Origin of the sequence: Paenibacillus brevis, assembly GCF_018919145.1 — a bacterium.
GTDB lineage: Bacteria > Bacillota > Bacilli > Paenibacillales > Paenibacillaceae > Fontibacillus > Fontibacillus brevis.
Window position 1 is genome coordinate 346029 of record NZ_JAHLQJ010000002.1, and the last position, 57671, is coordinate 403699.

Annotated in this window: 44 protein-coding genes (2 of these 44 cut by a window edge); all 44 read left to right on the forward strand. The window is 45.0% G+C overall.

Features of this window, described 5'->3' with window-relative positions; translation table 11 throughout:
- On the forward strand, positions 1–219 hold the end of the coding sequence (locus KQJ23_RS03650) for a M23 family metallopeptidase (RefSeq protein WP_216477307.1). Its footprint begins 543 nt before the window's first position; 219 of the gene's 762 nt are visible here — the last part of the coding sequence; its start codon lies beyond the left edge, outside the window; its stop codon occupies positions 217–219.
- A gap of 197 nt (positions 220–416) precedes the next feature.
- Positions 417–701 (forward strand): sporulation transcriptional regulator SpoIIID, encoded by a 285-nt coding sequence (gene spoIIID / locus KQJ23_RS03655; protein WP_044481050.1) that lies wholly within the window; start codon positions 417–419, stop codon positions 699–701.
- A 208-nt stretch (positions 702–909) separates the two neighbouring features.
- Entirely contained in the window at positions 910–1908 is a 999-nt protein-coding gene (gene mreB / locus KQJ23_RS03660; RefSeq protein WP_216477308.1) for a rod shape-determining protein, read from the forward strand.
- Between the two features lie 53 nt (positions 1909–1961).
- Positions 1962–2855, forward strand: coding sequence for a flagellar hook-basal body protein (locus tag KQJ23_RS03665; protein WP_216477309.1), 894 nt, complete (start codon positions 1962–1964; stop codon positions 2853–2855).
- Between the two features lie 26 nt (positions 2856–2881).
- The gene (locus KQJ23_RS03670; RefSeq protein WP_216477310.1) at positions 2882–3715 is read left to right on the forward strand and encodes a flagellar hook-basal body protein; all 834 of its coding nucleotides are present in this window, start codon (positions 2882–2884) and stop codon (positions 3713–3715) included.
- Between the two features lie 10 nt (positions 3716–3725).
- Positions 3726–3944, forward strand: coding sequence for a DNA-directed RNA polymerase subunit beta (locus KQJ23_RS03675; protein WP_216477311.1), 219 nt, complete (start codon positions 3726–3728; stop codon positions 3942–3944).
- A gap of 300 nt (positions 3945–4244) precedes the next feature.
- Entirely contained in the window at positions 4245–4667 is a 423-nt protein-coding gene (gene fabZ / locus KQJ23_RS03680; protein ID WP_216477312.1) for a 3-hydroxyacyl-ACP dehydratase FabZ, read from the forward strand.
- A gap of 48 nt (positions 4668–4715) precedes the next feature.
- Positions 4716–6437 carry a phospho-sugar mutase gene (locus KQJ23_RS03685; protein ID WP_216477313.1) on the forward strand — a complete coding sequence of 574 codons (1722 nt, stop codon included), beginning with the start codon at positions 4716–4718 and terminating at the stop codon, positions 6435–6437.
- A 295-nt stretch (positions 6438–6732) separates the two neighbouring features.
- Positions 6733–8751, forward strand: coding sequence for a DUF5693 family protein (locus tag KQJ23_RS03690; RefSeq protein ID WP_216477314.1), 2019 nt, complete (start codon positions 6733–6735; stop codon positions 8749–8751).
- Positions 8724–9854, forward strand: a complete 1131-nt coding sequence (gene csaB / locus KQJ23_RS03695) for a polysaccharide pyruvyl transferase CsaB (RefSeq protein WP_216477315.1) — start codon at positions 8724–8726, stop codon at positions 9852–9854. Before KQJ23_RS03690 ends, csaB begins: the two co-directional genes overlap by 28 nt.
- 17 nt (positions 9855–9871) lie before the next feature.
- Positions 9872–10636 carry a WecB/TagA/CpsF family glycosyltransferase gene (locus tag KQJ23_RS03700; protein ID WP_216477373.1) on the forward strand — a complete coding sequence of 255 codons (765 nt, stop codon included), beginning with the start codon at positions 9872–9874 and terminating at the stop codon, positions 10634–10636.
- A gap of 113 nt (positions 10637–10749) precedes the next feature.
- On the forward strand, positions 10750–11871 hold the full coding sequence (locus KQJ23_RS03705) for a glycosyltransferase family 4 protein (protein WP_216477374.1): 1122 nt from the start codon (positions 10750–10752) through the stop codon (positions 11869–11871).
- A 242-nt stretch (positions 11872–12113) separates the two neighbouring features.
- Positions 12114–16139 carry an S-layer homology domain-containing protein gene (locus KQJ23_RS03710; RefSeq protein ID WP_216477316.1) on the forward strand — a complete coding sequence of 1342 codons (4026 nt, stop codon included), beginning with the start codon at positions 12114–12116 and terminating at the stop codon, positions 16137–16139.
- A gap of 150 nt (positions 16140–16289) precedes the next feature.
- Positions 16290–16631 carry a hypothetical protein gene (locus tag KQJ23_RS03715; protein WP_216477317.1) on the forward strand — a complete coding sequence of 114 codons (342 nt, stop codon included), beginning with the start codon at positions 16290–16292 and terminating at the stop codon, positions 16629–16631.
- A gap of 523 nt (positions 16632–17154) precedes the next feature.
- Positions 17155–20217 (forward strand): S-layer homology domain-containing protein, encoded by a 3063-nt coding sequence (locus KQJ23_RS03720; protein WP_216477318.1) that lies wholly within the window; start codon positions 17155–17157, stop codon positions 20215–20217.
- Between the two features lie 162 nt (positions 20218–20379).
- Positions 20380–22896, forward strand: coding sequence for a hypothetical protein (locus KQJ23_RS03725; protein ID WP_249529476.1), 2517 nt, complete (start codon positions 20380–20382; stop codon positions 22894–22896).
- A 115-nt stretch (positions 22897–23011) separates the two neighbouring features.
- Positions 23012–23521 (forward strand): hypothetical protein, encoded by a 510-nt coding sequence (locus tag KQJ23_RS03730; protein ID WP_216477319.1) that lies wholly within the window; start codon positions 23012–23014, stop codon positions 23519–23521.
- 98 nt (positions 23522–23619) lie between these two features.
- Positions 23620–23901, forward strand: a complete 282-nt coding sequence (locus KQJ23_RS03735) for an alpha/beta-type small acid-soluble spore protein (protein ID WP_216477320.1) — start codon at positions 23620–23622, stop codon at positions 23899–23901.
- A 184-nt stretch (positions 23902–24085) separates the two neighbouring features.
- Positions 24086–25288, forward strand: a complete 1203-nt coding sequence (gene metK / locus KQJ23_RS03740; RefSeq protein WP_216477321.1) for a methionine adenosyltransferase — start codon at positions 24086–24088, stop codon at positions 25286–25288.
- A 173-nt stretch (positions 25289–25461) separates the two neighbouring features.
- Positions 25462–28779 carry a SwmB domain-containing protein gene (locus tag KQJ23_RS03745; protein ID WP_216477322.1) on the forward strand — a complete coding sequence of 1106 codons (3318 nt, stop codon included), beginning with the start codon at positions 25462–25464 and terminating at the stop codon, positions 28777–28779.
- A gap of 707 nt (positions 28780–29486) precedes the next feature.
- Positions 29487–29774 carry an endonuclease domain-containing protein gene (locus KQJ23_RS23635; RefSeq protein ID WP_249529477.1) on the forward strand — a complete coding sequence of 96 codons (288 nt, stop codon included), beginning with the start codon at positions 29487–29489 and terminating at the stop codon, positions 29772–29774.
- 812 nt (positions 29775–30586) lie between these two features.
- Positions 30587–33283, forward strand: coding sequence for a stalk domain-containing protein (locus tag KQJ23_RS03755; protein WP_216477323.1), 2697 nt, complete (start codon positions 30587–30589; stop codon positions 33281–33283).
- A 53-nt stretch (positions 33284–33336) separates the two neighbouring features.
- Positions 33337–34500, forward strand: a complete 1164-nt coding sequence (locus tag KQJ23_RS03760) for a sensor histidine kinase (protein ID WP_346779339.1) — start codon at positions 33337–33339, stop codon at positions 34498–34500.
- A 5-nt stretch (positions 34501–34505) separates the two neighbouring features.
- On the forward strand, positions 34506–35234 hold the full coding sequence (locus KQJ23_RS03765; RefSeq protein ID WP_216477324.1) for a response regulator transcription factor: 729 nt from the start codon (positions 34506–34508) through the stop codon (positions 35232–35234).
- Between the two features lie 201 nt (positions 35235–35435).
- A complete protein-coding gene (locus KQJ23_RS03770) occupies positions 35436–35864 on the forward strand; it encodes a hypothetical protein (RefSeq protein WP_216477325.1) in 429 nt (142 codons plus the stop codon).
- Positions 35865–36748: 884 nt separating this feature from the next.
- Positions 36749–38713, forward strand: a complete 1965-nt coding sequence (locus KQJ23_RS03775) for an ATP-dependent helicase ComFA (RefSeq protein ID WP_216477326.1) — start codon at positions 36749–36751, stop codon at positions 38711–38713.
- Positions 38714–38717: 4 nt separating this feature from the next.
- Positions 38718–39770 (forward strand): ComFC family protein, encoded by a 1053-nt coding sequence (locus tag KQJ23_RS03780; RefSeq protein WP_216477327.1) that lies wholly within the window; start codon positions 38718–38720, stop codon positions 39768–39770.
- Between the two features lie 102 nt (positions 39771–39872).
- Positions 39873–40292, forward strand: a complete 420-nt coding sequence (locus KQJ23_RS03785; RefSeq protein ID WP_216477377.1) for a TIGR03826 family flagellar region protein — start codon at positions 39873–39875, stop codon at positions 40290–40292.
- Positions 40293–40416: 124 nt separating this feature from the next.
- Positions 40417–40713: a flagellar biosynthesis anti-sigma factor FlgM gene (flgM, locus tag KQJ23_RS03790; RefSeq protein ID WP_216477328.1), complete on the forward strand. Its 297-nt coding sequence runs from the start codon at positions 40417–40419 to the stop codon at positions 40711–40713.
- Positions 40710–41210, forward strand: a complete 501-nt coding sequence (locus KQJ23_RS03795; protein ID WP_216477329.1) for a flagellar protein FlgN — start codon at positions 40710–40712, stop codon at positions 41208–41210. Before flgM ends, KQJ23_RS03795 begins: the two co-directional genes overlap by 4 nt.
- A gap of 24 nt (positions 41211–41234) precedes the next feature.
- The gene (flgK, locus tag KQJ23_RS03800) at positions 41235–42821 is read left to right on the forward strand and encodes a flagellar hook-associated protein FlgK (RefSeq protein ID WP_216477330.1); all 1587 of its coding nucleotides are present in this window, start codon (positions 41235–41237) and stop codon (positions 42819–42821) included.
- Positions 42822–42832: 11 nt separating this feature from the next.
- Entirely contained in the window at positions 42833–43750 is a 918-nt protein-coding gene (gene flgL, locus KQJ23_RS03805) for a flagellar hook-associated protein FlgL (RefSeq protein WP_216477331.1), read from the forward strand.
- A gap of 13 nt (positions 43751–43763) precedes the next feature.
- Entirely contained in the window at positions 43764–44336 is a 573-nt protein-coding gene (locus tag KQJ23_RS03810; protein WP_216477332.1) for a DUF6470 family protein, read from the forward strand.
- Between the two features lie 77 nt (positions 44337–44413).
- Positions 44414–44872, forward strand: coding sequence for a flagellar assembly protein FliW (gene fliW, locus KQJ23_RS03815; RefSeq protein WP_216477333.1), 459 nt, complete (start codon positions 44414–44416; stop codon positions 44870–44872).
- Positions 44850–45104, forward strand: a complete 255-nt coding sequence (gene csrA, locus KQJ23_RS03820) for a carbon storage regulator CsrA (RefSeq protein ID WP_216477334.1) — start codon at positions 44850–44852, stop codon at positions 45102–45104. The genes fliW and csrA overlap by 23 nt, the downstream gene beginning before the upstream one ends.
- 155 nt (positions 45105–45259) lie before the next feature.
- Entirely contained in the window at positions 45260–46090 is an 831-nt protein-coding gene (locus KQJ23_RS03825; RefSeq protein WP_216477335.1) for a flagellin N-terminal helical domain-containing protein, read from the forward strand.
- A gap of 78 nt (positions 46091–46168) precedes the next feature.
- Positions 46169–46501: a flagellar protein FlaG gene (locus KQJ23_RS23640; protein WP_216477336.1), complete on the forward strand. Its 333-nt coding sequence runs from the start codon at positions 46169–46171 to the stop codon at positions 46499–46501.
- Between the two features lie 18 nt (positions 46502–46519).
- Positions 46520–48010, forward strand: coding sequence for a flagellar filament capping protein FliD (gene fliD, locus KQJ23_RS03835; protein WP_216477337.1), 1491 nt, complete (start codon positions 46520–46522; stop codon positions 48008–48010).
- Between the two features lie 40 nt (positions 48011–48050).
- Positions 48051–48449 carry a flagellar export chaperone FliS gene (gene fliS, locus KQJ23_RS03840; protein ID WP_216477338.1) on the forward strand — a complete coding sequence of 133 codons (399 nt, stop codon included), beginning with the start codon at positions 48051–48053 and terminating at the stop codon, positions 48447–48449.
- Positions 48442–48783, forward strand: coding sequence for a hypothetical protein (locus KQJ23_RS03845; RefSeq protein WP_216477339.1), 342 nt, complete (start codon positions 48442–48444; stop codon positions 48781–48783). The genes fliS and KQJ23_RS03845 overlap by 8 nt, the downstream gene beginning before the upstream one ends.
- A gap of 17 nt (positions 48784–48800) precedes the next feature.
- Entirely contained in the window at positions 48801–53309 is a 4509-nt protein-coding gene (locus KQJ23_RS03850) for an IPT/TIG domain-containing protein (protein ID WP_216477340.1), read from the forward strand.
- A 58-nt stretch (positions 53310–53367) separates the two neighbouring features.
- The gene (locus KQJ23_RS03855; RefSeq protein WP_216477341.1) at positions 53368–54489 is read left to right on the forward strand and encodes a tetratricopeptide repeat-containing glycosyltransferase family 2 protein; all 1122 of its coding nucleotides are present in this window, start codon (positions 53368–53370) and stop codon (positions 54487–54489) included.
- 23 nt (positions 54490–54512) lie between these two features.
- Complete coding sequence (locus KQJ23_RS03860; protein ID WP_216477342.1) at positions 54513–56384, forward strand: glycosyltransferase; 1872 nt, start codon at positions 54513–54515, stop codon at positions 56382–56384.
- A 64-nt stretch (positions 56385–56448) separates the two neighbouring features.
- Positions 56449–57671, forward strand: partial view of a glycosyltransferase gene (locus KQJ23_RS23900; protein ID WP_216477343.1) — the 5' portion only. 661 nt of this gene lie beyond the right edge of the window; only the first 1223 of its 1884 coding nucleotides appear in the window; its start codon is at positions 56449–56451; the stop codon falls past the right edge of the window.

Sequence of the window (57671 nt, forward strand, 5' to 3'; positions counted from 1 at the left end):
CTGGTGGTGGAGATTACCCATGCCAATAACCTGAAGACGGTATACGAAAGTCTCGCGGATGTGACGGTAAAGCAGGACGATGATGTGAAGCAAGGGACGGTCATCGGTACAGCAGGCCGCAATGAAATCGAGCAGGAGCTCGGCAACCATGTTCATTTCGCGGTGTACGAAAATGATGAATTGGTTAACCCAAGCAGTGTGCTGCCAAAGAATCAATAATTCGGACGTTGAACCGCAAGCGGAGAGATTTTTCTCTCCGCTTTTTTTTGTGCTTGCAGAGAACCTGTCCTCCCTTGTTAATCCCCCTTTTTAAAATTATTTGTCCTCACCCAAGCTTGTCAGGCTTGGAAACAAAGAATATATAAGGACGCCCCTCATATAATGTACCAAACTATCTCGAGTAGGGAGGCGGGAGCGTGCACGATTACATCAAGGAACGGACGATTAAGATTGGCCGCTGCATTGTGGAGACTCGGCATACGGTTCGGACTATAGCCAAGGAATTTGGCGTATCAAAAAGCACGGTGCACAAGGATTTAACCGAGCGGCTGCCGGAGATTAATCCGGAACTCGCAGATCAGGTCAAGCACATTCTCGAATACCATAAGTCGATCAGACATTTGCGGGGAGGGGAAGCAACGAAGATCAAATATAAGAAAAAGGGGCACTCCAAGCGGGAAGTGGTTAGTTCCGCAAGATAATGGGTAATAAATTAGTTTGGGCTTAAGGAATGTAATTGAACACCTCCCCCAAAGTATGGTATTTTAAAATATGGTAAAACATTGTGAATTTCTACCCCAAATCCTCACTTTTTGCAGGATTTCCGCCAAGTTCGTCGAATATTGGCAAACGGGTTATTAACACATTGACCATTTACGGTTCTTAAAATACGTTTTGGGGGAGCACGGAATGATGAGCAAGGATATTGGTATTGACTTAGGCACAGCGAATGTGCTGATTCATGTCAAGGGAAAAGGGGTCGTCCTCGACGAACCGTCAGTAGTTGCGATCGACAGCGATGCCAAGCGAGTGCTTGCTGTCGGTGAAGAAGCCCGCAAGATGGTTGGACGCACGCCAGGTAACATCATTGCGATTCGCCCATTAAGGGATGGCGTTATAGCTGACTTTGAAATTACGGAGACGATGCTCAGATATTTTATCGACCGGATTGGCGGTAGAAGCTGGTATAGTCATCCGCGTATTTTGATCTGCGCACCGACGAACATCACTTCTGTAGAGCAGAAAGCAATCCGTGAAGCGGCTGAGCATAGCGGGGCGAAGGAAGTTTATATGGAAGAAGAACCGAAAGCGGCTGCAATAGGCGCAGGTATGGACATTTATGAACCTAGCGGAAACATGGTTATCGACATCGGCGGAGGAACGACGGATGTGGCGGTGCTCTCGATGGGAGACATCGTCACGGCTTCGTCCATCAAAATCGCCGGGGACAAGTTCGATAGTGCCATTATTAGATATATTAAATCGAAGTACAAGCTCTTGATCGGAGAGCGTACCGCAGAAGATATCAAGATCAATATCGGTACGGTACACCCTTCAGGACGGAGAGCAGAGATGGATATTCGCGGACGGGACATGGTCTCTGGTCTTCCGTTGACGATCACGATCTCTTCAACCGAGGTTCAGGAAGCTTTATCTGATCCGGTATCCTCTATCGTGGCAGCAGCTAAATCGGTACTGGAACGCACGCCGCCAGAGCTCTCTGCGGATATTATTGACCGCGGGGTTATCCTGACGGGCGGGGGCGCGCTCCTTAATGGACTGGACGAGCTGCTTGTTGAAGAACTGCGCGTTCCGGTGCTGATCGCTGAAGATCCGATGCACTGTGTAGTAAAGGGTACCGGCATCATGTTGGACAACCTCGACCGGATCATTAAGAAAAAATTCTGATTTACCGATATATAATAGAAGAAATTATCAAGAGAACGTTTGGAGGCTAGACTATGCTAAGAGGGCTCTACACGGCGGCATCGGGCATGATTACCCAACAGCGCCGTCACGATACTGTGACGCAGAACATCGCCAATATCAATACTGCCGGTTATAAACAGGTGAATTCAGTGACGCATTCTTTTCCGGATGTCCTGATTTCGCTGATGGGTGATAAGGAAACGGGCGGTCAAAAGACGATTGGCAGATTGACGACAGGCGTATTCGCTGAAGAGAGCATGTCCTCTTTTATGCAGGGAGATTTGAAGGAGACTAATAATTCTTCGGACTTCGGACTTGTGTCCAGTCTTGGCCTGATTGATCCGGCAACCGATCAGCCGATCCCGTTCGATGCATCCGGGAAATATGTGACGGAGGGCGGAGCGGTTATTTATCGGCCGGAAGTGTTTTTTACAGTGCAGGATGCTAATGGAGAGACTCGCTATACCCGGGATGGCGGCTTTAGAGTGAGCGCAGCCGGCGATCTGCTCACCGATCAAGGACAACGGGTTCTTGATACAGACGGCAATCCGATTGTATTGCCGGCAGGCATAACGATTGATCAAGTGCAGAGCGACAGTCTCGGCAATCTATATTATGATGAAGATGGAGTTCAGACTGATTTGGCTACCATCGGTGTTGTTGTAGTCAACAATCCGCATCAACTGGTACGGGAAGGCAACGGCGTATTCCGGGTTGATAACGTACAGGCTGCTGATATTCGGGCACTGGAAGCGGATGATAACGCATCGGTTCGTCAAGGATATCTGGAATCCTCGAATGTGGATACCGCCCAGGCTATGGTTGATCTGATGGCGGCACAGCGGGCGTATGAGTCTAATCAGAAATTAATTCAGTACTATGACAAGAGTCTTGAAAAGGCCGTTAATGAAATCGGCCGTATCTAATCTATTCCACCGGGAGGTGTGACAATATGAACAATTCGATGATTAGTGCTATGGTCTCGATGAGCGGCATTCAAAAACGCCTTGATTTGCTTGCCGAGAATATTGCAAATATGGACACGGTCGGGTATAAGCGGAAGGAAGCCAGCTTCGAGGATACGCTGACACGGGTCAAGTCGCAGACCTCTACCATGCAGCTGCCCGGACGGGCTACACCGAACGGATTTGAGTTGGGCTTCGGCTCCAGAGTAACCGGAATTTCCAATAACTTTACCCAAGGCTCCATTAAGGAGACAAATAAACCTACAGACTTTGCCATCGAGGGAAATGCGTTGTTCGCCGTGCTGGTTGCTACCGGGGGTGGAGCAAGTGAAAGGGCCTTTACCCGGGCTGGAGATTTTCATTTGCAGCCGGATCCTGTGGACGCAGAGAATACCTATCTCGTGAACAATCAGGGACATTTTGTGTTGAATGAAGAAGGAGACCCGATTACAGTTCCGGCCGGAGCAGAGCTGAAGATTGACGGACAAGGCAACATTATTACCGTATCGGGTGATGAAATCACGGAGGCTGGGCGAATTCAACTGCTCACTCCGATCCGTCAAGAGGCGCTGACATCGGTGGATGGCAATCTGTTCACACTGGTTGCCGGTGCGGTGGAAGCGGATGTTCTTGTGGATACGGCTACACTTCCGACTAATCAGCAGGCTCAGGTTAGACAAGGGGCACTCGAGGCTTCAAATGTAAATATGGTCGATGAAATGGCAGAGATGCTGCAGGTGCAGCGTGCCTATCAGCTTGCGGCTCGTGCTCTTACGTCCAGTGAGACAATGGCGGGACTGGCGAATAACTTGCGCGGATAGGTGGGGAACCATGAACGAACAGACCGAGGAGAATAATGAACCGGCTCCCAAGCGCAAACGGTCGGGATGGTGGACGCTGCTCAAGGTGGTGTTGATTCTGCTGTTCCTGGTGTTGGCGCTGGTGGGTGGAACATATGCCGGATATGTAGTGCTGGGCAAGCAGGATCCAGGAGATATGCTTAAGTGGGAGACATGGCGGCATGTGTATGATCTGGTGTTTGCGCCTTAACTGAAGGATAATGAGTATATGCAAGATCGAACTCCCGAGATTCGGGAGTTTTCTTTTTATAGGCTTAAATTGTATAATGATGGGGGACTGCACACCTGGAAAAAATCAAAGGGCCAAACCCGGCGGCGGAATTCTTCCGCACCTCCGGATCAGCCCCTTATCTTAACCTCCGCTTCTGCAGATGCGAAGGATAGTTTCAGTGTGACCGCAGAGCCTTCCTTTTATACGAAATTAAAGTGAAGATTACTGAATGTGAGTTGTAACAAGCGCTAGACCATATTGGAAAGGAGCAATAAATCAATGCTGAATACCAAGCAGATTCAGGAAATCATCCCGCACCGCTATCCCTTTCTTCTTGTTGACCGGATCGTGGAACTGGAGGAAGGAAAGCGGGCTGTTGGAATTAAAAATGTAACGGTTAACGAGCCGTTCTTTACAGGGCACTTCCCTGACTACCCGGTTATGCCCGGGGTGTTGATCACGGAAGCGTTGGCACAGGTTGGTGCCGTAGCGATTCTGCATTTGGAGGAAAACAAAGGGAAGATTGGCTTTTTAGCGGGCTTGGATGGGTTCCGTTTTCGTGGTCAAGTCGTCCCTGGCGATACTTTACGTCTCGAGGTGGAGATTATTCGTCTGAAGGGCTCCATCGGCAAAGGCCGGGCAGTGGCTAAGGTCGATGATAAAATTGTCGCAGAGGGCGAAATTATGTTTGCGCTATCCTGAGATGAGAAGTGACATTATTACAACTGCGGAGAGGATGTATTGGGTATCATGACAGAGATGAAAGAGAACTATAAAGACAAGGTAGCAAGCTGGCTGAACGATTCGGCCATTGATGAGCAGACCAAGCAAGAGCTTCGCGAACTGGAGAGCAATCCGGCTGAACTGGAGGATCGCTTCTTCCGGGATCTGGAGTTCGGAACCGGTGGACTTCGCGGCGTCATTGGAGCAGGCAGCAACCGGATGAACCGCTATACCGTAGCCCGCGCTACTCAGGGCTTTGCCAAGTATATTTTAGAAGAGCATGCAGGGAAGGAAGGCAAGCCATCGGTTGTTATCGCTCATGATTGCCGCCATTTCTCACCTGAATTCTCGCTGGAGGCTGCACTTGTACTGGCTGCCAATGGGATTGTAGCGAAGCTGTTCCCATCACTTCGTCCTACACCACAGTTGTCTTACTCGGTACGTAGTCTTAAGGCAACAGGCGGTATCGTTGTTACGGCGAGCCATAATCCTCCGGAATATAACGGTTATAAGGTGTACAATGCTTCCGGCGGACAATTGGTGCCGCATGAAGCTGAGCGCGTTATCAATAATATACAGGAAATCTCCTTGTCCGAAGTAAAGCGGATCGATCAGGCTGCGGCGGAAGCAGCCGGCTTGCTCGTATGGTTGGGTGAGGCTGAGGATGAAGCATTCGTAGAGACCGTTGCTGCAACCAGCGCAAACCGCGACCTGATGCTGTCTGGTGCGGCTAAGGATGTTGCTGTAGTGTTTACAGCGCTCCATGGTACGGGTAATTTGCCAGTACGGCAAGCCCTGGCGAAGAACGGTTTCACTCAGGTACATATCGTTAAGGAGCAAGAGCAGCCTGACGGTAATTTCTCAACAGTGAAGTCGCCGAATCCGGAAGAACGCGAAGCCTTTACGATGGCGATTGAGCTTGGCAAACAGGTTGGCGCCGACATTCTGATCGGAACGGACCCGGATGCGGACCGCATGGGCGCGGTTGTACGTAATCATGATGGCGAGTACGAGATTCTGACCGGGAACCAATCCGGCTCTCTGCTGGTGCACTACTATCTGAGCCAGCTCCAGGAGCAGGGCAAGCTTCCGAAGAACGGGGCTGTCGTCAAGACGATTGTAACGAGCGAGCTTGGTGCAGTGATTGCCCGTCACTACGGAGCAACGGTATTCAATACATTGACCGGCTTCAAGTATATCGGGGAAAAAATGAACGAATTCGAAGCATCCGGAGATTATACTTATCTGTTCGGATATGAGGAAAGCTACGGATATCTGGCGGGCAATTATGCCCGCGATAAGGATGCTATCGTGGCGGCAATGCTGATTTGTGAAGCGGCTGCCTACTATAAACGTCAAGGCAAGACCTTGCTGGATGTGCTGGAGGAGCTGTACAGCCAGTTCGGCTATTACCGCGAATCGCTTGCATCCCGTACGTTGAAGGGCAAGGACGGCCTCGCCAAGATCGGCGCTCTGATGAACGACTTCCGCAGCAATCCCCCGCAGCAGGTTGCAGGGGTCGGCGTGTCGGAATTACTCGACTATTCAAAGGGACTGGACGGATTGCCTAAGGAAAATGTACTCAAGTTCCTGCTCGAGGATGGCTCGTGGTTCTGCTTGCGTCCATCTGGTACGGAGCCGAAGATCAAGTTCTATTTTGCGGTTCGCGGCACCAGCAATGAAGATGCATCCGCCCGGATGGTCGCATTGCAAAGTGAGGTGCTGACCCGCGTTGACGCTCAGGCGTAGATGTTGGTGATGCGATTAGGGCTGGACCGCAGAGAGATAGCTTAATGCTTGCGGACAGTCAGTAGGAACCGCCGGGGCAGGCTCTGGCAAGTCATGAAGCCTGCTCCTGCGCGGCCCTGCCGGATGGAACCGATAACGGTAAAATGTGGCGGTATTTATAGATGCGAGGAAGTCAGCAGGAGCAGTTCACACAAATGAAGTAACGCGATATTTTCCCGTTATGACTGGGGTCATTTTAAATGGAAGCAAGACAATGTGTGACTGCAATTTTTTCTACTTATGAGGAGGTACCTTAGTGATTCGAAGTTTGCAGCGATGGAATGAAGCTTCCCGCAAGTGGTTGTGGGTACTGGTTATCATTGCAATAGTAGCTTCTGTACCGGTGATCGTACAGCGTGTACAGACGGAGTCTTCCGCTAATCAGGTGGAGGTTGTATTTAATTATCGCGGGCTGCTGGACGTGTCTGCTTATCAAGAAAATCCGCAGGCCTATCTCGATGAACAGCTGGACCGGCTGAAGGAAGCCGGCGTTAACACGATGGCAATGTTCGAGAGTACGCTTGATGAGCTTTCCAAGGCGCGTCGGATTATGGTATTTAATGCTGCCGATGCTGCTAAATTGTCTCAGACTGTAGTTGCACCGGATAAAAATTACACTTACGTCGCATTCACGAACGAAGAGAACGCCCAGCAGTTGCGTCCGATGATTGAAGAGAGCTTCCGCAATCTGGATGTATCGGTCGTGCCGTGGAATTATGGCGAATATTCGGGCTTAATGCTTGGGATGAGTATGGATGAATCTGTAATGAAGCCAATGGCGCTTGATCCATTCGCCTTTGCTATGCTGAGAGAAAAAGGCTTCAATATTCTCCCGCGTCTCTCGGATAATATTCCGTATAATCAGGAAGAAATGGATGAGGTGCTGGCCTTTTATGCCGAGAATGGCGTGAAACGGATTCTTTTTGATGGAGAGGCCGTCAAGGGCTATAAGAGCAACGGCTCCATGAACAGTCTGCAAGGCTTTGCCGATCTGTTAAATAAGCACGGGATTGGAATTGCGGCGATCGAAAACTTGAAGTCCCCGCAGAAAGGCTTGAATCAGCTTGCCTATCTATTGGATTATAATGTCGTGAGACTGCATTCGCTACAGGATACGGAGGCATCGCAAGAACCTAAGGTGCTTGCGGACCGTTTCGTATTGGCAACGAAGGACCGGAATATCCGGATGATCTATCTGAATGCTTCACCAAATAAGGATGCCGCTAAAGCCTCCATTACAAGTCCAATCAATAATCTGATTGATTCGCTGACAGGCCCGGAAGGAGCTGTTCAACGGATTCAGGACAATGGTTTTGAATTCGGACAAGCCAAGGCATTTGTAATTCATGATGCTTCTTGGCAAAAAGCATTGAAGGCTATAGTCGTGCTTGGCGGCGTGGCTATGTGCGCACTGCTGGTATCTTACTTTATTCTGCCGCTTACCCTGATTGCATTCGTGTTGGGATTGGTCGGCTCCGCAGGACTTTATGTGCTGAACTCCACCCTGATGGAGCAGGCGCTTGCATTGGGCGTGGCGATTAGCGCACCGACTGTGGCGACATTACTGGCAATTCGCAAGGTGAAGGACATTCGCCATTCGCTTCCTGAGATTTCGGCTGGGCGCAGATTGACGCATACCTTGGTGCTGTATATCAAGACCTCGGTGATTTCGCTCGCAGCTGTGCCTTTTGTAATCGCTTTGCTTAACAATATCACGTATAGTCTGGTGCTCAATCAGTTCCGCGGCGTAAGCCTGCTGCACCTGGGGCCGATCCTGCTGATAGCCATTTATGTGTTCCTTTATCAAGGGACTTCCATCTGGCAGGAGCTCCGCAATTGGTTGAAAATGCCGATCACGCTCTTATGGGTTGTTGTAGCGGCAGTGCTCGGTGTTGTGGCTCTGTACTACTTGTCAAGAACCGGCAATGCCGGAACCTTGCTGCCAGGAGAAGCGGCATTCCGTTCGTTCCTGGAAAATACATTCGGCGTCCGTCCGCGGAATAAAGAATTTTTGCTGGCGCATCCGTTGTTCCTGGTTGGCATTTTTGCAGCTTTCCGTTACCGCTGGGCAATGTATGCCATGGTTATTGCGGTTATGGGACAGCTGTCCATGGTTGATACGTTCGCACACATTCATACTCCTGCCGTACTCTCGCTGATCCGCGGCGTGCTCGGTCTAGGTCTTGGCCTTATTGTCGGGCTGATCGCGATTGTAGTATGGCATATTATCGAAAGGTGCTGGGATCGATGGTCTCCGAAACTGTTAAGACAATAGTTGTGTCGGGATACTACGGCTTCCGCAACAGCGGGGATGAAGCTGTGCTGCAGTCCATTCTGTCCGCCTTGGAAGAGGAAGGGCGAGCAGCCGGCATTCTGATCAAGCCGGTAGTTTTGTCTATCAACCCGGAATGGACGAGCCGTACGTACGGCGTCAAGGCAGTTCATCGGATGAAACTGGCCGAGGTAAGGAACGCTATCAAGAACAGCGACGGTTTGATCAGCGGAGGGGGAAGTCTGCTGCAGGACGCAACCGGGCTCGGATCGATTCCGTACTATCTCGGAATCCTCAAGCTGGCTCAATGGATGGGCAAGCCGACGTTCATTTATGCTCAAGGCATCGGGCCGGTAAACCGCAAGCTGTTCCGCCCGTTCATTGCCTCAGTGTTCCGCCGCTGTGAGTATATTTCGGTGCGCGACTCGGAGTCGGCTGCTTTGCTTCACAGCATGGGGCTTCCCCGGGACGGAATTCAAGTTGTCCCGGATCCGGTCATGGGCCTCGCCCTTCCGGAGGGCGAGGCTGCCGGCACCGGCAGCAGCAGTGAGGAGCTGCCGGTGGTGGGCGTCTCGGTCCGCTTCTGGAATGCGGACCGAGAGGAGCTGGCGAAGCTGGCCGAAGGCCTCGCTTCGCTGTGCCGCCGCTGTGCGGTGCACATCCGTTTTCTGCCATTCCACGTTCCGGGCGATGACGAAGCGTCGCGCTTCGTTATCGAACGGATGGGGAATGTGGCAGAATTCGGATGCACCGTGAGTACGGCGGCGGAGACGGAGCATCCGTACGAGATGCTCCGGGAAGTGAGCCGATGCCGCCTGCTGATCGGCATGAGGCTGCACAGCCTCATTTACGCGGCATCCCAGGAAGTGCCGCTGCTCGGCATCTCGTATGATCCGAAGATCGATCATTTTCTGAGCCGCCTCGCCAGCGTACCGGTTGGCAGCTCCGCAGAGCTCGACCCGCGGATTGTCGCCTCGCAGGCAGAGCGTCTGCTCAGCGAAGGTGATGCCTGGCGCAAGAACCAGGCCTCCCGTATTGATGAGCTGAAGCGGGAAGCACGCGAGCCGGCTAAGCGGATCGTCGTGTTTGTGCGGAGCAGAGAGTAGGAGGCAGGATGAAGATGATGGAGAATACACACGGAAGCGGAGTTCCCACGGTATCTATTTTCGGAATACCCGTCAGCAAGTGGGGGATGCGCGATACAGTCAACCATTTATGTGAAGCGGTGGAGAGCGGCAAGCCGCACCAAATCATCACGGCTAACCCGATTATGGTTATGGCTGCACTGGAGGATCCGGCTTATAACGCCATTATGCGGGAAGCTGAGTTGATCGTTCCGGATGGCACCGGTGTGGTCTGGGCGGCACAAAAGGCTGGTGAACCGATTGAAGAACGGGTTCCTGGGATTGAGCTTCTTCATGAGTTAATGAAGCAGGGGCAGCAACGAGGCTGGAAGGTCTACTTGCTGGGTTCCACGAAGGAAGTGATTCAGGAGACTGCTCTGCGGTTAACGGAGCAATATCCGGGCGTTGCAATTGTGGGAGCTCGTGACGGATACTTCGGGCCGGATCAGGATCAGGAAGTCATCGATGGCATCAGAGCCGTCTCGCCGCAGCTTCTATTCGTGGCCCGCGGGGCTGATACGCAGGAACCGTGGATTCACAAATACAAACACTCTCTAGGTGTGCCGTTGATGATGGGAGTTGGAGGAAGCTTCGATGTGATCTCAGGCAAGACCAAGCGGGCACCGAAGGCCTTCCAAAAGCTTCGGCTTGAATGGCTTTACCGTCTGCTTTCCGAACCATCACGACTGCCGAGAATGGCTGCGCTGCCGAAATTCTTCGTGCGGGTACTGCGTGAGGGAGAAAACCTGAAGAAAAGTAGCTAATTCAATGGATTTTGCTGCAAAATGGCCTAATATTGCTCAAATACGAAGGTTGGTCTTTCTCCTGAAACGGAGTATAATTCATTCCGGCAGAATAAATGGGGGTTGAACTACGCATGTGGATGATTTATACCATCGGATTTGTAGTCTCACTGGGACTTGCTTTGGGACTGACACCGTTGGTCAAGCGATTTGCTCATAAGGTTGGCGCGGTCGATGTGCCGAACGCCCGTAAAGTGCATACAACAATCATGCCGAGACTCGGCGGATTAGCGATATTTATGGCTTTTATGGTTACTTTCTTTCTGGTGATTCCATTCTTACCTATCGATCTTACTGCCAGAGAATTGAACTTCATCAAGGCGTTTCTTGTGGGAGGAACCATTACGATTCTTCTTGGTGCTCTCGATGATCGCTTCGATCTTCCGGCCAAGCTGAAGTTTGTAGTTCAGATTGCCACGGCTTGTGTGGTTGTCTTCGGCTTCGATATTAAGCTGGAATTCGCCAATATTCCGTTCCACACCTATGCTTCGGTCGAGAGCTGGGTTGCAATCCCGTTCACGATTCTCTGGATCGTCGGGGTTACAAATGCCATTAACCTGATTGACGGATTGGATGGCTTGGCTGCGGGGGTATCCGCAATTGCCATCGGCACCATTGCCGTTATGGCGTTTTTGATGGGCAATGTAATTGTTGTACTGATCAGCTTGCTGTTGCTGGGCAGTATTATTGGCTTTCTGTACTTTAATTTTCATCCGGCTAAAATTTTTATGGGCGATTCCGGTGCCCTGTTCCTTGGATTCAGCCTGGCACTGCTGTCATTGCTCGGGTTCAAGCAGGTTGCAATCGTATCCTTCCTGACACCGCTCATTCTGATCGGAGTACCGCTCTCGGACACGATGTTCGCAATCGTGCGCCGCTGGATGCAGAAGAAGCCGATCTTTTCGCCGGATAAGGGCCATCTGCATCACTGCCTGCGCGAGCTGGGCTTCAGCCATCGGCAGACTGTACTGATCATTTATGCTATTGCTGCATTCTTTGGCATTCTGGCCGTCATTCAATCATCGGCAGCCATGTATAACGCCAACTGGGTTACCTTCGTCGTCATCTGCGTCATGGTCTTCTTCCTGCAGATCGGCGCCGAGGTCATCGGCCTGATCGGCAAGACCAAGCGGCCGCTGCTCGATTTCTTCGCACGCCTGCGCATGAAGGCCGGCGCGGAGCGCGGCTCGAAGTAAATGGAATTATAAGTTCATTTTATAGAAGTCCCGAGCACATTGCGTGCTGGGGACTTTTTTGTGATTAAACCACCTTATTAGGGTTTTTATGTAAAAAAGATATAATATTTTTCAATTGAATTTTGTCGGTTTTCTAAATTTCGGACTACCCTTTTCCGATAACAACACTATACGACTTTTTGGACGGTTTCCTGTACTAGGGAACTACACTAAACAATCCAATACAAAGGAGAGAATCATTCATGCAACGTTTCAAGAAGCCGTTCATATGGCTTGCACTTATTTCACTGGTTCTGACACTTGTTCCTCCCGGCCTTTCTCCAAAGGCAAGTGCAGCAAACGGAACAACTTATTTTAGCCCGGATATTATGGGGATACGTGACACTGCTAACCTGGATGTCTCGACTCTAGCTAAACCTGGTGACGCTTTGCGCAAAGTAGTTTACTTAACTAATAGTGCTAATCTCAGCATTAGCGGAAGCTACTCCAAGGTGTCAGGAGATTCCTTGAAGGCGCAGGTTGATTTGCTTATATATGATGGGAGTAAATGGACCGAAGATAAACTTCATTCCGCTCCTGGTACAGTACAAAAGGACCCATCAGATCCGAATCGCTTTCTTGCCAATAATTTGACGCTTTTTCCGGGATTGAATCGAATCACCTTTTCAGGGAAGTTTGGCAATGCAGAAGGCTCCGAATCCTTTTATGTCCTCTATGATAAAGTTCCATATGTGACCAAGCTGGTTGTTTCCGGGACAGGCCTGCTCACGGATATCAATTTAAATGAAGGTTCGAGGGTTGTCGTTAAGAACTCCCGTGTCTCCTTGATGGGGGAAGTCTATAATACGACGAAGGCGACTGTTTCGGTTAACGGCGGAACTGAGCTTAACACAAATGTGTACAACAATCAGCTGGCCACACCGCCATTAACGCTGACTCCCGGACTTAACAAGGTGAAAATTACATTCTCAAATTCAACAGACTCTGTTGAAGTCCTGCGCGACATTTACTATTTTACAGATCAAAATCCGTTTATTGGATTGTATGTCCTTGATGATACTGTAAAGGAATATGATATTTTGAATAATGTCCCTTCGGTGAAGGATAATGGACAGACAACAGCTGGGATGGTTGGCCAGTTTTTGGTTCCGTATACTTCGGATCCATTTTCATTAAGTAACTTAGAGATTTCTGTTGATGGTACACCCGTAACTTTCACATCGCTAGCACCGAACTTATATAATACATCCGGTGCCTTTACGATGACGAACTCTACGGAGGAGGTTGTAATTGAGGATGGAACCGGTCCGGCATACCGATTGATTACAGCGAGACTAAGTCCCTACACGCTGTCGATAGACCCCGCTACTGCTGTTACAGCTAAAGAGCAGATGCCGACGATCAAAGTGACCTACACTTATCCTAATGCAGCTACAGCTCCTTACGAGGCTAGTTTACAAAAGAAATTCTTGCTGAGTAATAATGTAACAATCACAGCCATGAAGCTTTTGCCTGACTATGTAAGTACAAATAATGGGGATATAACTAACGTAAGTCAGGTTAATCTAAGTGGTTCTCAGGTCAGCAGTAATGAGTTTTATATCCTGGTAGAGACTAACAGCGCCCCAGCGTCATGGGATAGTCTGAAGGGGACGTATATGCCGCTGGCCAGTGCTAATGTGGTCATATCTACACCAGCAGTCCAGGCAACGAAGAAAAATAGTGCTGGTAATAGTGTGCCTGTTTCCAACACGTATATTTACAAGATCAGCAATTTCGCAAATGGTCAACAAAGTGTTCAATTCAAGTTTGATAATTCTGGAGCGTATACTGCGCAAATTTCATATGCATCGAAGAGCTATATTAATGTAGATAATTTAGTTGATGGACAAACCTATCCTTATAATTCAGCAAATCAAACGGTACAGGCGTTTCCGATTACGGGCCAATATATCGGATTTCCGAATATCGAAAATGCCCAGTACTTTGTGAACGGGATAGATGGTTCTACTCTTGATTCTACCCAGGGGGCATCGACTGATCTAGGAGTTACTGCTACAGATACAGATTTTAAATTGAGCCTGAATATCTCTACTAACGGTCCGTTAGTTACAGGGGAGAACAGAATCGAGTTTAGAGGAGTCTCTCTTGATGCTGCCGGTAACCGCCAAGTCGTGAGCAAGGTTATCCGGTTCTACATTATTGACGAGAATGTAGCTACGATTACCGAGTTCAAGCCTGCAAAGGTTCCTGCCACAGGGCAATCCCGGGTGGTATTTCCCACTTGGACGGATTTTAATACGAATCCAAGATCAACAGTAACTGAAGAGACTATTCGAAAGATTCTTGAGTTGCCGACAGAATTTACTTATAGTGATGAGAAATATACGACAAGTGAACAAGATTATGACTTGACAATTAGAGGTAGCGGCGCAAAGATTGTCAATCTGTATCAAGGTTCTACTAATTTACTCACAGTAAATATTCCTAGGGTTGGTGATGCTCCGCTAGAGGGGCTTAAGCAATCCGGTTCTGCGTCAGAACCGATTTATTATGATGTAATCGGGAATGAAAATGACTTTATCATTCGGGTGCGAGCTTTCAAATTCGATGCTCCGGGAACCCATGTTTATAACCTGGAAATGATCAATAATACTGGCGCTCGCACAAATCAACGCCTTGAAATCACAAGAGAGGTTGCACCGTATCGCCTTCTCGCACCACAGCCAACGGTTGGCGGGGATTACATCGTCAATAAAAACTTCATTCGTTTTGATATTGAAGCGGAAGGTGCTACAAAGGTTATCATCGGCAAAGAGGAAGCAATCCGCCGTACCGAGCCGGATAAGAGCAACCGCTTTACACTGGATTATGTGGGCCTTAAACCGGATAAGAGTAATAAAATCAAAATTCAGATTGTTCGTGGAGATACAACGTTGTCTGATGAGATAAATGTATATTATACAGGCACTGTCACCATAGACTCTCAATTTATGGCTGAAAAGCCTGCAACGAAATACAGCGTGTTCAACAAGAAAGTTGAACTTTCGTTCCCTAAAGGTACTGTAATGCAATCGGCTGCTATGAATAATGACCGGATCACGAAGTTTTATCCTGACACCAAGCTGTTGTTTGGTATTGCAGATCCGAAGGATGGCGTTGTGGAACGTCGTAACGATTATGGTGTGCTGATTGGCAATAACTCCGATATCAACAATGGGTATCACATTCCTGCGATTTATCCGAGCCGGTTCGCCTCTAAAGATGATACGTATAATTTCATCCGTGTGTCTGATATTTACTGGATCAGTGGCGGCCTAGGGGAATTGGGGAATAAAGGAGATATAGCAGGGTACAAGCCTGCTACGAACGGCATCGCGCCTTATTCAACAGAAGGGATCTTCACTGCTTTTGAAAAAGAACGTGAAGTTGTTCCTTCGCAACGCGGTAGCTTGAAATTATCCTATGACTCAAATGTAGTTGATGAGGCGGGTTCGCTTGTCACTGTATTCCGATTTGTTGATGAAGGTGGATATGGAAGATGGGAACCTGTCGCTGGTGAAATAGATACGAAATCCCATACGATTACTGTTCCATTTGATAAGTTTGGGTATTATACGGTAATGAAGCTAAGCAGAAGTTATACAGATATTACGAATCATCCTTGGGCTCGAAATCTTCTCAATGGACTCTATTCCAAGGGAATCATGCAGCCGCTACGTGCAGATGCATTTGGTGCTGATGATCAGACGACTCGCGGTGAATTTGCCACTTTACTCGTCAAGGGCCTGAGCATTCCGATTAACGCAGATGAGAGTCAGCAGACCTTCTTTGATGTTCAGTTTGAAACGAAGACTGCTACATGGGATTTTGAACACCTTGAGACTGCTGCCAGAGCAGGAATTATTACAGGCCGCTCTGAAGGCTTCTTCTATCCGAATATGCCGATTACTAGAGAAGAAGCAGCGGTGATGATTGCTCGGGCGATGAAATCGTCGTTGAAGCTTCCGGTAAATGATCAGAAGCTGAAGGATAGCCTGGCGAAGTCATTCTTGGATTCTGGAAAGATGGATTACTATGCGCTTCCGGCAATTTCCGCTGTGACAAAAGCGAAAATTATGTCTGGCAGTGCGGTAACTCTTCCAGGGGCCAAGAAAGCTTCCTATAATTTCAATCCGGATAGTAATATGACTAGAGCAGAAGCAGCAAAAATTACAATAGAACTTTTAAAGAAGACGACAAGCATATTCCCTAAAAACTTCAGTTAATTTAGAAGGGATTAAGATGAAGCTCCCCTTGTCCATGTATCATTAGGCAAGGGGAGCTTTCTTTTCCAATTACATCTTTTTGTATTTTTCCTCACTTTAGGATACAATAGCAAAGTGATAGACATTTTCGCAAAGGGTGAAATGATACAGATGAAACCGATTTTATCTAAACCGCAGCTGGGATACTCGAAAGCCAAGAAAAAGTTTGAGGATAAATCCAAGGTGCTGGAGAAGCGGATCGAAGAAACCGCCAAGCTTCAGGAAGTCACTCAGGAAGTAATGGAAGGGTTAGTCATTGAGACAGGTTTCCATGATGCATTTAACGATTTGCGTACAGCGGAAGATGAGTTAATTGAATGGTCCCACAACACGATGAAGCATGAGAAGACTTATAAGGACAACAAACAAGCAATTGACGACATGTACGTTAAGCTGGAGAGCGATCCGCAGATGCGGGCACGGATTATCCAGCTTGCGATGAGAGTGAGATAGAACGGAGAATATCCGCTCCATATAATTTTAAATAAGACGTCCAATTTTGGACGTCTTATTTACGTTTGAGAATCATAAATTATGGGTATTGGTTATGGAAAATGTTACTTAGTGACTGTAATTTTCAGGGATGTTATACTAATTTCCGTCAGGCGGTATAAGATGCAAAAAGATGAAAAAGCGGCTAACCTTGCCAAAGGTAACAATCTTGCAATTTTTTTTAAAACGGCCGCAACTTTTTGGAACTACCTGCGTTTAAGATATAGAACGTAAACAAGAACAATGATAATAATGCCGTGATTAGACATTCCAGTATGTTCCTCGTAGGGAATCTTGTCTATCTATTAGAAAAATTAGCTTTACGGCACTATCGACTCATTGTATAATGTTTAGGTAGGATTAGGAAACTAGTCTATTTCTACGTTCTATGTGGTGTGGAAATGTTTACAAGTTTCTGCGGCTTGCCCGCAGACCTAATTTATAGGAAACCTGCTCAGGCTCTGGAAAGGGGGTGCAATGGCTAATGAGTAACACGAGCTATTCATTTAAAGAAAATTCTCATGTGATAGTTAATCAAGGAGGAGAAAAAAAGGTTATGAAGAAAATTTTATCCGTAGCTTTGTCTACAGCAATGGCATTCTCCATGTTTGCTTCCGTAGCATTCGGTGCAGATGCTAATTTGAATCCACAACAAAAATTTGATGTTCTGAAACAAGCGAGCATCATGGATGGTATGCCAGACGGTTCTGCAGCGCTTGACAAGACTTTGACTCGTGCTGAACTGGCTAAGATTATCGTTAAATCGATCGGTCTGGAAGAAGTTAACGCTACTTCTTACAACGACAAGAACTACTCCATTCACTGGGCGCGTACGTTCATCGAAGCTGCTACACAAGCTGGCATCCTCGAAGGAACTGACGCTGCTAAGAAACTGTTCAACCCAAGTGGTAATGTAACAGTTCAAGAGTTGGCTGCTGTTCTGGTTAGAGCTTTGAAACTTGAAGTTCCAACTGAAACTAACAACAATGCAAGCGAATGGGCTAAGGGCTACGTTGAAGCAGCTGTTAAGGCTGGTTTCATCGATAGCAGTGCTGTCTTCACGGCTAATGCTACTCGCTCCCAAGCAATTGTTGCAGCTTATGCAATCTATGAAGCAGCTCAAGTTCCTACAGTAAAATCCTACGAAGTTAAGGACAGCAAAAATGTTGAATTTACGCTTTCCAATGGCGAAGTAGTGAAGGTAGAACTTGAAAAGGCACTTGTTCCTAACACTGAAACTGAAGTTACTTTCAAAACAGCAGCTGGTGAAGAAATCACTGCTAAAATTACTTGGGTAGTAACTGAAGCTACTAAAGTGGACAGTGCAACTGCTGACAACCTTAAAGAAGTCATTGTTAACTTTGATGGGAAAGTAGACAAAAAGTCTGCTGAAAACAAAGATAACTACACTGTAAAGGGCAAAACAGTTTCCAGTGCTACTCTTCTTGAAGATGGGCAGTCTGTTAAATTGCTTCTGACAGAAGCTTCGACTCTTGAAAATCAAAAAGAAACAGAAGTAAAAGTTAAGAACGTTAAAACAGCTACAACTGCCAAGTTGCTTGAAGCAACTGTGAAATTCACTCCTGTGGACGTGAAAATCCCAGAAGCTTCAAAAGTAACTGGTTTGGGAACAAAAGCATTTAAAGTTGAATTCAGTGAGCCAGTAAAAATGGGAACTGTTGTGACTTCTAACAACTATAAAGTTGATGGAAAAACAATCGGCGCGACAATCGATTATAGCTATCCAAATGTAGCTATCCTTTCGACTGAGTTGTCCGTAGGGACTCATAAGCTGGTAGTCAGCAATGTTGAAGATTTCTCTGGTTTGAAAATTGCTCCTGTAGAAATCGAGTTTACTGTTGTTGAAGATACAGAAGCTCCGCAACCAGTTGCAGTTACTACAAATGACCTGAGAGAAGCGACTATTGAGTTTGATGAGCCAATCAAATCTTTGGATAAAGCTTACTTCAACTCTACTGTAAACGGCGCTACTTTCACTAAGGCGGACATCAATGACAATAAAGTGACTCTTCATTTTGCTAATCCATTGAACTTGACTGAAAACACGATTTATCTGGAAGGCGTTACTGACTACAGTAATAATAAAGCTAATCGTGAGATCAAAGTAACTCCATCTTTGGATACTGAGCGTCCAGAAGTAGTTAAGACTGAAATTAAACAAGATGATACTACTAAGAACCATAAGGTGGTAATCGAGTTTAACAAAAAACTTGACGTTGCATCTGCTCAAAACAAGGATAATTACAAAATTACTGATAAAGACGGTAAAGTATTCAGCTTGACTGGCTTGAACAAAGATGGTCACCCAGTCTTGGCGCCAGTCTATGATTCAGCTAAGAATACTGTAACTATCGATCTTGCTAGTAAATTGGATGATGGTGTTTATACACTGGATGTAAGTGGAGTTAAGGATGGAGCGTATGTTCCTAATACAATTCTTCCATTTACAACAAAAATCTCCGCATCCAGTGCAATTAATGGAGAAATCACTCGTGCTTGGACTCAACAATCTGCAACTGAAGACTTCTTGTACATTCAGTTTAGCAAAGCCATTAAGACTGATGGTGAAGGTAGTGCATTGATTAAGGCGAAATATACTTTTGCTGGTAATGCATTGACTGACGACCAAGACGTACAATTGGTTACTGCTGATACTGTTCGCCTTGTTGCTCCTAAGGGTGAATTCGTTGATGTAGCTGGCCTTGCAAAAGGTGCTGTTCAAGTCGTATTGATTCAAGATGCTGATGGTAATTACCTTGTTCAACCTGGAACTGGTTACATTCTGAATATTGCAGCTGCAGACTTCGGAAGTTCCCTTATCCAAGTTAAATCTGGAGCTGACAATGTTCAAGCTACCAGCCGTGAAGAAGTGAAGGTTGTATTTGCCGGTAAACTTTCCACAGTATCTGCTGGAGACTTCCGCGTGAAGGTTGGCGCAGTTGATTATGCACCAAGCACTGCTACTTTAAGTGCTGACAGAACGACAGTAACATTGAAATTTACTGGCGATACTAACAAGCTTCCAGCTGATCTCACTGGCGCTATTATCTACACTGTTTCTCAGGCTAATATTGTAACACAGGACAACTTTGGTTCGAAGATTGCAGAAATCACTGCAGCTTCGTTAAAAGGTGTCCAAGATAAGATCAAGCCTGTACTTGTAAAAGACAGCGCTAATCGTATCTTCACAGCTAGTACTGTAACTGCTGACACTTATGATATTACGCTTCTCTTCAACAAGAACCTGAATGATGCTGGAACAGTAACAACCTTGACTAGCTTGTTCAAGGTTAAAATTGGCGGTAAAGATGCTACAGTAAGTGGTGCAACGCTGACTAATGGTAGTAATACCATTGTTCTACGTGTTGTTGCTGATGCTACTGTAACTGTTGATGCCAACAGCATTGTATCTGTTGATTTCTCGGGCAACGAAGGTATTAAAGCAGTTGTAAGTACTAGCGGTGCTAATGTACTCGAAAACTTCAATGAAGCTGCAAAGCTTGGTGAAGTTATCGTAACTCCTTAATAACCCTCGGTTTTCAAAGAGACCTTCATTCCGAAGGTCTCTTTGTTTTTAAGGGTCAATTTAAACTTACATATATAGTTTATAATTTATAGATTCAACGAAACCTTTTGTTCACTTGGTACGTTTAAACATATAAGAAACTCTGCATGGGAGGATAACGCTTTGAAGAGGATTCCAATCACAGCTGCTGCGCTAGGGATCAGTTTGCTTATGACCAGTGCGCCAGGGGCGATGGCTGCTGCCAGTACAACAAAGGCAGCGACAACAGCTACCAAAACGACGGCAAGTACGAAGAAGCCTGTGTTACATACCCTGGCAAATTTATCTCCGGTAAAGATTACGGCAAAAAGTACAGTACGATTGACGGATGTTAATATTCTAACCTTAAGTGATGAAAGTATACTCACTTACACGCTGACGATTCAAAATAATGATAGTAAAACGATGGATCTACTTGATTACTGGTCCAAAGTGAAGACCGTTAGTGGAACAACCTACAGCACATCATTGATGAGCAAGGACAAGGATAAGAAGAAGCTGTCTGCCGGTTCTTCGACGACTATTACTTATGTAGCCCGAATTGCAAAGCATTTGAAGCCAGAGAACTTGGTATTCCAAGTGATTAAATGGGACTTTAGCCAAGCGGGTTATGAAGCGCTAAAGGGGCAATTCAAGATTCCTGCTGGATATCTAACTTCAACACCATCAGATCAATCGAAGACACTTCGAATTACCGATACGCCTGTAAAAGCTCAGGTGAAGCAAGTAGCTTCATTTGTATCAGGAGACTATAATTACGTCAGTGTATCACTTGATATGACGAATATCGGATACAAGCTATTTGAAGATCCAAAGTTTAAATTCATGATTCGAACATCAACTGGGGCGAGTTATCCAATGAGTGGAGATCCGACAAGTTCGGATTATAAGATTCAGCCGCAGGATGTAAAGACGCTGAATTTGGTGGCTCAGATTCCTAAGACAATCAAGCTGGCAAATATGGAGCTTCAGTTGGCTCTTGATGATGAGACGGCAAAGGTGACACTGCCGATCGCTACGATGCAGCTTCCCAATATTAGTAACACCTCGTTGGCAGTTGAGCCAAATGTAGAGAAGTACATCCCGGTTACTAATGGGAAAATCTCGGTGAAGGTCGCCAGTGCTGTTGTGAATAAAAACTTTGATGAACATTCTCTCTCTATCCGTTTCGGCTTCCGAAATACAAGCGGCACAACCTTTACACTACCTAAGTATCAGTTTGAGCTTCAAACGTCTGACGGGTATCGATTGCCGATTAGTGCACCTGCCTTGGACAATCTGACACTTCAACCGTTGGAGGAGCGATTCATTACACTTCCGGTTATCGTACCGGCTAATGTAAGTATAGAGAACCCTCGCCTGTTCATGAATCTTCCATCTGCAGCCGAGAGTACAGAGAACATCAGTTACCCTGTTGCTTTCTTCACGGTACCTGAAGCCAAAGCTGTAGAAAATATGATTGGTACAAAGCAGTTTGTACAAACTAAGAATGGGATTCTAGGTGTAACTCTAGCTTCGCTGCAAAGATTACCCTGGAGCGATGGCGACTTAGTAACTGCTAAGATTACAATCGATAATTCAAACTTTAAAACTACACAGCTTCCTGAATTGGGCGGCTTGGTTCAGATTGATAGTGCCAAACTAACAACAGATACAAAAGTGATTGTAACACAGACAGCTGGCCTTCTTGGGGCAGCAATGTCAACGGATGTATATGTAACTGCGAAGGTACCAAGTTATCTGGATTTCAGTCAGGTTCAGATTTCATTACTGGAGAAATTCGGCGAGAATAGCTCTGAATGGGTCCAATTTAGTAATACAGGTTCAATTCCTGAGCCGGCTACAGTAGCTAAAGGACAAGTCTATGCCATTGATACATTGGGAAGACAACAGGATGTAAGTGTTAAGCGTTCCTTCTTGTATACGGGTCAATCTTCCGATTTGGTATACGCCGAGCTGGAAGTGAGTAATCAGGAGGATCATCAAATTGATCTTTCCCAATTTGCAGGAGTCTTCAAAACGTCCAATGGTCAGACTTACAAGGCATCTGTTAGCCAAATCGATACATCAGCTGGTCCACAAGAAAAGAACATCGTTGCATTATGGGCTAAGATTCCGAAGCGTACTACAATGACGGATATGAAGCTGATTGTTGGTGAAGGAACTACAGATGATAAGCTGACCCCAGTCAAAGGTGAGGTGAATGGCTATGTTAATGCAGCAGCTCTGGAACTCGGGCTATCTACTCCAAGCATAAAAACTAATTTGAGTAGTTTGGATCTATTCCCATATACACTCACTGTGAAGAGCGTAAAAGCTTCCCTTTCCGGTACACGCTCAGTTAGTTTGAACTTTGATTATGATCTTAACCGTAATATGGATTATGGTATAGGGGAATTTGGACATAAGTTTCTGTTTGAAGTTGTTGATTCTAGTGGGCGTGTATTCGAAAAGGAATTTACACCTGAAACAGATCTGCGGATCACTAACGGTGGTAGCGCGGGCTTTAGCTTCGATGATGCAGTCTTTGAAGAGCGAAAAGCAGGAAGCTTCACATTGAATGTTTACGACTTGTTCCAAGGACAGAAGGTCAAATTAGGAAGCCAAGGCTTCTATTATTACTCTGATGTCATTAATTAGTAGATTAGAAAAATTAAAATTCAGCCCGAATCCAGTAACAGGATCCGGGCTTGTCTCATTTTGTCAAAACCTCTATCATTAAGTTAGAGAGATTTTATTTAAGAGGAGGAACATAATGAAGACAGCATGGAAGTATACAGCAGCAGCTGTGGTGATTGGCGGAAGTCTTTGGGCAGGCTCGCTGTTGAATTTGACGGCAGAGGGAGCTAGTGTGACTTCTCAGCCAGGAAGCAGCGATGATCCAGTTGTGACGAAGAGTTATGTGGATCAAGCGATTCAACAGGCGCTGAAGGGCGGCGGCACAACAACACCTTCAACCCCATCCACCGGAGATAACACGGGCGGATCCGCTGAGACTGTTGAAATTGTTACCGTGAAGCCGGGTGAGACCTTGATTGCCGGAGCTGGGGCGGAGTTTGTAGTCAGAGCAGGCAAGGCTGTTATTTATAGTTCGGATTCAAATGGGGTAGCGGATCTAACCGATGGCGTTGATATCAAAAATGGCGGGACAGTAACAAATAACCATCTGCTTTCTTTTCCACGTGAAGGTCGGGGTATTCAGGTACTAGAAGGGAATACCTACAGCTTGACTGTAATGGTACGCGGATCGTACTCCATCCGTTAGAATACACATTTTACCTCCAGTAGCAAACATTCATCAGCTTATTTCATTGGTACTCAGGCATACTACATCTGAAGAATAATAATGGAGGTGGATATGCCGTGGCAAGAAATAACAGTAAAGTCATACCGGAATGCCGTGAAGTCCTAAAACAGTGGAAATATGAGATTGCGGCGGAATTTGGACTCCCTGTGGGTGGAGGTGCTGGTGCTATAGGCAACTCAACAGACACAGAATTTGCAGGAGAGCTGGGAGCTATGGGGGCAAACAGTAACTACGTAGGCAGTTGGGGACACCTGACATCAAGGGAGAATGGATCCGTTGGCGGAGAGATTACAAAAAGGCTTGTAGCCAAGGCACAACAAGACTTTTTACTGCACTAATTTTTGACATCATCTTGCAAATAAGTTAGTATGACAGTTAAGGACTGTAAATGCAACCTTTTCCGTCAAGGAGAAGGTTCATTTTTTGATTAGACTTTATCATGGACGGCTGAAGTGTATCCCTAATTATTCTAATAGAAACATCGCAGCCGTCATATATAGGGTATAGGGGAGGTTGAATTTCATGTCCATTCAAGGACGCCATTTATTTACATCCGAATCTGTAACGGAAGGACATCCGGACAAGATCTGTGACCAGATTTCGGATGCGGTACTTGACGCTTTTCTAGAGAATGATCCTTATGCACGTGTTGCGTGTGAAGTATCTGTAGCAACAGGTTTGGTGCTTGTGATTGGGGAAATCAGTACAAAGTCAGAGTATGTCGATATTCCGGCTATTGTTCGCAAGACCGTAAAGGAGATTGGATATACCCGTGCCAAGTACGGTTTTGATTATAATACATGTGCTGTACTGACCTCATTGAATGAACAATCTGCGGATATTGCTCAAGGGGTGAATGCAGCGCTCGAGCATCGGGATCCGGAGAAGATGGACCAGGAAACGGAGAATATCGGTGCAGGTGACCAAGGCTTGATGTTTGGGTTTGCAACAAATGAGACGGAGGAACTGATGCCGCTTCCGATTTCACTGTCACATCGTATAGCTCGTCGATTGTCGGAGGTTCGTAAGGATGGAACGTTGGAGTATCTTCGTCCTGACGGAAAGACTCAAGTTACGATTGAGTATGTGGATGGCCAGCCGAAGCGGGTGGATACCATTGTGGTATCAACACAGCATGCCGAGGAAATTACTCTAGAGCGGATCCAGAAGGATATTAAGGAACAGGTGATCCTGCCAATCGTTCCTGCGGAGCTATTGGATAATGAAACCAAGTATTTCATTAATCCGACGGGTCGCTTTGTCATTGGAGGACCGCAAGGGGATGCTGGATTGACCGGACGGAAAATCATTGTCGATACATATGGTGGTTATGCCCGTCATGGCGGGGGCGCTTTTTCTGGTAAAGATCCAACTAAGGTAGACCGTTCGGCTGCTTATGCAGCGCGCTATGTAGCGAAGAATCTTGTTGCGGCTGGCCTTGCCGATAAAGTAGAGATCCAGTTGGCTTATGCTATCGGTGTGGCTAATCCGGTATCGATCAATGTGGACACGTATGGTACAGGAAAGGTTCCGGAGGAGAAGCTGGTAGAATTGGTTCGTGAGAATTTCGATCTTCGCCCTGCCGGTATTATTCGCATGCTTGATCTGCGTCGCCCTATTTACCGTCAAACCGCAGCATATGGTCATTTTGGCCGTACAGACCTCGATCTTCCTTGGGAGCGTGTGGATAAGGCTGGGGTGTTGAAGGAACAAGCGGGACTGTAAGAGGAAACCCTGAACTATATATGAAGTGGACCGGTTCTCGTTGGAGGGCGGTCTACTTTTTTTATGGAATGGAAGTAATCAGGAGGAAAATAGGACAATTCAGAAACTCTCTAAAAATCCACTTGAATTATGCCGTTAATAAAAGTAGGTATGTTCAGAGAGGGGATTAAGGCATGAAGAAAAGGATATCGACAGTTGTCGGCGTAATTATTGCATTCAATATGTTATTTGGGACCTTGTTCGGGGGAATCGGAACGGCACAGGCGGCATCCGTGCAAGTGACTGCTCCGACGGCGGCGGTTAGCCCGACGGGGAACAATGTACCGATTGATGCCCAGCTCTGGGTGAAATTCGCAGGGATGGATGTTCGGACGAACGGCAAGCAGACGTATACGATCTCCAGAAATACTGGGAGCTACATAGACAAGGCGGAAGTAACTGTAACCCAGGATGTATATACGGATTACATAGCACTGACCCCTCCTACGAATCTGTTGTATGGGACAACCTACACGGTTACTTTTCCAGAAGCAGCATTTATTGTCGGGGATAACGGAACGGAATCTCCTAGGATAGAGTGGTCCTTCACAACGATGAGCGGTTCAAGCCAGACGCTTGCCGCGACATCTTTTACCCCGTCCAATGGAAGCTCTAATATAAGCGCCAATGTGAGCCCCCAGGTTACTTTTAACCGAAATGTGAAGTTGAATCCTTCGCTGGCGAATGGAGGAATTACGCTTCGCAAGACATCTAATTCGGCAGCGGTTCAAATCAAGGCGGAAGCGGTCAATAACTATGTTAAGATTGACCCCCTTTATGATCTGGAGCAGGGAAGCAGCTACTACATTGAAATTCCCAATAACGGAATTGCAGACGCCCAGTATGGGAATTATTATGGAGGACTCAGCGGAAGCAACCGTTGGACGTTTACGACGGCATCGATAGATAAAACGGCTCCTGTGCTTCAGAGCACCAAAATGTACAATAACACATCTATTTTACTAACCTATAATGAGGCTTTAAGTTCATACTCTGCTGGATCAGGGACAGGCTTTACTGTAACTGTAAATGGAGAGGAGCGCAGGATTAGCTATGTTAATGTGTCCGGATACAGCGTCTATGTCAATCTGGAGACAGGGGTGGCGGTAGGACAGGATGTGAAGATCAGCTATTCCGGACAGATCATTCGGGATGCAGCGGGTAATCCGGCAGCAAGCTTCTCCAGTCAGACGGTGACAAATGGGGTTGACTCGGTAAGTCCTAAGCCCAGAGATGGTTATGCATCCACGAACAGTGTTACTTTATATTTTTCAGATTCGATCAAGAGCCCATCTAAGTATGCCTACGAGCAATTCAAGGTAATGGGTGACGACCGCCAAAAACAGATCAGCAGTATTTCCCATAGTGGATCTACGATCACCTTATACTTGAGCAATACGATAACCAATGGCGAAGTGATAAAAGTATCCTATCAACCGGGATCCTATCCGCTTCAAGATTACCGCGGCTGGGAGATTGCGGCATTCAGTGATTACTTTGTCCGGAACTATAATGACACCGTGGCGCCGATATTCAAAAGTGCAGAGGGATCTGATCGAACAGTCATTCTAAATTATAATGAGGCTCTGGGAACAACGTCTCTTCCTGCCAAGAGTCAATTTTCTGTATTGGCAAATAATGCTCCGATTTATGTGAATGCTGTAGAGATTGTATCTAATCGAGTTATTCTGACGTTGGCTTCTTCATTTACGCAAAATCAAAATGTTACAGTCTCATATGTGCCTGGAACCAGCGGTATTGCCGATTTGAATGGGAATAGAGCCGGTTATATTAATTTGGAGCCTGTAGCCTACAAAGCAACTGCCGAAGGAATCCAGTCTATTTCCGTTACGGGGGATCTGCTGACCATTGTATATACGAAGTCACTTAAGTCTATAACCATGCTTCCGGTGAATCAGTTCAGCGTAAAGGTGGATAATCAGATCGTGGGTGTTGTGTCTGCGGCTGTGAGCGGGAATGCAGTTACATTGAAACTGGGCTCTGCAGTGAGGGCGGGGCAGGTTGTTTCGTTATCTTACTTGGTCGGAGCATCCCCGTTGTATGATATCGATGGGAATCTGCTGAAGAGTTATACTGATGTTGCAGTTGTAAATACTGCATCTGGTCAAAATGGGCAGATAACCAGCCCCAATGGGAATCAACCTAGTTCTCTCACATTGATGAGTAATAATGATTTCGGCGTACCGGGTTACTTACTGAGCCTCAATGGGGCTCAAACCTCTGATAGTCGTTCTAAATATGGAGAGGTTATCAAAAGGTATACTATTGACAATGCACAATTACAAGCCTCGTATAAATATTTAAGAGATACGAATGCCACTGCGAAGCGGATCATTTTTGAGGTGCCATCTAGTGAGAAGGCCGCCGAAGTTGCCATTCCAATTGCCTCTTTAATGGAAATGTACACTTCAGGACAAAAGGCTACTTTTGCTGTGAAATATAACACGGTGTTATATGATCTACCGCTGGAGAAAGTTTCTTATACTGAAATTTCAAGAGCGCTCGTCGCGGGAAATCTCTCTAACGTTTATTTACTGATTCAACTGGCTCCGGTTACGAAAGTTTATATGCCAACATTAAACTCTGTGAATGGTGTAACGATTTCTCCGCTCACAGACCCAGTTCAAATTGATTTGTCGGCTTATAGCGGAACGGCAACTCAAACTGCTGCGGTTATGGCATCAGGAGAAGTTTATATTAAGGCATCTCCAAATACTTATGGTGCGGAGACGACCTTGATACAATATGATTTGGTCTCGAGAGTGCCAGCATATTTACCGTCAAGTAAGACTAATGTAGGAAGTCTTCTGGTGTTTAAGGGAAAGGTTACAGGTAATATGGTGGTTGGGCCAGCGGCAGGGTTCGCTTCGTTCCCTGACCTTGGTAATCATTGGGCAAGTAAAGATATCAAGGAACTGGCCAGCAAATTAATTATCGGGCCTCAGTCAAATGGGAAGTTCGAGCCAAATAAAAATATTACACGTGGCGAGTTTGCTACCTATATTGTAAAAGGGCTCGGTCTTTCAAAAGATGTGAATAATGCACAGCGCTTTCCAGATGTTGTGCCAGGTAGTGAAATCGCCGCCTATATTGGGGCAGCCGCAAAAGCAGGAATAATTAATGGTAATACAGATGGTACATTTAAACCGAATAATTACATCACGCGGGAGCAGATGGCGTTAATGATGGTACGTGCTATGGAATATAGCGGTTATTCAATAACCTCAGGCTATTCAAGCGCGCAGACTTTGTCGAAATTTAAGGATTCAGCTAAGGTTCAAGCGAAGGATACAGTAGCAAAGGCAGTAAATGAAGGGGTCATCCAGGGTATTTCTGTAGGCAGTGGCTATCAATTTCAACCTGCAGGTAATGCCTCACGTGCTCAGGCTGCAGTCATGTTGAAGCGTGTGCTGGATAAGCTAGCGGAGTAGTGAAAGCTTCTTATGAGCTATACGAACTCACAAATGAGCTATATGAGCTCGCAAAGGTCGTATAGCTCGTGTAGGCTCTGTAGCTTTGTGCTCTGTAAGCTCACTGGAGCTTATGCAGCCCGAGCGAACTCGTTAAATCTTGTTAAGGCTCGTTTGATCTCATGCTCATCTTAGCCTCTATGTGATTATGGGTCTGGTAGATGTAGCGAATACAACTATTTCGCAGAAACTTGTCTGACTTTTATGTTTAATTGTACGGAGTACACGTAAATCGGCTTATATTTTCACATTTGCTCGGAACCGGGAAGTTTAGTTGCAGAATATTCAATTAAATCTCGGATTGGCAGAACTTATTGGAGAAATTAGTGTAGAAATGCAATTAGATCAAAATGCTCTGAATAGTTTGGAATACGCTGCATTGTTTAAATACCCTGAATAGTTTGAATTACGCTGTATTGTTTGATATATTCTGTATGAGATTTGATTAGTTGATAATATGATACTTAAGTGTGACGAAGAACGTCCTGACTAACTGAGCAATCAGAGGGTCAGGACTTTTTTTATTTAATTCCGATGGGAGAGTGTTGTTTTGTGCGGAAGGACAATAAGTTTGATGTGGCTCATGAGACGTTTATAAAGCAGCATATAGCACGACGTACGGGAGAACGAAGGGGCGCTTGGTAAGGGGGAACAGACATGCAGAGACGATGTTTCTACGTAATGTCTGGTGGCCTTTATACCAAAATTTTGACCAATTGCATCCAGAGTATGAAATCCCGGATTGGCGTGGACGTTCCTACTATGGAGATTTTGCCTTTCTTAGTGGACCGATCAAATTGATTATTGAGATTAAAGGATTTGGACCGCATGTTCATGAAATGGACCGCCAAGGCTACTCGAATGAATTAAATAGGGAATTGTACCTGCAGACACTTGGTTATCGGGTAGCCTCCTTTTCGTATGATGATGTGGAGCGCAAGCCGGAGTTGTGCTGAAATCTGCTTGGATCATTACTAGGAAGGTATCGGGCAAACGAACAGCCTGTCAATAGGGATCAACTCGCAGAAAGTGAGGTTATTCGTCTTGCCATGAAGTCGCTAGAACCGATCACGCCAAAGCAGGTAGCTATTCATATGCAATTGAACAATCGAACTGTCTTTAAAATCATACATTCTCTTTGTGGAAAGGGCTGGCTACGTCCTGTGATTACAGGAAAGGGAAAAAGAATTCGATATTATGAACTAGTTGCGGGAAGGAGAGGAGGGAATTGGTAAGAGTAGCAAGAGAGAGGATAGTGTAGATGGAGAGGGTAGTGGAGAGAGTACAGTGTAGGTGAGAGGGCGGTGGAAGAGAGGATGGTGGAGATCGCACAAGTGGAACAGATAGTCTAGTTATAGCAAGTACATCTTGTTATAGCTAGTACATCTATATTCAGCATAAAAGTAAATTTTAGAGTGCTAGTTGCAGCTAGTACATCTATTTGTCTGAAATGAGGACTAAACACCAGAATTGGGCAGATATAAGTGTATTATCAGCAACTATATGAATTAGACTCGCTCAAATATGTTGGACTAGTTGTAGTCCGTACAACTTTATCCAGATGGGGAAGCTTCTACTGCTTTATGTTACCCAATACCCTACCATTTTCCATGAAATTTGCTTTTTTTCGTAACTTTTCCGCTTTATTGTAGTCTATTAATTGTATACTAGATTCCGGGGAACTGAACTGAGAGTTCTCTGAGATAGACTGCATAAGATGGGAGAGTAGCGCACAAAAATGGTAGCACACAAGAAGCACGACGGTAATATGACGAAAAAAATAGCGCGTTTGGCGGCGGAGCATGGCAAGAAGCTGGTGCTGGTGTCTTTGGCAGGAATGATCTGGATTCAGCCCTTCTCGGTGCTGGAGTCTTTCACAGGAACAACATCTACAGCGTATGCGGCGGATAGTCAGACAGTACAGCTCAGCAGCGAGATGATTACTTCTGGTGCGAAGCTGGTTAAATATCAATACACAACGACCCGCTCCGGCAAATCGGTTAAGGTACTGGCTGATGTGGTCGAGGTGGATCTGAGTAATCCTTATGTCCAATTAGACGTAATGACTGGTAAGGGCGGCCAGTTAACTACCCGGCAATCCGTAGAGGGGATGGCCCAAGAGACTGGGGCAGTTGCCGGTATCAATGGCGACTTCTTTGCAACCAGCGGGCAAGGTGTTGCGATGGGAGCCGCTGTCTCCCAAGGAGTACTTGTTACGAGTCCCGCACAATTGACGGGGATGTTTGCCTTTGCGGTGAAAAGCGATAATACGCCTATGATTGACCAATTCAGCTTTAGTGGATCTGTGATCGCTGAAGATGGTTCGGTGTTCCCGCTAACCGGGATGAATCAGGAGTCCTATCGAACAGAGCCGGATAATGGCTACAGCCACGTTAATAATATGTTTATCTATACTAGCGACTGGAAATCCGAAGAAAGACCGAAGGCAAGCGGAACGACTCCAACGGAGGTGTTAGTTCAGGGCGGGGTCATTCAGCAAATAAGCTATAAATCTGCCCTTCCTGGCACAGTACCAGCAGATGGATATATTTTGCGTGCTCATGGGCTGGCGGCGGATTTCATTGCTTCGCATATGCAGATCGGACAACGGCTGGATACGAATTACCGGCTTATCTCTCAGAGCAGCGGGATGGAGTATAACCCATCGGATCTGAAGATGGTTATTGGAGGACACACGCTGCTGGTGGATCAAGGAACTGCCTCTTCCTTCACTCGGTCCACGACATCGATCAGCGGGAGCAGTGCGGTAGCTCGTACGGCTGTGGGTTATTCCAAGGATGGGACGAAGGTTTATCTTATTACGGCAGAGAAAAATTCTGCAAGCACGGGCTTAACGTTGGCTGAATTGCAGAAATTCATGACATCCATCGGCGTTTGGAAAGGAATGAACCTCGATGGCGGCGGCTCAACGACAATGGTTACACGTCCATTGGCGGAGAATACCGCACAGTTGACCTTCACCACTTCGAATGGCTCCGCAGGACAGCGTGCCGTTGTGAACGGACTGGGGGTTTATTCTACTGCGCCTGTCGGAACCTTGCAAGGGTTGAAGGTAAGCGGCAGCAAAACACTGCTCATCGGACAGACGGTTCCTTATACGCTGAAAGGCTACGACAATTACTACAATCCAATTGATACATCAGGCATTCAAGCCACCTGGAGCGCCAGCAACAGCAATGTAAGCTGGACGGGGGCTGGCTTCAAGGGAGTGAAGGCAGGAACGGCTAAAATTACTGCTGTCAGCGGGTCTGCAACAAGCAGTATGGATGTGACTGTCCTTGGAGGAACAGACATCGATACACTCACTCCTGTTACTACTTATGCGCCATTAGAAGCGGGGACAAGCATCTCTGTACCGGTTACAGCGAAGCTGAAGAACGGAAGTACGGTCAACATTCCCGATGAATCGCTGAAATGGACATTCAGTGGTATGAAAGCCGCAGTGCAAAATGGTGTCTTGACGATACAGTCCATTAATAATGGAGCGAAGGTAGCCTATGCGACGCCAAGCTATGATGGCTTTAGCGGAACGCCGATTGTTTTCTCAGTATCTGCAGAACAAATATGGGAGACCTTTGAAAATGTCAGCTACCCTGTAAGCTTTACCGGATTGCCGGCAGAGGCGGCAGGCAAAGTATCGATTGCTCAAGGTACTGGAGAACGGGAGAAATCGAAAGTCCTTCAACTGGATTACGATCTTACCTTAGGTACCGGCAACAAGTTTGCTTATGCTCAATTGAACGGGACAACAGGCAGAACGATACCGGAGGGAGCGACCTCCATGTCGGTAGATGTGCTTGGCGATGCCAGCCTGAACTGGCTGCGGGCAGAATTTGAGGATGCCGACGGAAAGGCAGTTTATGCCGATCTGATCCGTCCGCTTGACTTCACAGGCTGGAGAACCCTGACGGCTGATTTAACAGCAAGCGCATTGAAGCACCCGGTCAAGCTGAAGCGCTTGTATATTGTGAATCTGGAGGATGGCCAGGATGAACGGGCTCTAACGGGCAGTATATCCTTTGATAATATTCGCTTTACGGCACCCGTAACGGGCGGAGATACTGGACTGCCAAGTGCAACGGCTGTAATGGTGGCGGGATCGAAGACGATGACGGTTAACGGGGAAAAAGTAACGATGGATGCTGTTCCTCTTATTAAGGACGGAGTCACCTATGTACCGATTCGATATGTTGTAGATGCTTTTGGTGGACAGGCAACCTGGACAGCGGCATCCAAGAAAATCACGGTCACACGGGGATTAACGGTATTGGAGCTGACTGTAGGCAAAAAGGAATATTTGCTTAATGGAGCTGCCAAGCAAGGAACGGTAACACCGCTAATCACAAACGGAAGGACTTTAGTCCCATTACGAATGGTCTCCGAGCAGCTTGGTATTACCGTAAATTGGGAACAGAAAACCAAGTCTATCACACTGCAATCATGATATGATAGTTCATAGTGTATAGATACTTAAGTGTCAGATTGGAGAACGGTGAAGTGGCAGAGTATCAAGCTGATGCAATTGATCGCGTCATAAAAAATGCTGTCGGTGTCATGGAGAACAGCAAGCTGCAGATCCTAGAAATTTTGGATGCGGCCAGAAGTGAGCTGAATATGCTTAATAATGAGCTGCAGCAAGTGATCAAGGAAACCGCTGAGACGGTAGAGAAGGTTGATCAACTTGAAATTAATTTTAGAAGGTCCCGAATCCGGCTGACAGAAGTCAGCCGGGATTTTGTGCGCTATAAGGAAGAGGATATCAAGCAAGCCTATGAGAGGGCGACCCAGCTTCAACTGGACTTGATGATTTACAGGGAAAAGGAAATGTATCTTAAAGCCCGCCGGGATGAATTGCAGAAGCGGGCCAAGAATGTTGAAAAGTCTGTCGAGCGGGCGGATATGGTAAGCTCGCAAATGGCTGTAGTGCTGGAATATTTATCCGGAGAGCTGGGAAATGTTAGCCGAATTCTTGAGTCAGCCAAGAATCGCCAGATGATCGGATTAAAAATTATTTTGGCACAAGAAGAAGAGAGAAAGAGAATCTCCAGGGAAATACATGATGGTCCTGCTCAATTACTGGCCAATCTAGTGCTTAGGACGGAAATTGTCGAAAGAATGATCGCGAAGCAGGATTTCAAGATGGTGCAGGACGAAATAATAGATTTGAAGGGACAGGTACGCTCCAGTCTGGAAGAGATGCGCAAGGTTATCTTTAATTTGCGTCCGATGGCGCTGGATGATCTCGGATTAATTCCAACTCTCCGAAAGTATGTCCATGACTTCGAGGAAAAGACCAAGATTCGCACGACCTTTGAAACCCGCGGTAAAGAGCATCGTATGACTTCCCCGATGGAGGCGGCTATTTTTAGACTGGTTCAGGAAGCTTTAACTAATGCCGCAAAGCATGCATTTCCTACTTATGTAGGTGTGGATATCAATTATCAGGGGGAGATGCTGCGGATTATCGTACAAGACAACGGCCTGGGCTTCAAGGTGGATCAACTGGAGGAAAAGAACAAGGAACACTCGCACTTTGGCTTGATTGGAATGAGAGAACGGGTAGAGTTGCTTGAGGGCAGAATGGATATTGAATCAACAGCCAACCAAGGGACCAAGATTATCATTCATATTCCGACAAAGACGGATAAAAGAAAGGAGTAACTGGAATGGATAACCTTATGACAGGAAGTGGATTAAAAATTAGGGTTCTTCTGGCTGATGACCATCAGTTATTTAGAGAGGGTCTGAAACGGATTTTGAATATGGAGGAGGATATTGAGGTTGTAGGTGAATGTGGGGATGGAACCCAGGTACTTGAATTCTGTCAAGAGCTGCCCCCTGAGATTGTATTAATGGATATTAATATGCCCTTATTGAATGGTGTGGATGCTACGGCCGAGCTTAAAGAGCTGCATCCCGATATCAAGGTTATCATCTTATCGATTCATGATGATGAGAGCTATGTATTTGAGACGCTTAGAAAAGGTGCAACAGGCTACTTGCTCAAGGATATGGAGGCCGAATCGTTGATTAATGCGATCCGTACGGTTGCAGAAGGCAATGCCTTTATTCATCCGAAGGTAACGGGAAAATTAATTCAACAGCTTCGCCGTATGGAGTATTTAAGTGAGACGGGCGCGATTGCCGAAGATAACAGAGTTCGTGAAGCTGGTGTTAAATTCGTAGCGAGCGAAGACAACCCGCTTACTCGCCGGGAAGCCGAGGTATTGCGCTTGATGGCTGAAGGCCGCAGTAATAAGATGATTGGCGAGCATTTGTTTATCAGTGAGAAGACGGTAAAGAACCATGTTAGCAGTATTTTACAGAAAATGGACGTAGACGATCGTACCCAAGCGGTAATCAATGCCATCAAATTTGGCTGGGTGACCCTGTAGGATTGTATAAATAAATGAAATAGTTATATTCTAACCGAGTATGTAAACATTGCCCCTCCCTCTGTTGCTTGAAGGTATACATACAGACTCCGAAGTTGTTGACCATGAACCGACCCGCTGATGGCGGCATATATTGTCGCTATAGAGGAGTTCAGTGAGCTGTGCCACGCAGCCTCTGAACGCCCTAAAGGAGGGGTGTTCATGTTCACCTACATGAGCTGGATCGTGGTCGGTTATGGACTTGCTGCACTGTTGGTACATCTATTGCATCGACGCTTTCTAAGAAACGAAGCAAAGGATGTCTTTGCTACGCATTATATTCTGGTGACTCGAGACCATGGGCATCAGATGGAATGGTATATCCGGGCTCTATCCTGGTATGCGAAAATCCGTGGTGAATGTATCCGTGTTACGATACTGGATCAGGAATCTAAGGATGATACAAGGGCAATCTTGGAAAGGCTTTATTATGAATCGGAAGTTAGTCTGGATATCATGGATATGCCCGATGCTCCCGACAGGCTGCTTAGCAAGAATCCGGAATTGGCGGATCGGGAGAACCAGATACATGTCGATCTGCGGGTACCGCAGGAGGCAGACAAAATTCCTTATGTCCATGTCCGAATATAGGCAAATGACAATAGTCTCCAAACGCAAGACGTGAAGCACACTCTTGGACAGCTATCGCTGAGAGTGTGCTTTTTTGTGCAGCTTTAGCCCGTTGAGCTCGTACGGTGCAGGAAGCAAGAAACTACCGCTATGCAGGAGAGGGGCGGGGGGTGAACCAACAGGATGATTGCTTCAGTGTATATTCAACCTATGGTAGTGCTGGTTTGTAAAAGGTATACCTAATTTATGGACTGTGGCTTTGAAATTAGAAATAGTTGTATAGAGAACAGTTAGATTCGAAAAAAACTCAGTCATTCTGAAAAAACAGACTTTTAGCTGCAGGTTTTACATTTAAACCTGTGAAATTCGGAATGGGCAGGAATCTAGTTGCACTCCCTACAATTAATCATCAAGGTATCCACCGCTCAGCCCCAATAGTAGACTTAAATGAGATGAAACAACCAACGGGCGCAAAGTCCGTGAATATCGATTCAGCAGAACTCGTACTAAAAGAAGGGGATCAGTTTAACCTGTAAGTGGAAGCGACAAATTACACGAGCCTGAGAACATATTGTCAGACCAACGCCTTTAGGCATAGTTTGGCAATAAGGGTTATATCACAAAAGTACACTGTCCGTAGGATGAGGGTTCATCATTTTACCTAACATCTATTAAGAAACCCTAATATCATCCTGGTTCAAGCGGGGACTTTTGGTACGGAACTCAAATTTCTTAAAAAAGTTTAATTTAGTATAGCGAATATGTAATATTGTGGTATATTATGGATTATAATGACTTAAGAACTAGAATATAGTTGGAAGGTGATAGATTATAAGACAGAAGATGTAGAAAATAGGAGGATGGAATCAAGACAATTTGAGCAAACGAATTTAAGGAGGGCACTTATGAGAGTTAGCTTGTATGCGGTCAAAGTCAAGACGGGATGGAAGATGGAGTTTAGTCTGGACTTGGAAGTTGACATCTGGTGGTGGATGGAGAAAAAGCACAAGCTAGAATACGAACCGGTAAATAAGAGAAAAGTCTCAGGAAATAGTCAACGGCGGAGAGAAGTGCTGACCGAACGGATCATACTGTTATCCGAATCGATACCCTTAGGATGGGCTGTGTTGCTCCGTAATCATTTCAAGGAATCAGCGATGTGCGACAAATGGACAAACAAGCAATGGAGAGAGTACATAGTTAACGAACTGCAAGTTGAACTTACTTTAGAACGAAATTCAGGACATCACCAAGCAAGTAGTGTGTTGTTAGAGCCGATGATACATATCCGGGAAGTAGATGCTAGAGAGATACGAGATAGGGAGTACGAAAAAGGCAAAGAGAATGAATTAAACAGTGATCGGTGGTCCGTGTTAGAGGAACAGGCGTCACGCCTTGCAGACGCGCTGGCTGGACGATCGCTGCTGGAAGGCGAGCTCCAGCAGCTTCTTGCGGAGCGCATGCCGGATCTGGTACCGGCATGGCGCTCCGCGCTGCAGCACGCACACCTGCAAGGGCGCGTGCTGTTCGGTCCGGGCGTCGCGCAAGCGGACGCCCATGGCCGGCCCCGCCGCCTGTTCCGGCGGGGCAAGGGCCTCCGCTGCCGGCGTTGCGGCAGCGGGGTGAATCGCCGCACGCCCTGCGGGTCGTGCGGCCTCAGCGGCTGCGCCTACTGCGAGGCCTGCCTCGCGCTAGGGCGCAGCCGCTCTTGTGCGCTGCTCCTGCGTGGCAGCAGCGCATGGCTGCCGCGGGCGGGCGAAGGGCCCGCGGCGGCGGGAAGCCCCACCAAGGAGTCCATGCTGGACCGGTGGGGGCTAAGCCCGTCGCAGCGCGACGCAGCGTCTGCTGCGCTGCAATTTCTGGCACAGCAGAACCAGCGGCGCTTCCTGCTGTGGGCCGTTACTGGAGCAGGTAAGACCGAGATGATTTTCCCACTGCTTCAATTCACTCTCGATCGCGGAGGAAAGGCATTAGTTGCGACACCACGCCGAGATGTTGTGCTTGAATTAGCACCGAGAATGGCCAAGGCTTTCCCGGAGACACAGCCAGTGGTGTTATACGGAGGAAGCTCTCAACGCTGGGAAGAAGGCGCACTCTATCTGGCAACGACTCATCAGCTTATGCGGTTTCATCAGGCCTTTGATTTGGTTGTCATTGATGAACTGGATGCATTTCCATATCATAACGATCCTATGCTGGCTTATGCGGCAGAGGCAAGCTGCAAGCCGGAAGGGAGCTTCATTTATCTTTCTGCGACACCACCTGCCCGGCTTCAGCGGGAAGCAAGGTCCGGACAATTGCCTTATGCCCGAGTGCCCGTTCGTTATCACAGACACCCGCTTCCGGTGCCGGGGCGCATCTCTATGAGGCCGGTCAGTCAATGTCTGTCCAAAGAGATGCTTCCCTCTGCATTATTGGCAAGCCTGCGGTGCTCGCTGGAGCGCGGAGCCCAGGTATTTTGCTTTGTGTCCAGAATTAGGCATATTGCTCCTGTGGTGATGCTGTTGCAGAGTCATTTTCCCAGCTATGTTATCGGAGGTACTTCTTCCCAAGATGCGGAAAGGGGCAACAAAGTTGAAGATTTTAGGGCGTCCCGTATTCGCCTTTTGGTAACAACGACGATTCTGGAACGGGGAGTTACTATTCCTAAAAGTGATGTATACATATTAGATGCACACAGTGATTTGTTTGACGAAGCTTCTCTGGTCCAGATGGCTGGGCGGGCAGGTCGCTCGTTGCAGGATCCGGAGGGGAGGGTGTTGTTCGCCTCGCCGGAGTGGACAAAGTCGCAGCGAGGGGCAATCCGCCAGATCCGTACCATGAATAAAATAGCTTCCGATAACGGCTATCTCGTTGAGAAGGGGGCTTAGTTGTATGTCAAACGCTTCAGAAAAGGCCACAAGACAATCTGCAATTTACAGACAGGATCCTTCTAAAATTAGGAAGCAGCAAAAATTTACTGATCATTATACGTATCGGCACCCTTCCAGTTACAATCCTTCTAAGCAGAAAGAACAACTTAGGATTGAGCCGGTGCAAGCACAGCAGGAACTCAAGGAAAATCGGAATCAACAATCTACGATCCACGAATTTCCGTGGGTTCCCTATACTTATTTGAATTGGGGCGCAGCCCTCGATTCTCTCCTAATGCCGGTACATAAATTGTTGGCTCCACCCGCTTCGCCCTGTCTGGCCTGCGGCAAGATCATTTCTGACAGTGCCAGGGGATTTCCGGAGATTTGTTCCGCATGCTATAATTCTATTCCCTGGATCAAATATATAAAATGCAATATTTGCGGAAGAGCCGTAGGGTGTCCAGATTGTACGCGGGAGACACTGGGATCCCGATATTTCATACTTAACCGTAGTGTTGTCTCCTATACTCCACTCATGAGGGAATGGTTAGCCCGCTTTAAATTTAGAGGAGATGAAGCGCTTGGATGCGTTATGGCTCGAATGGTGGGGGAGAGACTGAGACGGTTAGAGCATGAGCTTAGGCCGAACCTCCTTCGAAAAAGCACATCCTTTTTCGATGTCGTAACTTATGTGCCAGTAAGCACTGAACGGATGTTGGAACGAGGGTTCAATCAAGCGAAGATTCTGGCAGAAGTAGCCGCTAGAGTCGCGCGGATCCCTTTGATCGAGCTGCTTCAGCGTTCTCGGCATACGGACAAGCAAAGCAGTAAAAATCGTAAGCAGCGGATGCAGGATCTTGAGAATATTTTTATTCCTTCACATGATGCTGAAGAGCGGATAAGATCATTAGGAATAAATACTTTTCGTAAAAAGGAGTTCAGAATCTTGCTGATTGATGATGTATACACCACGGGGAGCACTGTGGATGCCTGTGCCTATGCCTTAAAAGAGTTGTTTTTAGCGACAGGCGTTGAAATTGAAACTTATAGTTTGACATGGGCTCGCTCCTGAGTATGGCAAGTTGTTGAAGAGGGATAAAAGACATGGACGAAAAGCCATAAATCATGTAATCTATCAGCAAAAGGTAATTGAAAGGACGGGCATCACATGGGTATGAATTTGGAGAATTGTCCGCGTTGTGGAAAGCTGTTTGCCAAAAACTTCAGAGAAATATGTCCTGCGTGCATAAAGGACATTGAGCGAGAATACGAACTATGCCTGGAATATTTGCGTGCGGAGAAGACAGCCACGATTCAGGAGGTTTCAGAGGCAACGAAGGTTTCTATTAGGCAGATTACCAAGTTTATTCGGGAAGGCCGTATCTCAATTGCTAACAATCCGAATATGATGTACCCGTGTGAGGTTTGCGGCGTTCTGATTCGCGAAGGGAACATGTGCGATTCTTGCCGAGCAAGGTTAGCCCGTGATTTGTCTGCAGCGGCGAGAGAAGAGGGGAAGTTCAAAGCCTCGGATGAAAATCGAGGTGGGGGAGCCTACGGGATTGTCGACAAATTCCGTGGCCCGACACGCTAAAAAAAGAGCTATCTTGGCATAATATTCATTAACATCCAATGGTTCGCTATTAAATATGATTCATTACACGCCGATAAACTTAGTAAAGATTATCGGCGTTTTTATTTGGAATGAGGTGACGGAATTGAAAATTAATGAAACAGGAAGAGTAAACGGGATCAGTTCCTATCAAAGAAATATAGAAAATCGAGAGCATGCAGTCGACAAGAAAAAGCGTCAGGTGGATCAAGTTTCGATCTCTGCAGAGGCTAAAGGGCTTCTGGAAGTTCAGAATCAAGTAACGTCTCCGGAGCGACTTAGTCGTATCGCAGAACTGAAGGAATCGGTGTCCACAGGGACTTATCATGTAGATGCCAAGCAAATTGCTGAAAAGATGCTTCCTTACTTCAAATCCATTGTTGAATCGGGTGACACGAAGTGAGTGTAGAACAAGTTTGCGGTGTTCTTCAGAAAATGGATGAGTTATATGTTAAGCTGATTGGTTTAGGCGGAGAAAAAACAACAGCGATTATGGAAAACGATGTTTCGGCACTAACTAAAGTAATGACAACGGAGACAAAATTACTTAAACAAGCCGCCGAATTAGAAGGGGAACGGGAAGAAGCGGTATCCGCCTTTTTGAAGGAAAAGGGGATACGCTCGCAGCTTAATCTTACAATTACTGAAATGACTCGGCTTGTTTTTGATGTCAATGAGAAGCAACAGCTGCAAGAAACGCAAAAAAAGTTAACCGATACCTTGATAGAACTGAAACGCTTGAATGCGATTAATAAGGAATTAATTGAACAGTCGCTGTCTTTTATTGATTATAGTATCAACTTGCTGACCAGTGAGCCAGAGGATGAGATGCTTTATCGTAACCCTTCCGGACAACAGCAGGCGCAGAAACCGAGAAGTTATTTTGATACTAGAGCCTAGGCGATAAGAAAGTGAGGGTAAACGATGAGATCTACTTTTCATACACTCGAGGTTGGTAAGAGAGGCATTCTAGCACAGCAAACAGCCTTGGCGACAACCGGACATAATATTACGAATACGAATTCACCGGGGTATTCGCGTCAAGTTGCCAAAATGGAGGCAGCCCGGCCAATTGAATTTCCAGGCATGACCCGTTCTACTAACCCGAACCAGCTTGGGATGGGCGTAGAAGTATCAAGTATCAGGCGAATTCGAGATTTCCTGCTTGATATTGAGTACCGGAATCAGAACTCGGATCTGTCAACATGGAATGTAAAGCAGGAGACGTTATCCAATATTGAAGGGATCTTCAATGAGCCCTCTGAGAACAGTATCGCAACCAGCATCTCGGAGTTCTGGAACGCCTGGCAGCAGTTAAGTAAAAATCCAAGTAGTACAGACCTCTCGGCAAGAACGGTAGTTCAGCAGAAGGCGATTGCTCTCACCGAGACCTTCAACCATATCGCTTCTCAGCTTGATACATTAAGCAATAATTTGACCCAGAGAATTGATGTTAAGATTTCTGAGGCTAACAATAAAATTCAGCAAATCTCTGATTTGACGGTGATGATTAACCGGGTGGAAGGACTCGGAGATAATGCCAACGATTTACGAGACCAGCGTGATTTGTTAGTAGATGAACTCTCAAGCCTTGGGAATGTGCAGGTTACTGAGACTGCTGATGGTGAATATCAAGTCACTTTTGGCGATCAACTAGTGGTAAATAATATCGAGCAGCCTCCAACCTTCTTCACGGTGGCTAATGCAGCAGCACTGACCAAAGGGGAAATTGCAGGCTATATTGAATCCAGAGATGTTTATGTCGCTGGGTATATTAATCAGATGAATGTACTGGCCAATACTTTGGCCACAGGCAAGATCGAGGTTACTCTGCCTGCAGGATCTATTTTGCCTCAAGGGGTGACCATTCCAGGAGCACAGATGGATCCGAGCAATCCTAGGAAGCTGCTTGCCGATACGAAGTATACCGTCGATGGTTTGAACGGCCTGCACAAGCTGGGTTATACCTTGCAGACAGATCCTCTATCCGGGAATGCAGTCGCAGGGGGAGATTTCTTTGTTGCTAACGCGGGCGGGACGATTACAGCAGCCAGTATCCGTGTGAGCCCGACAATTACCGAAAACTTGGCCGGGATTGCGGCTTCAATGCGCACAGAGACAGTAACTGTGAATGGGGTTTCTACTGAAAAGGTACTCCAAGGGAATGGTAGTATGGCCTTGGTTATCGCCTCTATGTCAGAAGGAAAGTTTGATTTTAGTGCATTTACAGGAGCAATTACGACTGAGGGTACCTTTGGAGGGTATTTGCAATCGGTTATAGCCCAATTAGGTACAGATGCGGATGATGCCTATCGTATGGTACAGAATGGTACGCTGTTGTCTAATCATGCCGACAGCCTTCGCCAAGCGGTAAGCAGTGTATCTTTGGATGAAGAGATGGCGGATATGATCAAATTCCAACATGCCTATAGCGCTTCGTCCCGTGTTATTACGACGATGGATGAAATGCTTGATAAATTAATTAACGGCACAGGTGTTGTCGGCAGATAGGAGATGAATTAATGCGTATCACTCAATCGATGATGAGCAGATCCATGATGAGCAATCTGCAAAATAACTTTAAGCGTCTGGACAAATATCAGGAGCAATTGATGACGAACCGTCGTTTGAATCGTCCCTCAGATGATCCGGTTGGCGTAGCCAGTGCGCTTCAATATCGTGCGGAAATTAGCTCTACGAGCCAATTTGAAGAGAATGTGGAGGACGCCAATTCATGGATGGCATTTACGGACAGTGTATTAACTGAGACGACTTCCATTATTCAACGTTTATCAGAATTAGCTGTGCAGGCTGGTACAGATACTGTGCCTGACGATGCTAGAATTAATATTCAGCAGGAAGTAGATCAGCTATATCAACAATTAGTCTCGTTGGGTAATTCTCAATTTAAAGGAAAGTATATATTTAACGGGGAACGCGTTAATGAGAAGCCCTATACTGATGATCCTGGAAATACGACAGATCCGAGCAATGCTTATGATCTAGATACTGGAGATGTCAACTATCAAATTGGCGCGGGTATTTACGTAGGTGTGAACTTACAGGGAGACAAGGTTTTTGGAGAATACGGAGATTCCGCCTCCTTGTTCAAGGTGCTGGATGATTTTAAAACGGCTCTTGCGGACACAAGTACCTCGGGTACAACGGCAATTCAAAATATCATTCCTAGACTACAAACTAATCTAGAAAATGTGATTACTGCTCAAGCCGAGGTCGGAGGCAAACAAAATCGCCTTGAATTTACGGCAAGTCGCCTAGGGGATCTTAATTTAAATTACGTTTCACTCCAGTCATTAACAGAAGATGCTGATATGCCTTCAGTTATAACTGAACTAAAGACAGCTGAAAGTATTTATCAAGCCTCGCTGGATACGATGGCTCGCATAATTCGACCAAGTTTGTTGGATTTCCTGAGATAAGGGGCTGATGGGAATGCAGATTCCTCGTATTCAGATTCAACAAGGCTTTAGTCGGATTGCGCTTGAAACAACAAAAGGACAATGGAGCATTGAGCAACCTCGTCCATCGCTTAATTTGCATCAGGAGCCCGGAAAGCTGGAAATGGAGCGGTCCCAAGCGGTTCTTGAAGTGGACGCTCGAAAAGCGTGGTCAGCATTAGGTAAGGCGAATTTCGATGAGTTCACAGATCGGATTGCGCAAGGCTCTCTGCAGTCCTCCCTGCAGAATATTGCTGAAATTGCCCAGGCAGGTGATCGGATGATGGCTTTTCATGAAGGTGGGAATGCTTTTGCAGATATAGCAAGGCAGAATACTTTAAAAGACCGCCCAATGGAGTTTAGAGGGGAACCGAATTATGACAATGTGGATGTGACCTTTACGCCTGGGGCTTTATCCATCAATTATTTACCTGCGAAAGTAACGGCAGACCCCATTATTCGCAAGCCGGTCGTGGACTATTATCCAGGCAAGGTGAACCCATATATCGTACAAAAAAATTATATATTCATGACGGCGACCGGAAGAAGCTTGGATGAGGTTGTCTAATGACTGAAGAAATGGCTATAATGAACGAAATCTTGGTTCTATATAGTCATTTTTCGTGAATAAAGGAGGAAATGTAAATGTTGATTCGCACGGCAAGATTCGGTGAACTGGAAGTTAATGAGCAGGATTTGTGGACGATGAAGAATCCGATACTCGGATTTGAGAGTAATAGACAATTTGTTGTCTTGCCTCAAAATGACTCTCCATTCGAGTATTACCAATCTATTGATGACGAGCATCTTACCTTTGTTCTTGCCGATCCTTTCGTTTTTTTCAATGACTATGAATTTTCGTTAGATCAAAGATGGATGGACATGCTTCAAATAGGAACTTCGGAGGAAGTTAGCGTTCGCGTGATCGTTACAGTAAGAAGCCCGAGGGATATTTCGTTGAATTTGAAAGCTCCGCTAGTCTTGAATACAAGGGTCAAAGAGGCGGCTCAAATCATCTTAGATGTACCCGGATATATGACTCGTCACAGCATTGTTGAACAGCCTAAGGAGGAGGTTAAAAATGCTGATTCTTTCAAGAAATAAGGGACAAAAAATTATGCTTAACCATGATATTGTTATTTCCATTGTTGATATCGGAGGAGATCAGGTTCGCATTGGAATCGAGGCCCCAACAGAAGTGAGTATTTATCGGGAAGAGATTTATGAAGCGATTCAACAACAAAATAAAGATTCAATTATTAATACGGATGAAATTGGACAGCTTTTACTTGATTTCAATCTCCCTACACCTAAAAAAACGCAAAAAAACTTTTAAATTTGCAAAAAAACTATAAACAATGTCGGAAGTACGCCGATATATATATTATGGGACGAAGGTCATGACGTTGACGGCCGCATGTCATGATTCGACCAAAATTAGGGTGAAGCAAGGATGCTAATCACCAACATATTCCAAGGAGGAATTTTATTATGCGTATTAACCACAATATCAGCTCTTACAACACACAGCGTCAATTGTCTTTCAACAACACTCAACAAAGCAAGTCTTTGGAAAAACTGTCTTCCGGCTACCGGATTAATCGTGCGGCTGACGATGCTGCTGGTCTCGCAATCTCCGAAAAAATGCGTAACCAAATCCGTGGTTTGGAGCAAGCCTCCAAGAACGCTTTGGACGGTATTTCTCTGATTCAAACGGCTGAAGGTGCTTTGAACGAAACTCATGCTATGCTGCAACGTATGGCTGAGCTTTATGTACAAGGTGCAAATGAAGTGTTGACTACTGCGGATGCTGCCAAAATTGACTCGGAAGTAAAACAATTGACTGAGCAAATTGGTTCTATCGCTTCTCAAACTCAGTTCAACACCAAAAAATTGCTTGATGGAACTACAACTGGTGTAATCTTCCAAGTAGGCGCTAATGGTGGCGAAACGATCAAGCTTGATCTGAAAGCTGCACTTGCTACATCATTGGATATTGCTGGTCTTACCAGCTTGTCTACTGCAGCTACTGCTATGAATACTACGGCATCTGCTAACTTGGCTTCCGTTCAAGCAGCTATCAATACGGTTTCTCAAATTCGTTCTGATCTTGGTGCTGTTCAAAATCGTTTGGAACACACTATTAACAACTTGGGAACAACCTCCGAAAACCTGCAAGCTGCTGAATCCCGTATCCGTGATGTGGATATGGCAAAGGAAATGTCTGAGTTCACAAAGAATAACATTCTTCAACAAGCTGCAACTGCTATGTTGGCACAAGCAAATCAGCAACCGCAAGGCGTTCTGCAATTGCTTCGTTAATTTCAACATTGAGCCGGCCGGGAAACCGGTCGGCTTTTTTAATATCAAATCTTTTTATGGTGAATAGGAGGGAATATAGTGAAGGTTGAATCGAACTCTTCATTTACCTTTCCAAATCCGGGTTCTAAAGAAATTACCTCCTCCACATCTACCAGTCAGACAGAAAGAGAAATCAATAAAGAAAAGGAGACATACACTGCACCTGAACTAATGGAGAAATTAAACAAGAGACTGTCTGAAACAGGGACCCATATTCAGGTGAAACTCCATGACAAAACAAATACAATTTTGGTTTCCGTGGTTTCAAATGATACAAATGAAGTGATTCGGGAAATTCCTCCAGAGAAAATGATTGAAATGATGTATAACATGTGTTTACAAGTAGGCATTTTTCTGGATGAAAAAATGTAAAAGGGAGGAATACTCTCAATGGCGAGTATAAATGGGCCTATTCGATTAACTGGCTTTAGCGGAATGCTCGATACGGATACCTTAATAAAGGATTTGATGAAGGCAGAACGTGCCCCGTTGGACAAGGTATTGAAGCAGAAGCAATACACGCTTTGGCAACGCGAGGATTATCGTTCTATGAATACGGCTTTACTATCCTTTAGGAGCTCATTAGATGCATTGCGGTTTGAATCCAATTATGAATCCGTTAAGGCGACATCTTCTAACGCGGGTGTGTTGGATATTGTGTCAGGTGGATCCAATCCAAGTACTAGTACGGTTAAGGTTACTCAGATGGCATCTTCCGCAACGATCGTTGGAAGTAAAGTATCCCAGTCTGCTTCCCAACCGGTGACCGCCGACGGGAAAGTTACGATCACTGGAGCTAGCGGCTCTGCGGAGATTACGATCACTGCTGGTACCTCCACGTTGGATTCTATTGTAAAGGACATTAATAATAATTCGAAAGTAACTGGAGTAAAGGCTAGCTTTGATAAAAATGCTGGTGTATTATACTTGAGTTCAACAACAACTGGCTCTTCCTCAAAGATTACAATCACTCCAGAAGGAGGAGCAAACGCCCTAGCAGATGCATTCAATTTAAGCGAACTGTCTAGTACAGGAAAAGATGCGCAGTATACCGTGAATGGAAGCAGTATGATCGAATCGAGCGGCAACACGGTCTCCATTAACGGTGTGCAGGTAACGCTTCGAGGTACTGGAGAGGCTACGATTAGTGCAGTGACAGATCGATCTGGAGTCGCGGACAATATTAAAAATTTTGTGACTAAGTATAACGAAATAGTTGATTTGTTTTCCACAGCGGCAACAACACGGAAAAATAGGGATTATGAGCCGTTGACTTCAGAAGAGAAGACTAGCATGGCAGAAAAGGATATTGAACTGTGGGAACAAAAAGCACGTGCAGGAAGCTTGTATAATGATAGCTTGCTTACAGGTACACTCTCAGCCCTTCGTTCAGCTCTGAATTTGCCGTTAGATAGTTCTTCTGGGGATCAGTTTAAGCTTCTATCCCAAATCGGTATTAAAGTGAAATCAGACTATAGGGAAAATGGGAAGCTAGAGATTGATGAAGCGAAACTTCAAGATGCTATAAACAATAATTTCGATGAAGTGAAGAGACTCTTTACGCAAACTTCGAACACTTCAGCTGATACTATGGAAAACATCAAAAAAAGGCGTCAGGAACTGGGGTTTGCTGATAGAATTTATGAAGAGCTTACGACTCAGCTCAATAAATTTACTAAAAAAATCGGCAGTGGGTCAAACGAAGCGCTTGATGATAGCGTTCTAGGAAAGCAGTTAAAGCAACTAAGTGACAAGGAATCGGATTGGGAACGAAAGTTAAAGGATATTGAGACTCGTTATTACAAGAGATTCTCTGCTATGGAGCAAGCGATCCAGAAAATGAATTCTCAAAGTTCATGGCTTTCTTCGCAATTAGGTTAAATTCCAAGCCTATCTAAATAGAATGATGGAGAGATCGAACATGCAAAATGCACAAGCACAACAACTGCAATACTTAAAAGTTCAGGTCGAGACGGCAAGCCCAGGAGAGTTGACGCTTTTGCTTTATCAGCAAACGGTTAAGTCGTTATTAAAAGCAAAACAGTTATACGCCCAAGGCGAGTATGAAAGCATGAATGAAGTATTGCATAAAGTGAGGAGCATTTTTAACGAATTGATCATTACTCTAGATATGCAGTATGAAATTTCCCGGAATTTGCGAGGCTTATATCTGTTTTATAATGAGCATTTGGCACGATTTATCATTAATAAGAATGAAACGCTATTGGACGAAACGATTGAATTTGCAAAAGGAATGGCCGAAACCTGGAAGCAAGCCGTGGAGATTGTGAAAACCGGGAGAACCAGGAAGGATGGATAGACCCGTTCCATTCCAGTTGCTCGAGGATTGTCTTATTGCTCTTTACGAAGAGGTTTTAAGAGAGCCCACATTTGAGAAATATGAAGCTAATAGTGATAAAATTAATGCTCTATTTTTACAGTTGCAGCAAAGAGAGCCTCAAAAGCATGACCACGGGAAATTAAGCAAAATCAAGATGTTACATGATCAAATTATGAGCATGATTCATTCCGAAAAAGATAGCTTGGAGAAAGAAATATTATTTTTTAGAAGTAAAAAGAATGCATCAAATCAATATGGTAAAGTATCCGTTTATGAAACAATGGATGCTTTTTTCATAGACTACAAGAAGTGATAAAGGAGGTAAGTTTAATGAAAAGGTCATTGCCAAAGTTTATGTGTGTTTTTCTAGCAATTGTACTTATCTTGATTGAATTCCCTGCATTTACGCTAGCGGCTAGTTCCTCACAAGCTGTCCAAGTTACCAAAACAGTTAGTCCTTCTGCGATTCTTGAAGGAGGTGAGGCTGAGGTTCAGCTTCAAGTAACAGGCTCCGGGGACTCTAGCTTCGTGAAGCCGAATGACGTTATTCTCATCATTGACCGATCTGGCAGTATGTTGCCGGGCAATAATAATGGTGAGGATAAAATGGCAAATGCAAAAGCGGCTGCCAAGGGTTTTATCGATTTGGTGGATTTCACGAAGCATCGCGTAGGTATTGTTGATTTTGCTAGTGATGCAAAGTACACGGATCTTTCCTCTAACCCAAATCAATTAAAAAGTTATGTGGATGGTATTCAAGCAAATGGCGGAACAGGTACTAGAGACGCCATTATTAAGGCTCGGGAGCTTTTAGGTAATCATCGACCAGATGCACAACCTGTGATCATCCTTATGACTGATGGGGAGGCAACATTACCAGATCCTGTCGCAACTGCAAGACAGGCAGCTTTGGAACAGGCGAATGTTGCCAAAAGCGAGAATATTGTATTTTATACAATTGCTCTGTTAAAAACAAATGAAAATCCAGATACGAGTGCTCCCAACCAGCTAATGAGAGAAATGGCAACAACAGCACATCATCACCACTTCGTATTAGGTTCAACGGGATTGGCTGAAATTTATGAAGCCATCGTTGATGAAATTGGCGTAGCAAGTGCATATGATGTTACTGTTACTGACCGGATAAGCTCAGAATTTGAAATTGTACCTGATTCTTATCTCGATAATATTCCTCGTCCGACAGTGGAAGGCAATACGCTAACCTTTAAATTTAACGAATTGAAGGAACAAACGCTTACGCTCACTTACAAAATCAGGCATAAAGTGGGGGGAGCCACGGGTAATCTTTCGGTAGGGGCAGAAAATATAAATGTTACTTACAAGAATTACGCCGGAGCACCACATCAATTTACCGTTCCAAACCCAACAATTAACGTATCTTATCCGGCACCGGAAATAATTTCGGTTGTCAAAGATCGAGGACTGATTGATGGCGGAGAGAGTGTGGTTGTTACAGGTAAGAATTTCCTGCCAAACCCTGCTGTTTCATTTGGAGCCAATGCAGCCAGAGAGATTCAATACATAGATTCAACCAAGCTGATCATGGTTGCTCCAAAAGGGGTTCAAGGAGATGTAGCGATTAAAGTAACAAATACTGATGGACAATTTGCAACAGCCACTTACAAATATATCGCTAATCCGATTATAACTTCTGTTTCTCCTGATATTGGTCCATTGGCCGGTGGCACTAGGGTTGTAATAACTGGGGAGTACTTTCTTGAAGGGGCAGAAGTGACGTTTGGTAATCAAGCGGCAACGATCATTTCAACTACATCGAAACAAATCATTGTTAATACCCCTCCTTCTGCTACGGTTCAAACTGTAGATGTGTCGATTCTTAATCCAGATGGGACTAATGCTACTGCAGTACAAGCATACTCATACGTACCTGCTCCTGTAGTTAGCAGTGTTTTCCCGGATCAAGGGTTAACGTTGGGGAACGAGAATATTACAATTCAGGGCAGACATTTTATTAACGGAGCAAAGGTTTATTTTAACAACACTCTGCTCTCTACTGAGTTTATTTCCGATACAGAATTATCGGTAGTTACGCCAAGCTGGGGGAAGGCTGAAGCGGTCAATGTAAGAGTGGTCAATCCGGATGGACAAGAAAGCAGTTTGGATTCCGGGTACCAGTATGTTTATCCGGCGCCATTAATTACAGGAATCTCACCTAGCCAAGGTTTAGTAACAGGCAATGATTCAGTTACTGTTACAGGTAAGTTTTTCCAAAATGGTGCTAAGCTGTTTTTTGACGGTGTTGGGCTTCAAAATGTGGTGTTCTACAGTAGCACCCAACTTAAAGCGAAAACTCCGGGTTGGGGAACAGCGGACATTGTTGATGTCAAGGTGATTAATCCGGATGGGCAGGAGGACGTTCTGGTTGATAGTTTTACCTATCAATTACCAGATGAACTGAAAATTACGGGCATCACTCCAACGGAAGGGCCTTTAGACGGGGGAACCACAGTCAGTATTACAGGCTCGAACCTAAGGCTCGTTAAAGATTTATATTTGGATTCTGCGAAGATAACAATCAAGTCCAATAATGGAAGTGTGCTCACTTTTGTTACGCCTAAAGCTGCTACTCCAGGAAAAGTTGATGTCAAGGTAGTAGATAGTTATGGCAGAGAATCCCTTATGACAGAAGCTTTCGAATATTTGAGTCCTCCACCTCCACCGGTTCCGACGATCACTTCAATTACACCAAATGAAGGTGCAATGCAGGGTGGATATGTCGTCGTAATAAAAGGAACTAACTTTGAAAGTACGTCCAAGGCTTTTGTTAATGATATTTTAGCTTCTACCTTGTTTTATGATAGAACTGAACTTCGAGTTACTATTCCAGCATCCGAAGTAAGTGGTCCTGTTGATGTCAAGGTGTTGAATGTAAGCGGTCAAGAAGCCATTGCGGCAAGAGCCTTTACTTATTTGGCCCCACCGCCAAAGGAACCACCTGTAATCTCTTCTGTTACCCCTAATGAGGGAGAGCTAAAGGGTGGCTACAATGTAAAATTGTTAGGAAGTAATTTTGAGACAAACGCAAAGCTTTATTTTAATGGCGCCTTAATAGGATTTACATTTTATTCAAAAAATGAAGTCAGATTTTCGGTTCCAGCATCAGAAACCCCTGGATCAGTAGATATTAAAATTGTAAATTCGGATGGTCAGGAAGCTACTGTTACAGATGGGTTTACTTATCTTGCTCCGCCAGCGAAGCCTGCACCTGAAATTTCATCAGTGACTCCTAATGAGGGGTTACTACAAGGCGGGTATACGATCAAGGTGTTGGGTAAGAATATTGAATCGTCGGCGAAGCTTTATTTCGATGATTTATTAGTGTCATTTACTTTCTACTCCAATAGTGAGATTCGAGTAAAAGTTCCAGTTTCTCAAACACCGGGAGCTGTGGATGTTAAAATTGTAAATTCGGACGGGCAAGAAGCAATCCTAGCTGACGCGTTTACGTATTTGGCTCCACCCCCTCCGCCAGCTCCAACAATTACCTCAGTAACACCAAATGAGGGTTACCTCGAGGGCGGATACAGTATAGCGGTCAAAGGAACAAATTATAGCAACTCGTCTGTTATCCATATGGATGATCAGCCAATTCAAACGGTTTTTTATTCATCCCGTGAATTAAGAGCTAAGGTCCCGGCTTCTCCGGTTGCAAAAATTGTGGACATCAAGGTGGTAAATGCTGATGATCAATTTGCAATTGCTGCAGGTGCATTTAGTTACATTGCGCCGCCGCCGCCGCCAGCACCGACGATAACTTCTTTGTCCCCAGATAGTGGGGTTATCGCGGGAGGATATAGTAGCTTTGTCAATGGTACAAATTTCAGTTCAGCAACAAAAGTATATTTTAATGATGTATTGCTTAGTTCAGTTTATTTCACAACACAACAGATCAGAGTAACAGTTCCTGCTAACGCCACGACTGGTCCTGTAACGGTAAAAGTGGTCAATAGTGATGGACAAGAAGCTGAGCTTCCGAATGGATTTACCTACTTATTACCGCCTCCGCCATCAATCACTGAAATTAGCCCGAATAACGGGGAGTTGGATGGGGGGTACAACATAGTCCTTAAAGGAACAGGCTTTAACGCGTCATCGGTCGTATATATTGACAATGTCGCTGCACCAACCACTTTTTATACTGGAAGCGAATTGAGAGCAAAGGTGCCAAAAGGAACGCAACCTGGCCCAGTAGATGTACAAGTAGTTAATGGTGACGGGCAAAATGCAACTATTGCCGGAGGATTCACTTACAATTCGCCGCCGCCGCCGCCGGCTCCTGTTATCACTTCGATTACACCTAACTCAGGGGCAATGGCGGGTGGTTACTACATTAAAATTGTCGGTTCTAATTTTAATGCTTCCACAAAGGTATGGATTAATAATACCGAGGTACAAACTGTTTATTATAGCTCCAAGGAAGTCCGTGGTAGGGTGCCGGTTACCACCATTAGTGGTCCTGTTAATGTGAAAGTGGTCAATAATGATGGACAAGTTGCTGAAGTTGTCGGAGGATTTTCTTATGATGCACCTCCTCCGAAGCCTGCACCAACGATTAATAGCATCACACCTAACACAGGGCCTCTTTCAGGCGGATCTTTGATTTCCATTAAAGGTGCAAATTTCGCATCTACTACCAAAGTATACATTAATGGTATAAGCGTACAGACGATATACTATTCTACCGGTGAAGTGCGGGCGCGTGTGCCGGCCAGTACTGTATCAGGTTCTGTAGATATTAGAGTTGAGAATAGTGATGGTCAATATGTTGAAGTGACTGGCGGTTACACATACCAATGATTTTAATTATTAATAGGAGTGGGCGTTATTCGCCTGCTCCTTCTTTTCTGGAGGTTGTATGGAGATTCCCGGAATATCATTATGTATGATTGTTAAAGATGAGGCTGAGCTTATTGAAAGGGCTATTATAGCGGCAAAACCACTTGTAGAGGAAATAGTTATAGTAGATACAGGATCATCCGACTCGACTCCAAACATAGCTCGTGACTTAGGCGCAAAGGTATTTTACAGACAATGGAATAATAATTTTGCTGAGATGAGAAACTTCTCTATCCAGCAGGCAACTCAACCTTATGTATTGGTTATAGATGCAGACGAGGTTATTGTGGAAAGAGATATGGACATATTGCAAGCCTTATTTCGGAAAATAGATGAAAATCCTGGATCTGTGGGTGCAATAACTGTTTTAAATGAAACGGTATCGGGTGATATTTCAGTCTCAATGGTTCCTAGAATTTTCCCAAGAAACTTTCATTACAGCTATAAAGGAAAGATACATGAGCAAATCAATTTTAGGGGCAAGCCAATTCAACACACGTATGAGTCATCAATTAAAGCAGAGCACTTAGGATATACTCAATCGCAGATACTAAAAAAGGATAAATACGAGCGGAATTTGGCTTTATTGATGCAAGAACTTGCAGAGAGCTCAGACCGAAGCTACATTCATTTTCAAATAGGAAGAACTTATTTTGTAATGAAAAGTTATGTTCAAGCCGAACATTTTTTAAATAAATGCATCGAAGTAGAACTTAAGAATGAGAAGAGAGCTTTTTTAAGCACGGCATTATTGACATTAGGGTATAGTTATATTTACTTGCAAAAATTTGATGCACTACAGGCATGTTATAAATTGGCTCTTGATTTATTCCCTGATTATACCGATTTATATTTTATGTACGGTGTAGGTTTGATTGAGTCACGAAGTTTGCATGCCTTTAGAGAAATACCAGTTGCATTTAAGAAATGTATAGAGATGGGAGAGGCATCAAGAATTAAATACGAAACAGTAACAGGTGTGGGATCATTTAAAGCTCATTATAATCTGGCTCTTTATTATGAGTTGAATGGAGACCTTCAAAATGCTATGAGTCATTATCAATATAGCAGTAGAGATGGTTATGTTCAGGCAAAAGAGAGACTGGATAGACTTATACTAAGAAAGGGTTTACCAAAATGAACAGTAGAACTATATCATTGTGCATGATTGTCAAGAATGAGGAGAATTGTTTGGAGCGGTGTCTCCAAAGCGTTCAAGGAATTGTAGATGAGATTATCATCGTGGACACGGGGTCTACTGATGGCACAAAAGAAATTGCGAGAAGATATACCAATAAGGTATATGATTTTCAATGGATTAATGATTTTGCAGCAGCAAGAAATTTTGCGTTAGAGTATGCCACATCGGAGTATATACTCCAACTGGATGCCGATGAAGTTTTGGTTGATTCCAAAAAAGAACTACAACAAAAGTTTGATAAAGATTTCTATTATTTGCGAATCAAAAATGACCTAGGTTCAGGACAGTATCTATCTCACCAATTTATTAGACTCTTCAGAAACTCGCCTGATATTCGTTATCAAGGGGCATTACATGAACAGGTCCCTTCCAATTTTGAAATTGAACGTTACGGTTATTTATCCAGTGTAGGGATATTTCATGAGGGATACAAACTTCATCTTGTAAAAAGCAAACAGAAGCTTCAAAGAAATTTGAACATTTTAATGAAGGAAATAAAAGAAAGACCTACGGCCTTTGCTTACTATAATTTGGGTATGCAATATATTATTGAGGAAAAGTACCATGATGCGTTGAAAGCTTTAAAAAAATCCTATTCTTATGGAAGTCACTATGCGTTTACTCCAAAAGTAATATTGGATATCATGAAGTGCCTACAGAATATAGGGCAATACCAAGAGGCAATAAAAGTAGGGTTAGATGCAGTAGTACTTTATGAAGGAGTGCCCGATTTTTGGTATCAGATGGGTCTTGTCTATACGGAATGGGGCTTAATTAAGGATGCGCAAGCTTGTTTCGAACAATGCCTAGAGATTGGTGAAGAGAATACAGCGAGACTTGTTCAGCATTATGATGGGACGGGCTCATATTTGGCCCAGGGTAAACTTGCGGAGATTCATTTGATTTTAGATCATCACGAACAGGCATTACAGTATATTCTACAGGCTGTGAAGGCTTCTCCGGATACACTAGCGCTCTTCGACATCTTTCTGTCTATTTATCCAAGTGCGAATAAGGAGGAACTATTTCATACTATTAGTTCAATTTGGCCTTTTTCTTCGCAGAGGTATATCGAGCTTATAGGCTATCTTTATCACCGAAGAAATCCCTTGTTGTGTGAATTTCTAAGCTATTTTGAGATGGAAGTTGTTTATCCCGTATCTGTTTTTAGTGAGATTGTAGCAGGGAATTATGAACAAGCACGATCAGAGATATTAAACAATAAAAAGGAGGCGAGTGAGCAAGATCCGCATTTTGCACATAACTTACTATTTCTATCTTTAGCTACAAATGACTCCTCTTTATTGGAGGAATGGGGAGGGGATACTCCATTATCATCCAAAGAATTGAAGTGGTTCAAGAAATTACTTGATAATAAAATTGCTGAGGAAATTTCCGCAAGCAAGACTTTTCAAGCGGTCTGGAAACAACTCGTTATAGATGCTATTCAACTCCAGAAATATGAGTATATTGATTTGCTTATAAATGCAACGAATCAATCTGAATTAAGATTGCTGATAGCTGAATGTCTGCAGTCCTTTGGATTCGATGATTTAGCTATCCAAGTTTTAGTTGAGACAAATAATCGGCAACTTAACTATAAAATATATCTGGTTGCTGCAAAATCGTTAAGAACACTTGGTGCAACGGATGATGCTTTATTCTATTTAGAGAAGGCTGAGCAAATAAAAAAAGACTTTAGTGTTATGTTTGAGAAGTGGCAAATCTACCACGGAATTGATAAAAAAGCAGAACGGGAACAGCTACAAATAATGCATGATTCTTACCCGGACTCTAATTGGGTTAATCAAGCCTTGAAGGAAGCAAGTTTTTAATCTTCATTCAGCATGCGAGAATAATGATTTTTATTAATCTATACATGAACAGGAGAAATCAATCATGCCAAGTAGTTTAATTCAACAAGTGATAGATATGGTTAAGCAGGGCAATATTGAGGATGGATATGAAATATGTTTTTCCGAATTGACTTCTAATCATGACAATCGAAATGCATTGGCTGGATTGGGATTATTATCCATATTATCAGGTAATGATGAAATCGCTGAATGGTATCTACAAGAAAGTGAAGAATTATTGGTGGAATTAGGAGTTCCTAATTTGATTGCAGATATTTTAAAAATAATTAGTAATTCGAACTTGAGAAGTAAGTGGGATCATTATCGAGGACTACGTAATCAGCAAGAACTTATAATGATGGCTGAAATAGCATCACAATGTTACGGAGATGTATTAGAAATTGGTTGTGCAAGCGGCGATCTTTCCCTATTTATAGCTAGTCATGGAGCCAATTTGTATGGAGTGGACACTAATCCGATAGCTGTAGATTTAGCTAGGCATAAAGCTGCAAAGCTAGGTTTCGATACATGCAGATTCCAGACTGGGAACGGATATCAACTCCAGTTCGATGATCATATATTTGATACGGTAGTTGTTGCTGATGTTTTAGAACTTGTTGAGGAGCCGAAACGAATAATCAATGAGGCATATAGGGTTTGTAAACCCGGGGGTACAGTGCTTATAAGTGTTCCTAATGGATATGCTATTCCGGATTCGAGTCATTTTAATATTTTCACCAAAAAAATCCTTAATAATCTTGTTCAATTCTCCACGGGATGTTCCTTGCAATGGAATAGTAGTGTTCCAAAGCAATGGATTTTAGGTGCATTAATTAAACCAACCGAAGTAGTTCAAGGGTCACCATCTGAGATAAGTGCACTGTTTCTACCGCAACCATATAAAATACCAGAGAATGATCAATTAGTTTCTGTAATTATCCCTACCTATAATAGAAGCGATTATATTGCCAAAGCAGTACAATCTGTTTTTAATCAGACGCATAAAAATATAGAGGTAATAGTAGTTGACGATGGCTCAACTACACCTCCTAAGGAGGCACTTGCTCCTTATCTTGATAGAATAAATTATATATATAAAGAAAACGGAGGCAAGTCCTCCGCGTTAAACGAAGCAATTAAGCAAGTTAATGGAGATTTTATTTGGGTATTCGATGATGATGATATTGCTTTGCCTTTAAAATTGGAACTTCAACTGAAAAGATTCCATACTAACCCTGAGCTAGATATGATTCATACTAATTCAAT

What these genes read in the sequence shown, in the direction of transcription:
- KQJ23_RS03745 (WP_216477322.1), top strand. Translation starts at nt 25,462, where the DNA reads ATGAAGAAAAGGATATCGACAGTTGTCGGCGTAATTATTGCATTCAAT.
- KQJ23_RS03845 (WP_216477339.1), top strand. Translation starts at nt 48,442, where the DNA reads ATGGATAGACCCGTTCCATTCCAGTTGCTCGAGGATTGTCTTATTGCT.
- KQJ23_RS03770 (WP_216477325.1), top strand. Translation starts at nt 35,436, where the DNA reads ATGTTCACCTACATGAGCTGGATCGTGGTCGGTTATGGACTTGCTGCA.
- KQJ23_RS03670 (WP_216477310.1), top strand. Translation starts at nt 2,882, where the DNA reads ATGAACAATTCGATGATTAGTGCTATGGTCTCGATGAGCGGCATTCAA.
- fliS (WP_216477338.1), top strand. Translation starts at nt 48,051, where the DNA reads ATGCAAAATGCACAAGCACAACAACTGCAATACTTAAAAGTTCAGGTC.
- flgK (WP_216477330.1), top strand. Translation starts at nt 41,235, where the DNA reads ATGAGATCTACTTTTCATACACTCGAGGTTGGTAAGAGAGGCATTCTA.
- csrA (WP_216477334.1), top strand. Translation starts at nt 44,850, where the DNA reads ATGCTGATTCTTTCAAGAAATAAGGGACAAAAAATTATGCTTAACCAT.
- csaB (WP_216477315.1), top strand. Translation starts at nt 8,724, where the DNA reads ATGGTCTCCGAAACTGTTAAGACAATAGTTGTGTCGGGATACTACGGC.
- KQJ23_RS03705 (WP_216477374.1), top strand. Translation starts at nt 10,750, where the DNA reads ATGTGGATGATTTATACCATCGGATTTGTAGTCTCACTGGGACTTGCT.
- KQJ23_RS03700 (WP_216477373.1), top strand. Translation starts at nt 9,872, where the DNA reads ATGGAGAATACACACGGAAGCGGAGTTCCCACGGTATCTATTTTCGGA.
- KQJ23_RS03850 (WP_216477340.1), top strand. Translation starts at nt 48,801, where the DNA reads ATGAAAAGGTCATTGCCAAAGTTTATGTGTGTTTTTCTAGCAATTGTA.
- KQJ23_RS03765 (WP_216477324.1), top strand. Translation starts at nt 34,506, where the DNA reads ATGGATAACCTTATGACAGGAAGTGGATTAAAAATTAGGGTTCTTCTG.
- KQJ23_RS03665 (WP_216477309.1), top strand. Translation starts at nt 1,962, where the DNA reads ATGCTAAGAGGGCTCTACACGGCGGCATCGGGCATGATTACCCAACAG.
- KQJ23_RS03710 (WP_216477316.1), top strand. Translation starts at nt 12,114, where the DNA reads ATGCAACGTTTCAAGAAGCCGTTCATATGGCTTGCACTTATTTCACTG.
- KQJ23_RS03810 (WP_216477332.1), top strand. Translation starts at nt 43,764, where the DNA reads ATGCAGATTCCTCGTATTCAGATTCAACAAGGCTTTAGTCGGATTGCG.
- KQJ23_RS03715 (WP_216477317.1), top strand. Translation starts at nt 16,290, where the DNA reads ATGAAACCGATTTTATCTAAACCGCAGCTGGGATACTCGAAAGCCAAG.
- metK (WP_216477321.1), top strand. Translation starts at nt 24,086, where the DNA reads ATGTCCATTCAAGGACGCCATTTATTTACATCCGAATCTGTAACGGAA.
- KQJ23_RS03720 (WP_216477318.1), top strand. Translation starts at nt 17,155, where the DNA reads ATGAGTAACACGAGCTATTCATTTAAAGAAAATTCTCATGTGATAGTT.
- KQJ23_RS03860 (WP_216477342.1), top strand. Translation starts at nt 54,513, where the DNA reads ATGATTGTCAAGAATGAGGAGAATTGTTTGGAGCGGTGTCTCCAAAGC.
- KQJ23_RS03685 (WP_216477313.1), top strand. Translation starts at nt 4,716, where the DNA reads ATGACAGAGATGAAAGAGAACTATAAAGACAAGGTAGCAAGCTGGCTG.
- fliD (WP_216477337.1), top strand. Translation starts at nt 46,520, where the DNA reads ATGGCGAGTATAAATGGGCCTATTCGATTAACTGGCTTTAGCGGAATG.
- fabZ (WP_216477312.1), top strand. Translation starts at nt 4,245, where the DNA reads ATGCTGAATACCAAGCAGATTCAGGAAATCATCCCGCACCGCTATCCC.
- KQJ23_RS03730 (WP_216477319.1), top strand. Translation starts at nt 23,012, where the DNA reads ATGAAGACAGCATGGAAGTATACAGCAGCAGCTGTGGTGATTGGCGGA.
- KQJ23_RS03755 (WP_216477323.1), top strand. Translation starts at nt 30,587, where the DNA reads ATGACGAAAAAAATAGCGCGTTTGGCGGCGGAGCATGGCAAGAAGCTG.
- KQJ23_RS03785 (WP_216477377.1), top strand. Translation starts at nt 39,873, where the DNA reads ATGAATTTGGAGAATTGTCCGCGTTGTGGAAAGCTGTTTGCCAAAAAC.
- KQJ23_RS23635 (WP_249529477.1), top strand. Translation starts at nt 29,487, where the DNA reads ATGTTTCTACGTAATGTCTGGTGGCCTTTATACCAAAATTTTGACCAA.
- fliW (WP_216477333.1), top strand. Translation starts at nt 44,414, where the DNA reads ATGTTGATTCGCACGGCAAGATTCGGTGAACTGGAAGTTAATGAGCAG.
- KQJ23_RS03780 (WP_216477327.1), top strand. Translation starts at nt 38,718, where the DNA reads ATGTCAAACGCTTCAGAAAAGGCCACAAGACAATCTGCAATTTACAGA.
- KQJ23_RS03825 (WP_216477335.1), top strand. Translation starts at nt 45,260, where the DNA reads ATGCGTATTAACCACAATATCAGCTCTTACAACACACAGCGTCAATTG.
- KQJ23_RS03855 (WP_216477341.1), top strand. Translation starts at nt 53,368, where the DNA reads ATGGAGATTCCCGGAATATCATTATGTATGATTGTTAAAGATGAGGCT.
- KQJ23_RS03675 (WP_216477311.1), top strand. Translation starts at nt 3,726, where the DNA reads ATGAACGAACAGACCGAGGAGAATAATGAACCGGCTCCCAAGCGCAAA.
- flgL (WP_216477331.1), top strand. Translation starts at nt 42,833, where the DNA reads ATGCGTATCACTCAATCGATGATGAGCAGATCCATGATGAGCAATCTG.
- KQJ23_RS03775 (WP_216477326.1), top strand. Translation starts at nt 36,749, where the DNA reads ATGAGAGTTAGCTTGTATGCGGTCAAAGTCAAGACGGGATGGAAGATG.
- mreB (WP_216477308.1), top strand. Translation starts at nt 910, where the DNA reads ATGATGAGCAAGGATATTGGTATTGACTTAGGCACAGCGAATGTGCTG.